General features: G+C 37.4%; 40 protein-coding genes, 1 tRNA gene and 2 pseudogenes. 18 read left to right on the top strand and 25 right to left on the bottom strand.

The window, feature by feature from the left end; translation table 11 throughout:
• From FJR38_RS20265 to FJR38_RS20255, 3 genes are all read left to right on the top strand, one after another.
• On the top strand, positions 1 to 666 hold a 666-nt coding region (locus FJR38_RS20265), incomplete at its 5' end, for a Uma2 family endonuclease (RefSeq protein WP_168539051.1).
• A gap of 188 nt (positions 667 to 854) precedes the next feature.
• On the top strand, positions 855 to 4,760 hold the full coding sequence (locus FJR38_RS20260) for an Eco57I restriction-modification methylase domain-containing protein (RefSeq protein ID WP_168539049.1): 3,906 nt from the start codon (positions 855 to 857) through the stop codon (positions 4,758 to 4,760).
• Between the two features lie 207 nt (positions 4,761 to 4,967).
• Positions 4,968 to 5,711: a Uma2 family endonuclease gene (locus tag FJR38_RS20255; RefSeq protein WP_168539296.1), complete on the top strand. Its 744-nt coding sequence runs from the start codon at positions 4,968 to 4,970 to the stop codon at positions 5,709 to 5,711.
• Positions 5,712 to 5,732: 21 nt separating this feature from the next.
• Here FJR38_RS20255 and FJR38_RS20250 read toward each other — a convergent pair whose 3' ends face one another.
• Together FJR38_RS20250 and bchI are read right to left on the bottom strand one after the other, a co-directional pair.
• On the bottom strand, positions 5,733 to 6,050 hold the full coding sequence (locus tag FJR38_RS20250; protein WP_168492073.1) for a hypothetical protein: 318 nt from the start codon (positions 6,048 to 6,050) through the stop codon (positions 5,733 to 5,735).
• 83 nt (positions 6,051 to 6,133) lie between these two features.
• Positions 6,134 to 7,252 carry a magnesium chelatase ATPase subunit I gene (gene bchI, locus FJR38_RS20245; protein WP_168492074.1) on the bottom strand — a complete coding sequence of 373 codons (1,119 nt, stop codon included), beginning with the start codon at positions 7,250 to 7,252 and terminating at the stop codon, positions 6,134 to 6,136.
• A 254-nt stretch (positions 7,253 to 7,506) separates the two neighbouring features.
• Here bchI and FJR38_RS20240 point away from each other — a divergent pair, with 254 nt between their 5' ends.
• From FJR38_RS20240 to FJR38_RS20225, 4 genes are all read left to right on the top strand, one after another.
• Positions 7,507 to 8,256 carry an RNA methyltransferase gene (locus tag FJR38_RS20240; protein ID WP_168492075.1) on the top strand — a complete coding sequence of 250 codons (750 nt, stop codon included), beginning with the start codon at positions 7,507 to 7,509 and terminating at the stop codon, positions 8,254 to 8,256.
• Positions 8,257 to 8,388: 132 nt separating this feature from the next.
• Positions 8,389 to 9,885 (top strand): serine hydrolase, encoded by a 1,497-nt coding sequence (locus FJR38_RS20235; protein ID WP_168492076.1) that lies wholly within the window; start codon positions 8,389 to 8,391, stop codon positions 9,883 to 9,885.
• Positions 9,886 to 9,974: 89 nt separating this feature from the next.
• Positions 9,975 to 10,235 carry a type II toxin-antitoxin system ParD family antitoxin gene (locus FJR38_RS20230; RefSeq protein ID WP_168492077.1) on the top strand — a complete coding sequence of 87 codons (261 nt, stop codon included), beginning with the start codon at positions 9,975 to 9,977 and terminating at the stop codon, positions 10,233 to 10,235.
• Positions 10,228 to 10,524: a type II toxin-antitoxin system RelE/ParE family toxin gene (locus FJR38_RS20225; RefSeq protein WP_168492078.1), complete on the top strand. Its 297-nt coding sequence runs from the start codon at positions 10,228 to 10,230 to the stop codon at positions 10,522 to 10,524. Before FJR38_RS20230 ends, FJR38_RS20225 begins: the two co-directional genes overlap by 8 nt.
• Positions 10,525 to 10,547: 23 nt before the next feature.
• On the opposite strand, the gene dprA is transcribed toward FJR38_RS20225, so the two are convergent.
• The 10 genes from dprA to FJR38_RS20175 form a co-directional block, all read right to left on the bottom strand.
• Entirely contained in the window at positions 10,548 to 11,666 is a 1,119-nt protein-coding gene (dprA, locus tag FJR38_RS20220; RefSeq protein ID WP_168492080.1) for a DNA-processing protein DprA, read from the bottom strand.
• 109 nt (positions 11,667 to 11,775) lie between these two features.
• A complete protein-coding gene (locus tag FJR38_RS20215) occupies positions 11,776 to 12,432 on the bottom strand; it encodes a DUF2301 domain-containing membrane protein (protein ID WP_168492082.1) in 657 nt (218 codons plus the stop codon).
• A gap of 162 nt (positions 12,433 to 12,594) precedes the next feature.
• The gene (locus FJR38_RS20210; protein WP_168492084.1) at positions 12,595 to 13,326 is read right to left on the bottom strand and encodes a carbonic anhydrase; all 732 of its coding nucleotides are present in this window, start codon (positions 13,324 to 13,326) and stop codon (positions 12,595 to 12,597) included.
• Positions 13,327 to 13,417: 91 nt separating this feature from the next.
• Positions 13,418 to 14,146 (bottom strand): ABC transporter ATP-binding protein, encoded by a 729-nt coding sequence (locus FJR38_RS20205; RefSeq protein ID WP_168492085.1) that lies wholly within the window; start codon positions 14,144 to 14,146, stop codon positions 13,418 to 13,420.
• Positions 14,147 to 14,238: 92 nt separating this feature from the next.
• A complete protein-coding gene (locus FJR38_RS20200) occupies positions 14,239 to 14,466 on the bottom strand; it encodes a ferredoxin family protein (RefSeq protein ID WP_168492087.1) in 228 nt (75 codons plus the stop codon).
• 214 nt (positions 14,467 to 14,680) lie between these two features.
• Entirely contained in the window at positions 14,681 to 15,886 is a 1,206-nt protein-coding gene (locus tag FJR38_RS20195) for an ATP phosphoribosyltransferase regulatory subunit (protein WP_168492089.1), read from the bottom strand.
• Complete coding sequence (locus FJR38_RS20190; RefSeq protein ID WP_168539047.1) at positions 15,886 to 16,818, bottom strand: DnaJ domain-containing protein; 933 nt, start codon at positions 16,816 to 16,818, stop codon at positions 15,886 to 15,888. The genes FJR38_RS20195 and FJR38_RS20190 overlap by 1 nt, the downstream gene beginning before the upstream one ends.
• A 268-nt stretch (positions 16,819 to 17,086) precedes the next feature.
• Complete coding sequence (locus FJR38_RS20185; RefSeq protein WP_168492156.1) at positions 17,087 to 17,899, bottom strand: inositol monophosphatase family protein; 813 nt, start codon at positions 17,897 to 17,899, stop codon at positions 17,087 to 17,089.
• 12 nt (positions 17,900 to 17,911) lie between these two features.
• On the bottom strand, positions 17,912 to 18,463 hold the full coding sequence (locus FJR38_RS20180; RefSeq protein WP_254449523.1) for a thermonuclease family protein: 552 nt from the start codon (positions 18,461 to 18,463) through the stop codon (positions 17,912 to 17,914).
• Positions 18,464 to 18,503: 40 nt separating this feature from the next.
• A complete protein-coding gene (locus tag FJR38_RS20175; RefSeq protein WP_168492096.1) occupies positions 18,504 to 18,872 on the bottom strand; it encodes a 2Fe-2S iron-sulfur cluster-binding protein in 369 nt (122 codons plus the stop codon).
• A 151-nt stretch (positions 18,873 to 19,023) separates the two neighbouring features.
• Between FJR38_RS20175 and FJR38_RS20170 the strand changes: the two genes are divergently transcribed.
• Positions 19,024 to 19,110 (top strand) — tRNA-Ser (locus tag FJR38_RS20170).
• Between the two features lie 214 nt (positions 19,111 to 19,324).
• On the opposite strand, the gene FJR38_RS20165 is transcribed toward FJR38_RS20170, so the two are convergent.
• From FJR38_RS20165 to FJR38_RS20150, 4 genes are all read right to left on the bottom strand, one after another.
• Positions 19,325 to 20,545, bottom strand: a complete 1,221-nt coding sequence (locus FJR38_RS20165) for a site-specific integrase (RefSeq protein WP_168539043.1) — start codon at positions 20,543 to 20,545, stop codon at positions 19,325 to 19,327.
• Positions 20,546 to 20,784: 239 nt separating this feature from the next.
• A complete protein-coding gene (tatA, locus tag FJR38_RS20160) occupies positions 20,785 to 20,946 on the bottom strand; it encodes a twin-arginine translocase TatA/TatE family subunit (RefSeq protein ID WP_168539041.1) in 162 nt (53 codons plus the stop codon).
• Between the two features lie 118 nt (positions 20,947 to 21,064).
• Positions 21,065 to 22,453 (bottom strand): serine/threonine-protein kinase, encoded by a 1,389-nt coding sequence (locus tag FJR38_RS20155; protein ID WP_168539039.1) that lies wholly within the window; start codon positions 22,451 to 22,453, stop codon positions 21,065 to 21,067.
• Between the two features lie 102 nt (positions 22,454 to 22,555).
• Positions 22,556 to 23,947: a serine/threonine-protein kinase gene (locus FJR38_RS20150; RefSeq protein WP_174764069.1), complete on the bottom strand. Its 1,392-nt coding sequence runs from the start codon at positions 23,945 to 23,947 to the stop codon at positions 22,556 to 22,558.
• Positions 23,948 to 24,124: 177 nt separating this feature from the next.
• On the opposite strand from FJR38_RS20150, the gene cbiT reads away from it, so the two are divergent.
• Both cbiT and FJR38_RS20140 read left to right on the top strand, forming a co-directional pair.
• Entirely contained in the window at positions 24,125 to 24,727 is a 603-nt protein-coding gene (gene cbiT, locus FJR38_RS20145) for a precorrin-6Y C5,15-methyltransferase subunit CbiT (protein ID WP_168539037.1), read from the top strand.
• Between the two features lie 238 nt (positions 24,728 to 24,965).
• Positions 24,966 to 25,856, top strand: coding sequence for a phosphatidate cytidylyltransferase (locus FJR38_RS20140; RefSeq protein ID WP_168539035.1), 891 nt, complete (start codon positions 24,966 to 24,968; stop codon positions 25,854 to 25,856).
• A 103-nt stretch (positions 25,857 to 25,959) separates the two neighbouring features.
• On the opposite strand, the gene FJR38_RS20135 is transcribed toward FJR38_RS20140, so the two are convergent.
• Positions 25,960 to 26,673 (bottom strand): DUF2993 domain-containing protein, encoded by a 714-nt coding sequence (locus tag FJR38_RS20135; RefSeq protein ID WP_168492104.1) that lies wholly within the window; start codon positions 26,671 to 26,673, stop codon positions 25,960 to 25,962.
• Positions 26,674 to 26,813: 140 nt separating this feature from the next.
• Between FJR38_RS20135 and FJR38_RS20130 the strand changes: the two genes are divergently transcribed.
• The gene (locus FJR38_RS20130) at positions 26,814 to 27,587 is read left to right on the top strand and encodes a pseudouridine synthase (RefSeq protein WP_168492105.1); all 774 of its coding nucleotides are present in this window, start codon (positions 26,814 to 26,816) and stop codon (positions 27,585 to 27,587) included.
• Between the two features lie 16 nt (positions 27,588 to 27,603).
• The gene (locus FJR38_RS20125; RefSeq protein WP_168492106.1) at positions 27,604 to 28,365 is read left to right on the top strand and encodes a RodZ domain-containing protein; all 762 of its coding nucleotides are present in this window, start codon (positions 27,604 to 27,606) and stop codon (positions 28,363 to 28,365) included.
• 261 nt (positions 28,366 to 28,626) lie between these two features.
• Here FJR38_RS20125 and malQ read toward each other — a convergent pair whose 3' ends face one another.
• The gene (gene malQ / locus FJR38_RS20120) at positions 28,627 to 30,132 is read right to left on the bottom strand and encodes a 4-alpha-glucanotransferase (protein ID WP_168539033.1); all 1,506 of its coding nucleotides are present in this window, start codon (positions 30,130 to 30,132) and stop codon (positions 28,627 to 28,629) included.
• A gap of 351 nt (positions 30,133 to 30,483) precedes the next feature.
• Here malQ and FJR38_RS27825 point away from each other — a divergent pair, with 351 nt between their 5' ends.
• Both FJR38_RS27825 and FJR38_RS20110 read left to right on the top strand, forming a co-directional pair.
• On the top strand, positions 30,484 to 31,359 hold the full coding sequence (locus FJR38_RS27825) for a bacteriohemerythrin (RefSeq protein WP_217360039.1): 876 nt from the start codon (positions 30,484 to 30,486) through the stop codon (positions 31,357 to 31,359).
• A 6-nt stretch (positions 31,360 to 31,365) separates the two neighbouring features.
• The gene (locus FJR38_RS20110; protein WP_168539031.1) at positions 31,366 to 31,797 is read left to right on the top strand and encodes an NUDIX hydrolase; all 432 of its coding nucleotides are present in this window, start codon (positions 31,366 to 31,368) and stop codon (positions 31,795 to 31,797) included.
• Between the two features lie 100 nt (positions 31,798 to 31,897).
• Here FJR38_RS20110 and tkt read toward each other — a convergent pair whose 3' ends face one another.
• From tkt to FJR38_RS20095, 3 genes are all read right to left on the bottom strand, one after another.
• Positions 31,898 to 33,910 carry a transketolase gene (gene tkt / locus FJR38_RS20105; protein ID WP_168492110.1) on the bottom strand — a complete coding sequence of 671 codons (2,013 nt, stop codon included), beginning with the start codon at positions 33,908 to 33,910 and terminating at the stop codon, positions 31,898 to 31,900.
• Between the two features lie 345 nt (positions 33,911 to 34,255).
• Positions 34,256 to 35,509, bottom strand: coding sequence for a beta-ketoacyl-ACP synthase II (gene fabF, locus FJR38_RS20100; protein ID WP_168539029.1), 1,254 nt, complete (start codon positions 35,507 to 35,509; stop codon positions 34,256 to 34,258).
• 340 nt (positions 35,510 to 35,849) lie between these two features.
• Positions 35,850 to 36,101 carry an acyl carrier protein gene (locus FJR38_RS20095; protein ID WP_168539027.1) on the bottom strand — a complete coding sequence of 84 codons (252 nt, stop codon included), beginning with the start codon at positions 36,099 to 36,101 and terminating at the stop codon, positions 35,850 to 35,852.
• A gap of 284 nt (positions 36,102 to 36,385) precedes the next feature.
• Between FJR38_RS20095 and FJR38_RS20090 the strand changes: the two genes are divergently transcribed.
• Entirely contained in the window at positions 36,386 to 37,294 is a 909-nt protein-coding gene (locus FJR38_RS20090) for a CoB--CoM heterodisulfide reductase iron-sulfur subunit B family protein (protein ID WP_168539025.1), read from the top strand.
• Between the two features lie 104 nt (positions 37,295 to 37,398).
• Here the strand turns inward: FJR38_RS20090 and def are convergent, their stop codons facing one another.
• Both def and FJR38_RS20080 read right to left on the bottom strand, forming a co-directional pair.
• Positions 37,399 to 37,932, bottom strand: coding sequence for a peptide deformylase (gene def / locus FJR38_RS20085; RefSeq protein ID WP_168539023.1), 534 nt, complete (start codon positions 37,930 to 37,932; stop codon positions 37,399 to 37,401).
• Between the two features lie 34 nt (positions 37,933 to 37,966).
• On the bottom strand, positions 37,967 to 39,226 hold the full coding sequence (locus FJR38_RS20080; protein ID WP_168539021.1) for an HhoA/HhoB/HtrA family serine endopeptidase: 1,260 nt from the start codon (positions 39,224 to 39,226) through the stop codon (positions 37,967 to 37,969).
• A gap of 130 nt (positions 39,227 to 39,356) precedes the next feature.
• Between FJR38_RS20080 and dnaA the strand changes: the two are divergent.
• Both dnaA and FJR38_RS20070 read left to right on the top strand, forming a co-directional pair.
• Positions 39,357 to 40,741 (top strand): annotated as a pseudogene (dnaA, locus tag FJR38_RS20075) (chromosomal replication initiator protein DnaA).
• Positions 40,742 to 41,015: 274 nt separating this feature from the next.
• Positions 41,016 to 41,447 (top strand): nucleoside deaminase, encoded by a 432-nt coding sequence (locus FJR38_RS20070; protein WP_168499175.1) that lies wholly within the window; start codon positions 41,016 to 41,018, stop codon positions 41,445 to 41,447.
• Between the two features lie 180 nt (positions 41,448 to 41,627).
• On the opposite strand, the pseudogene FJR38_RS20065 reads toward FJR38_RS20070, so the two are convergent.
• Positions 41,628 to 42,203 (bottom strand): annotated as a pseudogene (locus FJR38_RS20065) (sugar O-acetyltransferase).
• Between the two features lie 10 nt (positions 42,204 to 42,213).
• Positions 42,214 to 42,579 carry a dihydroneopterin aldolase gene (folB, locus tag FJR38_RS20060; protein WP_168539019.1) on the bottom strand — a complete coding sequence of 122 codons (366 nt, stop codon included), beginning with the start codon at positions 42,577 to 42,579 and terminating at the stop codon, positions 42,214 to 42,216.
• A 60-nt stretch (positions 42,580 to 42,639) separates the two neighbouring features.
• On the opposite strand from folB, the gene menD reads away from it, so the two are divergent.
• Positions 42,640 to 44,361: a 2-succinyl-5-enolpyruvyl-6-hydroxy-3-cyclohexene-1-carboxylic-acid synthase gene (gene menD / locus FJR38_RS20055; protein ID WP_168539017.1), complete on the top strand. Its 1,722-nt coding sequence runs from the start codon at positions 42,640 to 42,642 to the stop codon at positions 44,359 to 44,361.
• The last annotated feature ends 75 nt before the right edge of the window (positions 44,362 to 44,436 follow it).

Genomic DNA, 44,436 nt, shown 5'->3' with positions numbered 1-44,436 from the left:
CAATTATCAGCAGAAACCACACCAGAAATCATCTACCCTGACAGCGACGGTCAACCAATGGCAGATAATACCAAACAATATCAATGGATTGTTAAAATTAAAGAAAATTTAGAAATATTATTTGCATCAAATTCAGATGTATTTATTGCTGGTGATTTACTATGGTATCCTGTCGAGGGAAATCCGAAAATTCGTCAAGCACCTGATGTATTAGTAGTTTTTGGTAGACCAAAGGGAGATAGAGGTTCATATCAACAGTGGAAAGAGAATAATATTCCTCCTCAAGTAGTTTTTGAAATTTTATCTCTAGGAAATAGAACTTCAGCGATGATTAATAAGTCGCTTTTTTATCAACGTTATGGAGTGGAAGAATATTATATTTATGATCCTGATACTTTAGAATTATCCGGTTTTGTGCATTCTGAAGATGGTTTTGTAGCTATTGAAGATATTTATAATTGGGTAAGTCCAAGATTGGGGATACGTTTTCAAATTACATCTGATAATTTAGAAATTTATTATCCTGATGGTAATAAGTTTCTCACATCTGTGGAATTTGATCAACTTGCTAAACAAGAACGTCAAGAAAAGGAAATAGCTATTCAACAGTATCAAGAATTATTAACAAAGTTGCAAGAAAAGGGAATTGATGTAGGTACAATATGAACCCAGGTTTGTAGTGAGGACTTTAGTCCTCATTTAAGGGCTGAAGCCCTTACTACCAAATCATCTCAATCTTTTTTACATTACTTAATCTAAGTTGAGTTATTTTTGTTTAGTTACTTACTTGATATGATCAGAAAATCCTATTTAAGATTTAGTAGATCTATATACATTATTTTGGAGTTGAAATTATGATAGATTCAAAAAATATCAATAAACCATTATTCTCTCAACATTATTTAGACTATCGGATTCAAGAATCTCCAGAATGGCAATTAGATATTACTTCAGATTTTGAGCAATTAAAAAAGCTTTTTTTATCAAAAATAGCAATTTTATCTACTCTCAATGAAGCTCAAACTGAAGATGTATTTATTAAACCCGTATTAGATATTTTAGGGTTTTCTAATATTCCTCAAGTGGTTACTCGTGGGAAAGGTAGAGCCGAACGCCCTGATTATGCGTTGTTTGCAAATGAAAGTGAAAGGGATATAGCTTACTCTTTTCAAAATAATGAAACTGCTTTTTATGGTAAAGTATTAGTAATAGCAGAAGCTAAATATTGGGAAAGACCATTAAGTAAAGTTTCTGCTAATGATAAACGGGATATTTTTAAGAACGAAAACCCATCTTTTCAGATTTCTAGTTATCTCACAGGTACAGGAGTTGATTGGGGAATTTTAACCAATGGTAGAGAATGGCGTTTATATTATCGTCAAGCATCTTCAACCGCAACGGAATTTTATCCCATTGATTTGGTAGAATTATTAGAAACTGAAGATTTAGAGAAATTCAAATACTTTTGGTTATTTTTTAGAAGTGCGGCTTTTGAAAAAGACAGCTACAATAAAAACTTTTTAGAAAGAGTCAGAGAAGGAAGTACAACTTATGCGACTCAAGTAGGAAACGAATTAAAAACGTTAGTATTTGATCAGATATTTCCTGACTTAGCAGGGGGTTTTGTTGCAGACGCAATGCGACGGGGAAAAACTGTAGAACCAAAACAGGTTTATGCAGCTACTTTATCATTTTTATATAAGTTGTTATTTCTATTATATGCCGAAGCCAGAAATTTATTACCAATTACCACCGCTTACCGTGATTATAGTTTGATTAAAATTACTCAAGAAATAGCGGAAAGCGTTGATAAAAAAAGAACATTAAGTAAAACTTCGACAAAGATTTATAAGAGTTTATTAGGTTTATTTGAAATAGTAGATAGAGGTGATGCAGCTTTAGAAGTACCTCGTTATAATGGTGGTTTATTTCATTTTGATTTTCATGAAACTGAAGATATCAAAGATTATCCAGATAATTATTTTCTGTATGAACATCAATTATCTGATGCTGTCTTATTTCCAGCTTTGGATAAATTAGCACGGTTTGAAAAACTTCCCATTGACTACAGCTTTTTAGGTGTGCGACAATTGGGTTCGATTTATGAAGGTTTATTAGAATATCGCTTAGTTATTGAAGATGGAAATACCGGAAAAGTCCATTTAGCAAATGATAAAGGTGAACGAAAAGCAACGGGTTCTTATTACACACCAGATTATATTGTTAAATACATTGTTAGTCATACTCTCAAACCGATTTTAGAGGAGAGAAAACAAAAATTTGCGGATTTAATGACGCAAATTAGCCAATTACATGAAAAAATGGCAGATGGTAGATTAGGAGTACAAAGTCGTAACGGGTTACAAAAAGATTTACAACGTTTAGAAAGAAAAAGTACAAATACTCTACTGGATATTAAAATATGTGATCCTGCTATGGGAAGCGGACATTTTTTAGTGGAAGCCGTTGATTATTTTACAGATGAATTAATCATTATTTTAAATGAATATCCTGAACATAATCCGGTTTTAGATATGTTATCAAAAACCCGCGAAAGCATTTTAGCAAATTTACAACAACAGGGAATTACTATTGATGTCAATAAGTTAGAAGATACTCAACTTTTGCAACGGGTGGTAATGAAACGCTGTATTTATGGTGTGGATTTGAACCCAATGGCGGTAGAATTAGCAAAGGTGAGTTTATGGTTACATTCTTTCACAATTGGCGCACCTTTAAGTTTTTTAGATCATCATTTGCGTTGCGGTAATTCGCTGATTGGTACGACTGCGCGAGAAGCAGAAGCAAATATGGTAAAGGAAGAAAGTGGACAATTAAATTTATTAACTGGTCCATTTGTGGGGTTATTACGTGCTGCGGAAATTATGCGCGGTGTGAGTACGTTAAGTGATGCAACTTTTGCGGAGGTAGAAACTAGCGAAAGATTATTTAAGGAGTTTGATAAAGCTGCGAAACCTTATAAACGATTATTAGATATTTATGTTTCTAAATATTTTGGGTTGAAACGTGCTGATCATTTTTTACGGGTTTATGGTACTAATGCGATTAATGCTAACCCTGGAAATATGAATGCTGCTGATATTGCGGTATATGAAGATGCGAGAAAGTTGTTTGAAGAAAAGCGGTTTTTTCATTGGGATTTAGAATTTCCAGAGGTTTTTATTGATTTAGAAAATGCAAGTTGGAAAGAAAATCCCGGTTTTGATGCTGTGATTGGAAATCCACCTTATGGATCAACGTATAAAGACTATACAAGTGCTAAATTACAATATATTAGTAATACTGTCACTTCCAAAGATATTTATCTATTTTTTATTGAATTATCATTAAATATAATTTCCAAAATTGGTACTATAGGCTTAATTACTCCTAATACATGGATGACTCTAGAAAGTGGTTGTGAGTTTAGAAAATTAATTTTACAAACCACGCAATTAATTAAAATAGCTGAATTTAGATCAGCTTTTCAAGATGCAATTGTAGAAACTGCTGCTTTAATAGTTTCTAAAAATATTAATAGTTCTGAAAATACAGAAGTTTTAAATTTTGCGAATCAAGAAATAATTTCTAAATATTCTCGTTTGACATCTGAATGGTTTTTAAATGAAGGATATGTGATTGATTATTATTTAAATATGGAAGAAATTAATATTTTGAACAAGTCTACTAATCAAGGTATTAAGTTAGAAGAATTAGTAAATATATATGCAGGTACAAAATTATACGAAAAAGGAAAAGGTAATCCCCCTCAAACACCGTTAATTTTGAAGGAAAAACCATATACATCAAATAACTTACTACCAGATTTTGAACCCATAATTACAGGTGGAGATATACAAAAATATGCAATTAAAAATGATCTTATTTATGTTAAATATGGTACATGGTTAGCTGCACCAAGAAATGAAAGTATATTTAGAAATCAAAAAATCATAGTTCGACGCACTGACGATTTAATTATTGCAAGTATTGATTGTGATTTCAGAATTTGTCAAAACTCTGTACATTGTCTCATCAAAAAAGAAGAGAGTAATGTTTCTGATTATTTTTTGTTATCAATATTAAATTCTTTTTATATTAAATGGTGGTATCAAAAGAAAAATTTCCAGATGGTTGGTAAGCCTTTTGCTGAAGTTAAAGTTATTTATTTATCAAGAATACCAGTTCCTAAAATTTCCTTTACAACTTCCCCAGAAAAACGCCAAGAATATTTAGAAAATACAATCAACCTTTACCAACAATATCAAATCAATCATCAACCAGATATTTTACTTACCCAAATTGATCATCACCTAAATCAACAACTATCAGAAGCAGATGTAATTCATAATTTCCTCGCATATTTAGCAGAACAAATGATAGAATTAAATAAACAAAAACAAACTGAAATCAAAGGCTTTTTAACATGGTTAGAAAGATTTATCGGTGCTGATATTGATAATCTTACTAATAAATCGAAAATTCAAAATTATTTAGGTGATTATTATAAACAAAACCAAGTAAATAACCATTTAACCTTTGATGAATTAATTAGTATCCTCAAGAAAAATCAGAAAAAACTAAAAATAGATCCCACCGCGAGAAAAGAACAAGAAACATTAGAAAAAGAATATCAATCAAGTTTAAATACACTCTTACCAATCAAAAAGCAACTAAAACAATGTGATTGGTTAATTGATGAAATTGTTTATAAATTATATGGTTTAACTGAAGAAGAAAAAGCGATAATTACAGGATAAAAATATCCCCGACTTCTTTATAGCGGTTATCGCTAGGATGCAATACAATCGAGGGCGCAGACCCTTCGCCCCTACAGAGTTTGCGATTAGCTGACTGTATCTCACTCAAGTGCATACCGCTATATTCATTTTGTAAATAAATGATATATTTTTGTTAGAAGATCGGGGATCTGGATTATAATATAACTAGATTTGGTAGCATCAATCATGCTAAAATACAACCCCTTACATTGTTTACCTTCATCTGAAGAATTACCCGACTCTGACGACACACCAGTGGATAACGAACTACAAGATTTAATTCCCGGTTTATTAAAAGCCATGTTAGCCTTAATCTGGTCGCAAAGATGGGATTGGTTTTTTGGCGTAGATATGGGAGTATATTATGATCCAAATAAACCGTCGATAGTCCCAGATGGATTTTTAAGTCTTGGGATTCCTAGATTTATTGATGAGGGTTTACGTCCTAGTTATGTATTATGGGAAGAGCAGAAATTACCAACTTTAGTATTAGAAGTGGTATCTCAAACCTATAGGGGAGAATATACTACTAAAAAAGAAATGTATGCTCAAGAATTGGGAATTTTATATTATGTTGTTTATAATCCCCAACGGAAGAGAAAAGAATCTTTGGAAGTTTATAAATTAATGAATGGTGAATATGTTTTAATCCCAGGAAATCCCGTTTGGCTACCAGAAATAGGGTTAGGAATTGGAAAAGAAAAAGGAACTTATCAAGGAATAACTAGGGAATGGTTATATTGGTTTGATGAACAGGGAAAAAGATTTTTAACACCGGAAGAACGGATTTTACAAAGTGAAGAACAACGTTTAGAATCTGAAAGAAAACAGTTAGAATCTGAAAGAAAACGTTTAGAATCTGAAGAAAAAGCTCAGAAATTAGCAGAGATGTTAAAAAAATTAGGAATTGATCCTGAAAGTTTAATGTAAAGGATGATGCACCGAGAAAACTTAGAGTGTGTGAATTAAATCTGCAAAACCGTAAATGCTAATTCCTAATAGGAGTAATGCTGTAAATTGGGTGATGCGTTGTTGAGTGAAAACTATGTGACTGTGTTCATTGGGAGAGATTGATTCTCGGACTAAAATAGAAGTTGATGCGCCAACTACAAGACTTAAACCTAATATTATGTAAGGCGGATCTGGTATAATTGTAGAAATTGTTAACATTGCGATCGCTAATGTCAACATTAATAATTCTACAAATCGTGGCGGATGATATTGACTAGATAAAATCAAGCTATTTAACCAAAAATTCCAGGTTCTCATAATTTGTTAATAGTCAGTGGTCAGTTGTCAGTTGTCAGTGGTCAATAAAATAAATACTAACCACTGACTCACATTTATATTAACTAACGAACGCCGGCTTTCATCCCTGCACCGTTTTTCTGTGTAGCATCTTCTGGTGGTTCAACACCAAAAACGCGACAAAAGACCTTTTCCACTTTATAGCCAGTATCAATGGATTCTAGGGGGTCTTTCCGCAGACGGTGACGCAGACATAAAGTAATTACCCGACGGATATCGTCTACTGTAACTTCTGTCCGTCCTTCAAACGCAGTTAAGGCTTTAGCAGCGCGGTTAGTAACGATATCACCCCGCAAACCATCCACATCTAATTCTGAACAAACTTCGGAAATTTTTACCCGAAAATCATAGTCTAAATTAACTTGTGGTAATAATTCCTGAGCATTGACAATTTGCTGTTGTAATGCTTCTTGGGGGGTTGTGTGTTTTTGTAAATATTCAGGAGGATTTTGGTCAAATTCGCCCCGTTCTTCCACAATTTGTACCCGCAAAGCTGGTTCTTTGACAGTGTGAATTTCCGCGTGCATTCCAAAACGGTCGAGGAGTTGGGGACGGAGTTCCCCTTCTTCTGGGTTTCCCGAACCGACGAGAACAAACCTGGCTGGGTGACGGATAGAAATCCCTTCCCGTTCCACGGTGTTCCAACCACTAGCAGCAGAATCGAGGAGTACGTCTACTAAGTGGTCATCTAACAAGTTGACCTCATCAACGTAGAGAATGCCTCTGTTGGCTTTGGCTAGTAGTCCGGGTTCAAAAGCTTTCACACCTTCAGATAAAGCCTTTTCAATGTCAATTGTCCCACAAACCCGGTCTTCGGTAGCGCCCAATGGTAAATCTACCATTTGCACCTTTTTGTGAGCGATGGGAATTTCCATACCCTGGGCGACTTGTTGACGAACTTCATCACTCATTAAGTCCGGGTCATTGGGGTCACTGTTGAAGGGGTCATTGGCGACAACAGAGATTTCTGGTAAGAGGTCCGCCAAGGCGCGGATAGTTGTAGATTTGCCGGTGCCGCGATCGCCCATAATCATTACACCACCAATTTTGGGGTCAATGACATTTAACAGCAGCGCCAGTTTCATTTCTTCTTGGCCGACGATGGCTGTAAATGGAAAGACCGCACGACGCGCACTCGCACTAGCTTGAGCAGTTGAAGTCACTAAATTTCCTTAACAATATTTTTTATTACAATTCTTTATTTTGACACATCTGGGCAGATGAGGAGGTGAGGACTTAGAGACTTTCAAATAAAAAAACACTCAGCCACCTAACGCAAAATATCTCTCAAACTCTCTTTCCTTCGTGTTCTATCTCTCCGAGACGCTCCGCGAACGCTTCTTCGTGGTTCATTACTCCGTGACTTGTGAGAAATCCGAGTAAAATAGTCCGAAAGGATACTCTATAGAGGTAAAATATGGGATTGGCTGGAATCAGAATAGTATTAGTAGAACCAGCGGGTCCGTTGAATGTAGGTTCAGTAGCCAGGGTGATGAAAAATTTTGGCTTATCTCAATTAATATTAGTAAATCCTCAATGCGATCGCTCATCTTTAGAATCTGTAAAAATGGCGGTTCATGGTAAAGATATTTTAGAATCGGCGCTGATAGTCAAGACATTACCAGAAGCATTGCAAGGATGTGTGCGAGCGATCGCTACCATGGGGCGTGAATACAGTGGAGAAATACCTTTAGAAACCCCCCGCATGGCTTTACCCTGGCTATTAGCGGCCGCAGAAAAACCTGTAGCTTTAATTTTTGGTAGAGAAGATCGGGGATTAACTAATGAAGAAATAAATTATGCCCACAAATTAGTTTTTATTCCCACTAATCCAGAATATCCATCTTTAAATTTAGCTACTGCGGTTTCTATTTGTTGTTATGAATTGTCGCAATCTATAGACTTATACACAGATCAAAATATCACACCCACAGAAATTGCTCCTTTAGATGCAATAGAAGCTTATTATCAACAATTGGAATCTTTATTGCTTTCCATTGGTTATCTTTATCCTCATACCGCAGCTAGTCGCATGGAAAAATTTCGCCACCTATATAACCGGGCATATTTACAAACTGCCGAGGTAGGAATGTTACGGGGGATTTTACGGCAGGTAGAATGGGCAATTAATCAGCACAACAAGATAACTAACAAAATGGATAATTAAATACCCAGTTATTACCCAAAAATACAAATATAGCGTAAACTGGATACGAAAATACTACTTAGTCCCCCAAGGTAGACTGAGTAGAGTGGTGCATCAATTAAAAATCTGGGTCGAAGGTGACAAGGAGTAGCTATGTCAGAATCAAGTGACAAACTCATACCTCTATCACGAAGGCAACCTGTACAGCGTCGCCGGCGTAAGCGTCCAGTCTCCAAGACAGGACAGAAAAAAGTTATTAGTCAACAGCCAGTTTCTAGCCAAAGAGAAGCTGCAACATTAATACGTATAAATAATCATAACAGTCCTGTTCCTATAGCGACTGGGGGGCGAAGACCACCATCACGGGTGATGATGCCACCAGGAGTTAAACCCATACCCAAAGTTAGGAAGAATACTCAACTTTCCCCACCAGGAACGGTGAGGTTAAAAACTGTACGTATAGAAAAGCCGAAAATAGAAAGAAGGGGATCACGCAAGACCAGGTTAAAACCCATGGCTAGAACCATGTTATATGCCTTGCGGTTGTTGATTGTAGGGATAGGTGTGGGTGCGATCGTTGGCACGTTCTTGTCAGTCCTAGACCCCGCTAATCGCATCAGTTCAGTTGCGTCTGTATCTGGAACTAAACCATCTCAAGCAGCAACTCAATCTCAGAATACCAGCTTATATCTTTCCCAGGAAATTGCACCTTTAAAAAATACTCTGCAAACTCTCTCTACAACTAACGCTGATCTCATTCCAGGTGTGTTTTTATTAGACTTAGATAATGGTGGTTATGTAGATATTAATAGTAATGCTAGTTTTGCTGCTGCCAGTACCATTAAAATCCCCATTTTGATTGCTTTTTTCCAAGATGTAGATGCTGGTAAAATCCGCTTGGATGAAATGTTAACTCTGGAAAAAGAGATGATTGCTGGGGGTTCGGGAAATATGCAATATCAACCCCCAGACAGTAAGTACACTGCTCTTGATGTAGCTACGAAAATGATGACAATTAGCGACAATACCGCCACAAATATGCTAATTGCTAAATTAGGTGGACAAGAGGTACTCAATGGGCGTTTTCGCAGTTGGGGATTGACTACGACGATGATTCGTAATCCTCTCCCAGATTTACCAGGAACTAATACTACCAGTCCCAGAGAATTGGGAAATTTAATCTCAATGGTGAATCAAGGTAGTGTTGTGAGTATGCGATCGCGTGATTTAATACTTAATATCATGAGTCGCACTCAACGGGATAATCTCTTACCTGCTGGTTTAGGAAAAGGAGCAAGTGCTTACCACAAAACAGGTGATATTGGCACAATGTTAGGAGATGCGGGTTTAGTGGATGTCCCCACTGGTAAGCGTTATATCGCCGCTATCATGGTACAACGTCCCCATAATGATCCTCGTGCGGGAAAATTAATTAGTTCTATTTCTAGTGCTGCTTACCAACACTTTAGCCAAGCCACAGTTACACCAAATAATTCTACAAATTATCAACCACCTGTTCAACCCTTAATTCAGCAACCTATTCAACCACCGCTCATGAATCCAATTGCACCTAATGGGATGGTTAATAATCCACCTGTAGGCGCTTATCCACCTCCTATAACAACTCCACAATATTACCCACCCCAATAAAACAATTCAAAATTCCAATCTGTTGCAGAAAAAATGTGAATTTGTTGTTAGAACAGCTTTAAGGCTATCTATCAAATGGAGAACATATCATGAATATTCAACTCAACCCGGAAACAGAGGAATTAATACAAGCTTATATTGCCACAGGTAGATTTGAAAATATAGAAGATGCAGTAAATGAGGCTTTTAATTTACTGCTGGGTAGAGAAAGAAGATTAGAGGAACTAAGGGAAAAAATAGCAGTAGGAACTGAACAAATTCATAATGGACAAGTAACAGACGGTGAGGTGGTTTTTGCTAGACTACAAGCAAAAATTAAACAGATAGAAGAGGAATTAGACAATGGGTAAATACTCATTTTCTGATGAAGCTATTCAAGATTTAGAAGAAATTTGTGAGTATCTTGGTAATAGTAATCCCAAAGCTGCTAGTCAACTTTTTGATAAAATTAGAAGTAAGTGTAAATTAGTTGCTAGTTTTCCAAGTATGGGTAAAAGTTATGGAAGACTAGCAAAAAATCTGCGTGGTTTTGTTGTTGATGACTACATCATATTTTACTATCCTCAAGAAGAGAAAATGGAAATTAATATTACTCGTATTGCTAGTGGTTATCGAGATTTAGAATCATTATTCGACTAAATTTTCTAAGTTTCCCAGCTTTCTTAACATTTTTGATATCGCATTCCAGGAAGTTGGGTAACTAAACCCATGAGTTCCAATTGCAATAAAGAACTGGAAACTAAACCAGCATCCATACCTGTTTTTTGAATAATAAAATCAAACGATAAAGCATCAATAGACAAGGTATCTATAACCTGTTGTAATTCTGGTGGTAAATTAGGGATAGGAACAGATTTAACTATTGGTGTTTCTATATCTATTTGGGGAATTGCTCCCAACATAATTAATAATTCACTGAGTTCTTGATTAATTAAACCCGCACCTTGACTAATTAATTTTAAACAACCTTGTGATGGTTGATCATCAATTCTTCCCGGTAATGCGTAAACATCTCTACCAAATTCATTAGAGTATGTAGCAGTAATTAATGCACCTGATTTTATGGGTGCTTCCATTACTAATAATGCACGGCTTAAACCAGCAATAATGCGATTTCGACGGGGAAAATGGGTGCGGTTGGGTGCAGTTCTCGCCGGATATTCACTAATTACTATTCCAGATGTCAAAATCTGTTTATATAAATCTCTATTTTTATGGGGATAAATAACATCTACACCTGTTCCCACTACTGCTATTGTTCTTCCTCCCGCTTTCATTGCGGCTGCGTGACTTTCGGTATCTATCCCTTCGGCCATACCAGAAACAACGGTAAAACCATTTTTTGCTAAAGCGGTGCTAATTTGTCGAGTCCATTTAATTCCATATTCTGTAGGTTGACGAGTTCCCACAATTCCCACTAAGGGTTTTTCTCCTGAATTTTCCTGTAAATCAACTTCACCCCGATAATATAACAACGGTGGTGGACTGGGGATTTCTCGCAGTAGTTGGGGGTATTCTGGGTCTGCTGGTGTCCAAAAAAGTGGGTTTGCTTGTTGGTGTTGGGTAAGTAGTTGTTCTGGGTTTAAACGGGATTTTTGTTGAACAATTTTTTCTAATGTCTGAAATCCCAAACCTTCAACTTTTCGCAATTCCCCCGGACCAGCTTTCCAAGCTGTTTCTAAGTTACCAAAATGCTGTTGTAATCTTTGCAGTAATATGGGACCAATACCGGAAATTTGTGACCAAGCTAACCAATATTTACGTTCTTCTGTGTTTGACATACCAAATTAAGATGAAGCTGCATGGAATAAGATTTTTAGAATGATTGAACGCAGATGAACGCAGATAAACGCAGATAAATACGGGTTACTTTTATTTTATGCAATTAGATTAAACCTTTGCTAAATGTTGATTTTTCAAATAGTCAAATACAGATTTATCACCAATATCGGGAGGAATAGTTTGGATTACTTTCCGCACAGCAAAGATTAAAAAGAAAATCGCCCAAATTCCTAATAAAACTTGTTCTGCTTGAGTTGATAAAATTCCTGTTAAATGTCCTAATAATACTAAGGGAACAAGGGGAGTTAAGATTTTAGTTTCTAAACGATTGAAACAAAAACCTTCTTTGAAAAAAATACCTGTTAAAGCTGCAAAAGTAAAACCAATCCCTAATATACTTAGGGGTTGCTGATAAACAGTAATTGCAAAAGCTTGACTATCACCATGTCCAAAAATAAATGCCGAAATGCTGCCAATTACCCAAAAAACTTGGAGAATTCGGTGCAAAGATGCCATATAAATATGAATAGTTAATAAACTGACACCCAGTGCAAGACTAAAACAGGTGTAGAGAGGGGTAATCGCTTGAATTGCCGCAGGTTGGGGATAGAATAAGACTAAACCGCTACCAATGGCAAAACACAGTGCTGCTATCATTAAACCTGTACGGTAAATTATCACACTTTGGCGATCGCTCTGGGTAATTGTAAATTCTCCAAACTGACCTTGATATACTGCCGGTGATGATATTGTTTGTGTAGTCATATTTCCCAATAATTTTCAATATTCTAAATTCATACTGCCCTCATGAAAAGTATATCATACTCATTACTTCTCTGACTTTAACGTTTAAAACTCTTACCTTTGCGCCTTTGCGTCTTTGCGTGAGCTTAATTCATACTTCCATTATGCAACATCAAAAATTATTCATTGATTGATAAAATCAATTTTACCTGTTGCCAAATTGTAAAAAGCACCAATAATTTTTAACTTACCTGCTTTAACTAATTTATCTAAAATTACTGAACTTTTTTGCATTTTTTGGATTTGATAGTTGATATTAGCTATAACTGCATTATTAGTATTATTCTCGTTTAATTTAGTATTTCTTAAAGCTGGTTTAATCTGTTCAATGATTATGCCAATTCTACCAGGTGCAGGTTCAGTTTGCATTGCTGCTTTCACAGCACCGCAATTTTGATGACCTAAAACTACAATCAACTGTGAACCTAAAACTGCTGTAGAATATTCTAGACTACCTATAGCTACATCATTCGCAACATTTCCGGCTACACGCACAACAAATAAATCACCAATTCCTTGATCAAAAATGGTTTCTGTGGGAACACGAGAATCAGCACAACCTAATATGGCTGCAAAAGGATATTGTGCTTGAGCAGTTTTTTTCAATCTCTCTGGTGATAATTGAGAACTTCGTTGTTTCTGATTAACAAATCTTTGGTTTCCTGCTAATAAACGCCTGATAGCTTCATTTGCATTCACTGGCTGAGGATTATCTACTTTTGTATCACTAATTACTGTTTCTTCACTTCGCTCAATTACCCGATTACAAGCTGTAATAGTAGCAATACTAAAACTACTTAAACCTACTACTTTCAAAAAGTTACGCCGACCTATAAATCCGTTAATTCTACTCATTTATCTTCCTGATAAGTTGTGTATTTTAATCAGGAATATATCATTATTAATGATAATAGGAGAGTAGCTGATGAAACGGTTTAATAATTATTTAATGTCCCTTACTAGCACCTAAATATAATTCTCCCACTTTTGGATCAGTTAATAATTCCCTACCAGATCCAGAAATAGCATCTCTTCCTGATTCTAACACATAACCACGATCTGCCATTTCCAAAGCTTTTCGGGCATTTTGTTCTACTAAAACTATCGCAGTCCCCGATTGGTTAATTTGTTTAATTTGCTCAAATACTTGAGATACCAAAATGGGTGATAAAGCCGCTGAAGGTTCATCCAAAAGCAGTAAACTGGGTTCTAACATTAATGCTTTACCCATTGCTAACATTTGTCTTTCTCCACCAGAAAGAGTTCCTGCACGTTGACGACGGCGATCGCTCAATCTGGGAAACATAGTGTATATTTTATCTTTAAGAGGTTTCAATGGGATATTTCTGACAAATGCCCCCATTTCTAAGTTTTCATCTATGGTTAAAGATGGAAAGACATTGGCAATTTGGGGAACATAGGACATTCCTTTTTGAACTATTTGATTTGATTTTAAACCCACCAAATTCTGATCTTTAAATGTAATAGTTCCGGTATGGGGTGTCAAAAGTCCAAAAATAGTTTTTACTAAAGTGGATTTACCCGCACCATTAGGACCAATTACTGTGACTAATTCTCCTGCTGCAACGTGAAAGTTGACACCTTGCAAAATATCTACATCTTTAATATATCCAGCGTGGACGTTTTCTACTTCTAATAAATAGTTATTAGTCATTTGTTATATGAGGGAACAGGGAACAGGGAACAGGGAACAGGAAACAGGTAATTTGGTAATTCTCTCTTCTACTGTCACCTGTCACCTGTCACCTAATTTACTATTTTTTGCAATTCTGGTCTTTCTGCTGCTAAAATTGCTCCTTCTACGGGGCAAACTTGGAGACAGATGCCACAATCAATACAGGTAGCAAAATCAATCCAGTACCAATCTGTGCCTTTGGCGTTTTTCCCTGGTCCTTCATGAATACAAGCGACTGGACAAGCAACTACGCAATCAGCTACCCCTTCGCAAACTTCTGTGACAATGGTATGTGGCATTTTTCCGATTCCCTCTCTTTTATCTGTTACTAATTATTACAAAAATAGGGAACAGGGAACAGGGAAGAGGGAACAGATAAGAAACTAAAGTTGGTGCGTTTAAAGCTCAGTCAAAAAAAACAGTGTCATTATTTCCATCTTATGTGTTTAAACATGAGTTTTTTCTGTTACCTGTTCCCTCTCTCAAGCAGTGAATTTAATTTTCTCCGACTACTTAACATCCAGCTTCAATGGTAGGTGAACCATCAGCTTTAATCCAGGCAATTTGGGAAATAGAGCGATCGCTTGCATATTGACGAATCGCATCTGCATCTAAATTTTCTAGCCCGATTTCTACTCTAACTAAATGTGTAGAATCACGTAACTTTTGAGCATAAGCAAAAGCCGCAGCCGCAGCATCGGTGGTTTCTGGGACTACTAACCAATTGCTGGGGGGAATTTCTTGGGGTAATTGCTGATTTGATGCTAGAAGTTGGTATAAATCATCAATATTCAGTTCAAAGCCAATACCAGGAATATTTTCGCCCTGGGGATGATATAAACCTAGTAATTGGTCATAACGACCACCACTTCCTAAAACTTGGGCTTGGGAATTTGTATCACTAACTACTTCAAAAACAATGCCTGTGTAATAGTCAATGGTTTGAATTAAGCTCAAGTCAAGGATTAAAGGGAATTTACCATCTAGTAATTCTACTAGAGACTTGAGATTATTTATTGTCTCTTGTTGATCTGGCTCTAAGTGTAAACTACTGACTTTTTGTAAAACCTCTCGACTATCACCCCGCAAATCCAACATAATTTTAGCGCGTTGGTGTAGTTCTGCACTCAAAGGTAATCTATCAAGAGTGATATAATCCAGATGAGCGATCGCAGTCCGGACTTGATTTCTGATTTCAGCAGGAAAAGCATTCAGTAAGGAGCGAGTAATTCCCGCTTCACCTAAAATTAATTGCCATCCTTGTAAATCCAACGCTGTTAAACAATCTGCTACCAACAGCAATACTTCAGCATTTGCTAATAATCCACCCGCACCTAATAACTCCACCCCAGCTTGATAATACTCTTGCTGACGATTATGGCGGCCTTCCCAATTACGGCGAAAAACATTAGCATTGTAATAGAGTCGGTGGGGATAGGTCGCATCTGCCATGCGAGTTACCACTGTCCGGGCGATAGAAGCCGTCAATTCTGGACGCAAGCCCAATTCTTCATTTTGACCATTTTGGAGTTGAACTACCTTATGGCGCTGAATTGCTTCACCCGCCAAGAGGGTATCCATTCTTTCCAAAGTTGAGGTAATAATCCGATGATATCCCCAACGGATAAATACTTGTTCTAATCTATCTTCAATCCAGCGTTTTTGCGCCACATCTAAAGGTAATAGATCCCTTGCTCCCGCTGCTGGTTGATACACCATTATTTTTTCTTCCCGCCAAACAAACCACCAAACAAACCGCCATTTCCAGACTTCTCTGGAATATCCTCTTCAGTTTTGGCAGAGGATTTTACTTGAGAACCACTGTTTGTATTTCCTAAAGCTTTATCTACCTTGGGTTTCCATTCCAAAGCAATTTTTTCAGTAGGATCTAACTTCAGAGCATTATCAAAGTGAATTTTTGCCATTTTCAGTTGATTTTGCCGTAAATATACCATTGCAATCAAACTATGGCAATGACTATTTCTCGGTTCTAACTTTAAGGCATCCTGTAATTCTACTTTGGCTTGAGACAATTGGTTTTTTTCTAACAAATTTTGGGCGCGACGCAGGTACTGTTCTACTACTGTCTCTTCTTTTGGTGGTGGTGGAGGAGTTGGGGGTAATTTTTGAGGAGAATTTTGGATTTGGGTAGAAACAGGTTTACTGACTGACTGCCCAGCAACGCGCATCAGGTAAACTAAATTTAGTTCACTAACTTGAGCGATAATTTTGTCTGATTGTTGCAAATCACTAAATTGAGTTTCGGCTATTTTCGCGATCGCCGCTTTATAGGAGATACTAATATTGGGCGCAGCTACCAATTCATGGGCTAATTCTGTCTTCAGGTTAATTGATGCTGCTTCTTGTGCCAACCGCTTACCTATTTGCGACAATATTAATAAATATTCCCCACGATTGCGTTCTAGAGATAACTTCTCATAGGCGGGGTTAACTAATTTTGATAACAATTGATTAGCAATCTGTTTTTCTGGCTCACCCCCTACATTAGAACTATCTGGGTGCAGAAGACGGGCAATTTGCAAATAACGTTTACGAACTTCTTTAATTTCTGCATCAACTGGCACACATAACACTGCGTGATGGTCAATGAAATCATAAGTAAATAATCCAGAATCTAGTTTGAACGACATAGTACAAGTATCGCACCCAAGCAGAGTTTTTTCTAGTTTACTTGGCTCTCTAGGTCAATTGTCTAGGGAACAATGAAAATAGTAACAATTAGGGTCAGAGGCTATATTTTTTACATCCAATCCCTAATTATTATTAACTGACAATTGACAATAGAGAGTTGGTTAATTTGGCTTTAAAGCTCTTTTGTTTTGCAGAGAAAGAATAAAAAACCTTTCCTGATCTTCCTTTCTATCTTCCACCCTTTAATATCAGTTGTTGAAAAACCAATTATGTCCAAGTTGATAAAGGTGGAACTTGGATCAGTGTTTGACTGAGGCTGTCGTGAAGATAACCATTAGTAGCGAGAATTCTTCCCGATTCAATTTGAATAGGACTACCATCATAAGCAGTTACCTTCCCACCTGCTTCCTGCACCAAGATTATACCAGCAGCAACGTCCCAAGGCGCAATTCCCCTTTCCCAATAACCATCAAGTCTGCCACAGGCTACATAAGCTAAATCCAAAGATGCTGAACCGCCCCGTCTCACACCTTGAGTCAGATGAGTCAGATGACAAAACTCTGCATAATTATTATCAGCAGTTTCTCGACGATCATAAGCAAATCCACTTACCAATAGACTTTTGCTTAATTCCGTTGTTTCTGATACTTGGATAGGGCGACGGTTACGAGTTGCACCTAAACCAGCAGCAGCCCGAAATAATTCATTATGGAAAGGATCATAAATTACACCTACTTTTGGCATACCCTGAATGAATAGCCCAATAGAAACAGCGAAACAGGGATATTGATGAGCGTAATTGGTTGTACCATCAAGAGGATCAATTGCCCAAAGAAATTCATTATCTTGATTTCCCAGTTTTCCTGACTCCTCAGCCAGGATAGAATGTTGGGGAAAATGGCGACGCAATATTTCTAAAATTACCTGTTCCGAAGCCTTATCAGCAGCAGTAACTAAATCACCAGGACGGCCTTTTTCGGTGATTGCATCTTCTAATTTACCTAAATAATCTTGTAAAACTACACCTGCGGCTAAAGCTGCTTCTGTAGCAATATCTAGAAAAATTTGCATATTGGTCAGTTGTCAGTGGATTTAACGATAGAGACGGCGGAATTCGCCAGGAGTTAGACGCATGGGTTTATCAGTATTCCAGATACCTTTTCCCATGATTCTCGCCCATTGTTGAGCGCGTTCTAGGCGTTGGTCGTATTTGTGATTAGGCGATCGCGCTACAAATAAAGCATATCCTTGTTTGACAACTTCTTCATTTAATAACACTTGATCTTTCCATACATAAGCTAAAGTTCTGTTGAATTGATCCTTGGCTTCAAAGTCAAATTCCAAATTCACAGTTGGATTTGTACCACCCATTAAAGTTTCTAGCAATTTTTTACCATCTTCTCCCCATGGGGTTTGACGCAAATCTGGTGCATCTAAACCAATTAACCGGACTGGAGAAATTAAATTTGTTTGTACCTCCATACCCAATACTTCCAAACTTTGTCCACTCACAACCCTTGCTACTTTTACCTCAGCCAAGGTTATGGCAGAGTTGTTTTGACTTTGACAACTCACCAACAATAACAAAGTCCCTAATATAATTATTTTGGGCATAAAAACGCGAAGACGGAATACAGCAGCCATCCTCGCTAACCAATTTATCCACCCCAACACAAAAAAAATCTTAGTCGTCATCTAAGGGTAAACCCGCTTTAACTCTGCCTTTACCAAAAAACCGTCCAAACTGAAGTTCATAAACTTCATCTTCATCCTGTGTTTCCAGTTCCAAATCAGAACGGGCATAACTTACACATAATAAAGCGTAACCCTGGCGACGTAAATCTGGAGAAAGTCCAATAGCTTCCGGTTGGTAAATATCTCCTGACAAAACTCTGACAGCGCAAGTAGTACAAGCCCCATTCCGACAAGAAAAAGGGAGTTCTGCCCCATTATGTTCAGCGGTGTGCAGAATATAACGGTCTTCGGGAACATTAAGGGTATATGATATACCAGTTTTGCGATCGTGAACTCTAATTGTATGCGTGGCAACCATCTTAATTTCGGATTTTGGGATTTCACCCCTTATTATAGGAATAATGGATTAAAAACCTCGCATCTTTAAACCCAAGAATACCGAAAAATTATTTGAGAAAACAGTTGCTTTTTTTCGCAACCTATTATATGATGATGAATCAGTGACACCTGGAGAGATGGCCGAGTGGTTGAAGGCGCAGACCTGGAAAGTCTGTAATAGGGTGACTTATTCGGGGGTTCGAATCCCCCTCTCTCCATTTTCCCTTGTGTTGTAAGGGTTTTAGGCTTTAGTACATCTGTTTTAGCGATCGCTTGTGGTTTAACTTTTTGGTTTAACTGGTTTAATGCTTTGGTTGAGTTTATAGACTTCAAAGCAAGTCTACACCGGCCTTACGCCATAAGGATCTGAGGTCTACATCGGACTATATTTAGGTTTAAATAATATGGTTGTCAAGATAAGCAAAAAAGCTGCTACTCACCTCTAATTACATCTGGTAAAAATATTTTTTCTATATCCAACTTCAAGTAATACTCCTTAATTATCTTCTCTGAATTACCTACTATCTCTGCAAGTTTATGGATAGGGTAGTCATTGTTAGCGTGATAACTTATCATTGTATGCCTTAATTGGTAAGGCACTCTGTAGCGTAGGTTCATTGCTGCTAAAAGATTCTTCCACACACCATTTAAAGCCTGTTGAGAAATACATTTACCGTTTTTGTTGGTAAAAACATAACCTGTTCGGTTGTTAAAAACTGAAAATATCTCTCTCAATTCTTGATTGATTGGGAAAAATCTAAAATCTACAGTTTTAGTTCCTTGCTTTTTAACTATTGTCCCGCTTGCATTTACTTGATTTTCACAAAACTTAATTCTATTTTTTTCAAAGTCAATATTTTCCCACTTAAGAGCAACTGCTTCCGAGGGTCTGCAACCTGTTAACCACAAGAAATAAACATAGAAATAGTATTGTTTGTGTGTACCTTTCTGTCTTACATAAGTTTCATTTTTGAGTGCATCTAGAATGCTATAGACTTCACTCACAGAAAAGATATCTAACTCATTATCATTATCCTGAAAATTGCTTCTCTGTATATCTTTAAGCTTTATGCTCTCCAATAAGTCTCTGTACTCAATACCCCATTTTTTAGGGATATTACCATGCTTGCTATTCCAGTCAATAGCACTAACTATCCATTTCAATCTATCTTTGCTTGTTTTAGGACATCTGTTTTTGTCGCTGAAAAACCACTTTACGAGTTCACCTTTTTGTTCTAGTTTCTGAACAGGACAACTATTGATAATAGAGGTCACTGTAGCTACTGTCGTCAATATCGTGCTTTCACACCAGGTATTTACGTTTTTATTATAATCAACGTATTTACTCCATAGCATTTGCAAATCATTTTTCTCTACTACACGGATATTTCTATGCTTACTCTCTTTAAATCTTGATAATTCACCTTTAGTCATTGATTTGAGTGCAGCTATATCCAAATCGTTACCTGTGGATAGTTGTCTATTTATTTCTTCATCAATAGTTTTGGCAATATTTAGAGCCGTCAAATAATTTCCACCTACCCCTATTGTCTTGCGTCCATATTTACTGCTCAATCGTAATTGATAAGTTATAAACTTACCATTTCTCATTGTGTTAACGCTTAGGTGGATAAAGCCTAAATTTTCCTCCATGCTGGTTTAACTCGCTGGTTTAAGTTTGCTTAACTATGATAAGCTTAACCTTAGAAACCTTTGCCAGCAATAGGTATGCACATTTCTCGCGCAGACCTAAAAAGTCTGTTATGCCCCAAGACAATTATATAGCGTTTCCTAGCCTAATAAGGTACAAACTCATCTGCGTTTATCCGCGTTTATCATCTTCTATCTGCGGTTAATTCTTTCTTGTGTGTACCTCACCTAAATGTAAATCGCTATAAATCTGACTGATCTTCATCTGGTTTCTTCATGCCTTCTTGGAAATTTTTCAGACTTTTTCCTAAAACTCCCCCTATCTCCGGAATTTTCTTTGGTCCAAAAATCAAAATTGCGACTACAGCAATAATCACTACTTCCGGCCATCCTAATCCAAACATATCAGCTTCCCTTTGCAGAACTACAACTAACTATAGAATTTATTAGACATCTCCAGCAATTAAATATGCGCTATTTGGAATTTTTATTCCGAAATCCTGCAAATCTTTATTCAGACAACTATTCTGTCCGAATTGGCAGATTTAACCACTCACTCAGTTCCTGCGCCAGCCAATCAAGCTCCGGTTCAGAAACTAAATCATTATTATTGCCAATAATAAAATTCTTGTCTGTTCCAGCCCAAATGATAATCTGAGCTTTAATTTCTAAGCTACTGCTCTTCTTAGAGCTTTTATGAACATAAGTTCTTATTCTTTGTAACAGGCAAATATCATCTCTGTATGCTGGCGGATAAAAATAGATATCATATCCAAAGAAATCGTAATGTATAGAAATTTTATCTTGATCAATTCGCAAAATAATACTTTTAAATAAATTAAATATATATAGAGACATCAAAAACAAGATACCAGTTAAAAATATCCAGAAAAAGGTTTGACCATTAACTGTTAATAAAGTTGCATTCCATACAAACGAGATAATATAGATTAAGAATATGGTGGCAATACTTAATCTTATTCTTGGTGCTTGCAACTTACTCGGCGGAATAATGATTTCTAGCAAATATCTATTTTTAGTCAGTTTGATTTTACTATCATTTGGTTTTTTGGAAGTTAACTTAGTATTTGTCTTGATTGGTAATTGGGGTTTGTCTAAAGCTATAATTGCTTCATTTGCAGAACGCAAACGATTTCCTAAACTAGGTTCTGTCATCAACCTTAACCAATTAGTAAAATTTTGACTCAGATTAGTAACTTCCTCAAATTGAATCCGAAAATCCTTTTCTGGCAAATCGGCAGGATGAGAACCTGTGACTAAATAAATTAATGTTGCTCCTAAACTATAAAGATCGGAAGCGGGAACAGTTCTACCTCCAAATTGTTCCTGTGGCATATAACCATAAGTACCAACAATTGTCCTTGTTCCTGTACCTTCCGTGGCTAAAACTGTTTGGACTGAGCCAAAATCTATCAAATAAATTTCACCAACATTATTACCTGTTCTGTCTCCTAATAAAATATTACTAGGTTTAAGATCACGGTGAATTACAGAGGGATGCAAACTATGCAAATAAATAAGAATATTGAGTACAGATTTAGCTATTTGTTTAACTTCTATTTCTGTAAACTTGCGCCCAATTTGTAAATATTGTTCTAAAGTTTTAGCAGAGATATAAGTTTGAATGAGAGCAAATCCTTTAAATTCAGGTGAATTGATTTCAAAATAGTCTAAATAGCCAGGAATATGGGGATGGGATAAAGATTTTAAAATTTCGGCTTCTCGCTCAAATAATTTGAGATCATCCCATTGAAAATCACTAGTAAAGGAAAGTAACTTAATAATTACCAGTTCTTGAGTTTTTAAGTCCTTTGCTAGTAGAGTTTGTCGTCCGGCTTTTTTGCCTAACTGTTGTTGTACTTCATAGCGATTAACTAAAATATTTTCCATAAATTTATGAGTTGACACCCCGGTTATGCTCACAAATCAATAATGGCTTAAGTAAGGGGCGATCGCCAAGTAGGTTCTTTGCAAATTTTGGATTGGGTTAGTCTAACTGGTGATTTCTATGTTTAACCAATCACTTAATTCATTTGTTAACCATTCCAATTCTGCTTCAGATTTAATTAACCCAGCATTAACATCAAGTGAAAATTTTGTTACTCCTGCCCAAATCTCTAATTTTGCTGGTACTTGAGTTTTGTCACCATCAGAGTCTTTAGTCAGATGTTTAGGAATATAAACCAATTTAGTGATACTGTCTTTAGGGGCTGAACGAGTACGGCAAATTTTAAATCCCCATAACTTATGAATAAAAGAAATTTCCTGAGTATCTATAAACAACTGAATACTACCAAATAAACTGAAAAATAAACCATAGATCATCGAAAAGCCCACACCCCAAAAAGGTAGTGAAAACAAAGCAAAGGGCAGGTTCATGGGAAAAGGTGCAGCGATCGCGCCAATGGTCCAAAATAAAATAAACGAATTCCAGGAAATTGCAAATAAACTCAGGAATACCATAGACGGTTGAAAGCCAGCCGGAGGAATAATCACTTCTAAAATATCTTCAGTTTTAGTCAGTTGGATTTTACTACCGGCTGGTTTGTCACCCGTTAAGGTGATTTCAGTATATTCTGGCTGTTCTAAGGCTGTAAGTGCTTGAATTGCTGTTGGAAAACGCTTTTCTAAATCTGGTTCTATCATTCGCTTTAACCAGTTAGTTAAGCTAGGACTAATATTCGCAACTTGCTCAAATTGAATGCGAAAATCCTTTTGGGGTAAATCGGCTGGGTTAATACCCGTCACCAAATAAATTAGAGTTGCGCCTAAACTATAAAGGTCAGAAGCAGGAACAGTGCGCCCTCCAAACTGCTCTTGTGGCATATACCCATAAGTCCCCACAATGGTTCTTGTCCCTATTTCTGCTGCGAGAACAGTTTGAACTGAACCAAAATCAACTAAATACACTGAACCGACACTATTGCCCGATCGCTCTCCTAACAAAATATTGCTAGGCTTAAGATCACGGTGAATAGTGGGTGGATTTAAATTATGTAAATATATCAAAATCTCTAAAACTGCTTTAGCAATTTCTTTGATTTCAATTTCTGTAAATTTTCTCCCAGCTTGTAAAAATTGTTCTAAGGTTTGGGCGGGAATATAAGTCTGAACAAGGGCAAATCCTTGATAAGTTGGGGAATTAACCTGAAAATAGTCTAAATAAACAGGAATATAAGGATGTGATAAAGATTTTAAGGTTTGGGCTTCTCTCTCAAATAACTTGAGATCATCCCATTCAAAATCACTACTAAAAGCAAGTAACTTGACAATTACAGATTTCCCAGTTACTGAGTCAGTAGCTAATAAAGTTCTTCTTCCGGCTTTTTTCCCAAGTTGCTGTTGAACTTCGTAGCGATTTCCCAATATTTCTTTGTTAATCATAATTTACTTATAGGACTAGTCTATTAAACTTGCTTGAGATTATGACTTGTCTAATGAGTCCAGTAAATGTCCTAGCGCAAATTATACTACATTTCCATTCCTGGCCATTACTAATGAGATAATGACCTCAACGAGGTTTTCCATGTTTAATTTTTAATTGTTAATTTTTAATTACTTATGCCTTCCCAACTTTGGCCTTACATCACTCCAGGTATTCCCGATGAATTATTTGAAAATTTACCAGGTATTCCTCTGAGTCAACGAGAATTAAGATTATTGTTAATTTCCCAACTAAGACTACAAGTAAATTCGGTATTGTGGGATATTGGCGCGGGAACAGGTACAATTCCTATAGAGGTAGGCTTATTGTGTCCTCATGGGCGGGTAATTGCCGTAGAAAGGGATGAGGATGTAGCTAATCTAATTAAACGTAACTGCGATCGCTTTGAAGTTAAAAACGTCGAAGTCATTGAAGGTATCGCTCCCGAATGTTTAGATCAAATCAAGTTACTACCTGATCGGATCTGCATTGAAGGAGGAAAGGCCATACAGGAAATTGTCCAAGCAGCTTGGCAGTATTTACCTTTATCTGGTCGAGTGGTCGCTACTGCTGCTAATCTAGAAAGTCTGTATGCTATTTCGCAAAGCTTTTCTCAATTAAGAGCTAGAAATATCGAAGTTGTGCAGTCAGGGGTTAACCGTTTGGAAACACGGGGTTATTCTCAAACTTTTGTAGCAGGTGATCCCATTTTTATTCTGAGTGCTGAAAAATTAGATTAAAAAATTGAAAATTAAAAATGATGGTTTGAATATGGGTGAAGGTCAGAAAGAAATCTGTTATGATTTGCTGTTGAGATTTTTTTCTGTGTTTATTCTCCATTCAAGAGCAGTAATTTTCGGTGTGGGATTTGGGGGAAAGTCCTCAGTTAGTTCTGACACATCAATTTTCAATTCCAGCAGCAGTGACGAATCCTCATCTTTAAATTTTGCATTTTTAATTTTTAATTTTTAATTGCTTATGCCCTGGCCTCGAATTATTAGTGGAATTATTGCGATTATCATGGCGCTATCATCAACCCTATTAGGAGGTTGGTACTTTACAGTGGCGATCGCTATTGTCGTATTTTTAGGTCAACAAGAATATTTTAATTTGGTGCGATCGCGCGGGATCACACCATCAGTAATAATTACTATGTTTGTCAGTCAGGTATTGTTGGCAATTTCTACTCTGGATGGTAGTTTAGCTGATGCTATTATGCCCATAGCCGGCACACTCATTTGTTTTTACCTCCTGTTTCAGCCCAAATTAGCCACCATTGCTGATATTTCTGCTTCTATTATGGGGTTATTTTATGTAGGTTATTTACCAAATTATTGGGTACGGTTACGAGGAATTAATCATGCTGTTACCATTAATTTGCCTTTAGGTGGTTACTGGCCATCTAGTTGGCAAGATATCGGCCAAGGCAATTTTACTTCTTTGCCAACAGGTTTAACCGCGACAATTCTCTCTTTCTTTTGTATCTGGGCAGCGGATATTGGTGCTTATATTTTTGGTAAATTCTTTGGTAAAACTCGTTTATCGGATATTAGTCCCAAAAAAACTGTAGAAGGTGCGGTTTTTGGCATTAGTGCCAGTGTTGCTGTTGCTATCGCAGGAGCTTATTTTCTCCATTTTCCCCACTGGTTAATTGCTGGTGTCACATTGGGTTTGATTATCGGTATTGCTAGTTTATTAGGCGATTTAACGGAATCCTTGCTTAAACGTGATGCAGGAGTCAAAGATTCAGGACAATTAATCCCTGGCCATGGTGGTATTTTAGATCGAACCGATAGTTATATTTTTACTGCTCCTCTAGTTTATTATTTTGTGACATTGCTTTTACCTTTGTTAGAAAAAACCCTTTAATAGGAACTACAATGAGCTTTAATATCCCATTACCAATGTCAGTCAAAATAGCAGGGTAATTTACAGTAATTTCCGTGAATATTCAGGTTGGATATTTTCATGATTATGGGTTAACGTTGATGCGTCCATAACAACTTAGTTGACCTGGTATCAAAGAAATTTCTTGGATATCAACATCTGTTCCTAGATTTATAATATAAGGAGAATTCCTGTCTAAAAGAACATCTTGATGGGTCTTAATTTGGACTTTTGTCAATTGCAGTTCTTGGCCGTTAAGTAGTTCTAACCCTAAATAAACATTGAAGAATACCCCTTCAGGATCAGAGATAGGAATACCATTGAGGATCAATAGCTGATTGTCAAGGGTGATTTTTCGCCAAGTAATGGACTTGGAATTGAGGCTACATTCTGGTAATACTGTAACCAGGACATCATTTATAGCATTCGCTAATAATGGAGATGAAAGGGAATTATTAAGATCCTGTTCCTCTACTACCAGCTTACCCATCACAGGTACTACTGCTGATAATTGCAGCGGTTGTCCTTTGAGGATTGAGGCCACATTAAGCTGTATGTTTTCTGCCTCAAGTTCGATTTGTGTGATAGAAAGACCTTGATACACCGCGTGACTAGCAGAAATAGATAGCCCTGGAATACAGCCTGCAAGAAGTTGGCGATCGCTTGCTTTGATTTGTACCTCTAAATGAGATACTTGAGACAGTTGGGTTCTTAACCATAGTTTGATCGCTGATGTTAAAACTTTTGTAATTATCCTAACTTTTCTGTTATGTGTATTCGAGGAACTTGGTTTTATCATTTTCCGACGGTTCTATCAATATAGATATGATCAGTTTTTAAGGAACTTAAACAGTCCTTAACCTTAGCACTGAAGTTTGTTAATAACCAAGTGCAAACATTAGTTGTTTACGTATTCAACACAAAATCAACAATTTTCAGATGGAGGCACGGTTACAAAAAATTATCGCTCAATGGGGTATTGCCTCACGACGTGAAGCTGAAGAAATGATTAAGCAATCACGAGTGTATGTTAATGGAATATTGGCACATTTAGGTCAAAAAGTCGATCCCCAGCTAGATAAAATCTCCATTGATGGTAAACCTGTGTTGGTAGAACAGCGTCCATCCTTGATGTATCTATTAGTGCATAAACCCACAGGATTTGTATCTACTTGCTATGATCCTCAAGGAAGAGCAACTGTGTTAGATCTGCTACCACCAGAATTAAGACAGGGATCGGGTATTCACCCTGTCGGCCGCTTAGATGTAGACTCTACGGGAGCATTAATCTTGACAAATGATGGGGAACTAACTTATGGACTTACCCATCCGAGTCATAGTATTTGTAAAACATATCGTGTTGTCGTTCAAGGACATCCCCCAGCAAAAGTTCTCAAAATGTGGAGTCAGGGTGTAGTTCTAGAAGGAAAAATGACCAGACCTGCTCAAGTGCATTTAATTGCCAGTTATCCTGATCAAAGCTGTTTAAAAATTGTCTTACAGGAGGGAAGAAACCGCCAAATCCGCCGTGTAGCTCAACAATTAGGATATCCAGTTATTCAACTACATCGGACAGCGATTGGTTCAATTCAATTAGAAACGTCAATAACACCTTTTTTGCCAGTTGGGAAATATCGTCATCTCACTGGAGATGAGATTAGTTTTTTAAATAAGCAGATAAATCGCACACCTATTAAGACAAAGCTGAGTTAAGGAGTAAAGGGAAAGCATGAAATGGTTCAGAAAGAAGGAAGAACAGCCAATCAAACCTTCTATCAAGGAACACCAATCCGAAAAGTTGGCACAAATTGGCGCTCAATTAGCTGCACTCCGTCAAGAGAAAAATTTAACTCTTGATGAGTTAGTCGTAACGACCAGAATTCCTCGACGACTTTTGCAAGCAATCGAAGAAGGTAAGTTAACTGACTTACCAGAACCCATTTATATTCAAGGCTTTATTAGACAGTTTGCAGACGCTTTAGGTATCAAAGGAGGGGAATTTGCCAGTCATTTTCCTATTGGTTCTCAATCGGTGGGTTTTCAATCCACAAAAAAAGGCCTAAATATTCCTCAATTACGTCCTATTCATCTCTACCTGTTCTATATTGCGCTGATCTTTTGCTCTGTTAATGGTTTATCGCAATTATTGAATAATGCCTCCTTGCAGGCAAATAATAGCCAAATTCAACCCAATACACAAGCAAAATTAACAAACGCGGAAACAACAGGGAATAACAATTCACAGTCTGTACAAGTTGGTGTTACTTTAAAGGCATCTTCTTGGATTAGTGTAGTTACCGATGGCAAAACCGCCTTTGAAGGAGTTTTACCAGAGGGTTCTAGTCGCACTTGGAAAGCTACTAAACAACTAACAGTAAAAACTAATAATGCTGGAGGCGTTTTAATGAGCGTCAATCAGCAGAAACCAAAGGAAATGGGAGAAATGGGGAAAACTCAAGAAATTAAAATTGCTGCTAAACCAAACTTATAGAATAGAGTAAAATTTTGGATTGCTCTTAATTAATTGACAATTGACAATGGGTGATTTGGTTTAAAACCTCTCTTTTCAAGGAAAGAGTAAGAAAAAACTTTCCTTACTTTCGATCCTCTACACTTTTGGGAGAGGTAATTTTCCATTATCCATTGTCAATTGTTGAAAGGTTACTAACTACGCCAATCCAGGAAAAATCTCAGGTGCTGATGATTGATTAAGCCGAAATCGTTAATTTCAAATCCACAATCACCTCATTTATCACTGTCTATGAGCGCGTCCGTAACGGAGAGTAAGAGTTTTTAAGCGATCGCCTAAATCTGGCGTTAATACACCTGCTTGGTAACGCCATTCCCAATTTCCTTGTGCTGTACTCGGAAAATTCATCCGGGCTTCATTTCCCAACCCTAATACATCCTGTAACGGAATAATTGCTTGATTGGCGATCGAACTCAAAGCTAATCTAATTAAATCCCAGTTTATCCCGTCAGGACTAATACAACCCAAATACAACAACAAATTTTGCTTTTCGTAATCATTCGCAGCATTAAACCAGCCCACAGTCGTATCATTGTCGTGAGTGCCAGTATAAACTACAGCATTGCGAGTGTAGTTAAAGGGTAAAAACGGATTACCGGGATCAGAACCAAAAGCAAACTGTAATACCTTCATCCCTGGAAACTCAAACTGATCTCGCAGTGCTTCTACCTCTGGCGTAATGATCCCCAAATCTTCCGCCAAAACAGGTAACTTACCCAACCGCTTTCTAATAGTTTCAAACAAAGCTACACCAGGCGCTTCAATCCATTCGCCATTCATAGCCGTTTCTTCCCCTTGGGGTACAGCCCAATAAGCTTCAAAACCCCGGAAGTGATCAATGCGAATTATATCCACATAATCCAACATCGCCTCAAAGCGCAAGATCCACCATTTAAAGTCTTGTTTTTGCAATTCTTCCCAGTTATAAACCGGATTGCCCCATAATTGACCAGTGGCGCTAAAGTAATCTGGTGGTACACCCGCCATTAAAGCCACTTCGCCCGTTTCTTCATCTAAAGCAAAAATATCTGGATTCGCCCAAACATCAGCACTATCATGAGCTACATAAATGGGGATATCACCAATAATATCTATATCATTCTCATTAGCATAGTTTTTGAGTTCTGACCACTGCCGGAAAAACTCATATTGGACAAACTTGTAATAAAAAATCTCCTCTGCTAACTCTTTTTCAATTTTGGCTAAAGCTACTGGTTCACGCTTTGCCAATTCCGGTTGCCAATTATGCCAGCTTTTACCCTTTTGGGCATCTTTTATCGCCATAAATAGCGCATAATTATTTAACCAATAGCCTTTATCAGCACAAAACTTAGCAAAAGCTTGTTTCTGCTGGGAATTTGCTTTAGTTTTAAAATCCTCACAAGCTTTAATGAGTAGATTGACCTTAATAGGGATAACTTCGTTAAAATCTACTTTATTTACTGGAAAATCTGGTAAATCAGCTAAATCTTCTTCAATTAACAAACCCTCATCTAATAACTTATCGGGACTAATCAAAAAGTAATTTCCCGCCATTGCGGAGTAGCACATATAGGGAGAATTACCATAACCAGTTGGACCCAGAGGTAAAACTTGCCAATATTGTTGATGACTATCTTTGAGAAAATCAATAAACCGATAAGCTTCCAAACCTAAATCCCCAATACCAAAACGACTGGGGAAAGAACTAGGATGCAGTAAAATACCACTTGATCTAGGAAAAGGCATAGTTAATTGTAAATATGAGTAGATTGTTTATGAGGACTTAGACAAATGTTACATTCAATTTATTTTGTAGAGTGTGTCAAATATTAAAAATATTTTGATTCTTAACAAACTATCTAGTCTGACCCATGGTACTCAAATATCACCTGCCCAAGTCCTGTTTATAACTAACAATCGAGAACTTCATTGAAGTTATCATGGTATAGTTAATATAGATAGATTCTCAGTATAAAGAAATAGTAAAAATTGTAAAGGAATACGAAGATTTTGATTGCAAGTTTTACACAGCAAACATTTCTATAATTACTCGGATGTCTGAGAAGTTAAATTTTATTCTCTGTTGAGGAGTTCTATATGAGTATTAAAATCGCGCAATGGCGACCGGAGTATGAAACAGGCAATGATATTATTGATGAGCAGCATAAAAGTTTATTTAGTACCATTAATGCGCTAAATAGTGCGATGTTGGAGGGACAGGGCGAAGCGTTATTAGGAAAAACACTTGATAGTTTAAAAGACTATACCACAGTTCATTTCGACACTGAAGAAAAATTCATGCTCGACCATAAATATCCAGATTATGTAGAACATAAGCAGAAGCATGAAGCCCTTAAAGCCAAGGTTTTGAGCTTTGAGAAGAAAAATTATGATGACTTATCCAAGTTAACAAATGCAGTTTCTCACTTTTTAACTGATTGGTTAATTCATCACATTAAAGATGAAGACAAAAAGATGATTTCATTTTGCCGTCATGGTCATTGGAGTGAGTCTAAAACTGATCATATCTCATCGGTTTCTAGTGATAACAAACTAGAGATTGCACAATGGCGGACCGAGTACGAAACAGGCTATATCCTCATTGATAATCAACATCAAAGCCTTTTCCATGTTATTAATGCTCTCAATAGTGCCATGCTAGTAGGGAGAGGAGAAGAATTACTAGAAAGAACTTTAGAAAGTCTGAAAATTTACACAACTATTCATTTTGAAACCGAAGAAGAATTTATGCTTAAAAATAATTATCCAGGCTACCTGGAGCATAAGGCAAAACATGAACTCCTGCGGCAACAAGTAGAAGAGTTTAATCAACAAATAAAGATACAAAATACATCTCAGATTACTATTACTGTATCCCATTTTTTGACAGATTGGCTGATCCATCACATTAAAGATGAAGACAAAAAAATGATTGCTTTTCTACGCCAAAAACGAGAACAAAAACAGAAATAAATAATTATGACTTACAGAAATCCTGCTCCTACTGTTGATATCATTATTGAATTAATTGATAGACCTCATCGCCCCATTATCCTGATTGAAAGACATAATGAACCTTTAGGTTGGGCGTTACCTGGTGGTTTCGTTGATTATGGCGAAGCTGTGGAAAAGGCAGCAATTAGGGAAGCAGAGGAAGAAATATGTTTAAAAATAGAGTTAATCGAACAGTTATTAGTTTATTCTGATCCTAGTCGTGATCCTCGTCAGCATACAATTAGTATTGTATTTTTAGCAACAGCTATAGGTGAACCTTTCGCTGGTGATGATGCTAAAAGTGTGGGTATTTTCGAGCCTTGGTGTGTTCCTGGTAATTTATGTTTTGATCATAACCGGATTCTGCGGGATTATTGGCAATATCGTCATTATGGAATACGTCCCCGGTTAGGGTAAGTAGATTGGCGTTAAAAATAGTTCTAAAACGCCAGAAATTATAAGAAAAAAGGTGAGCTTTTTAGCCCACCCAAAAAAATCAGAGAATATCCTGTGATAATTAAGCTAACAAAGCTTTGGCTTTAGCTAAAACATTATCAACAGTGAAGCCAAACTTCTCCAAACAAGTGTTACCAGGAGCAGATGCACCAAAGGTATCAATGCTTACTGTGTCGCCTTCACTACCGATATATTTGTGCCAACCGAAGCTACTAGCAGCTTCTACAGATAGGCGCTTGGTAACAGCTTTAGGAAGAATGGATTCCTTATAAGCTGCGTCTTGTGTATCAAACAAGGTAGAAGAAGGCATAGAAACAACACGAACTTTCTTACCTTCAGCAGTTAATTTTTCCGCTGCACTGACACAGAGGCTCAATTCTGAACCTGTACCAATGAGGATAATATCTGGTGTACCTTGGCAATCAACAATTGTGTATCCACCTTTAGCAACACCTGCAATAGATGTACCTGCTAGGTTGGGGACATTTTGACGAGTGAACGCCAATAAAGTAGAAGCTTGTGCTTTAGACTTTTCAATTGCGACTTTGTAACCACCAGATGTTTCATTTCCATCAGCAGGACGAATTACGGTTAAGTCAGGAATCGCGCGGAGGGAAGCAAGGGTTTCAATGGGTTGGTGAGTAGGACCGTCTTCACCTTGGCCAATGGAGTCATGAGTCATTACCCAAATTGAGCCAGCTTCAGAGAGAGCAGCCAAACGAATTGCCGCCCGCATATAATCTGTGAAGATCAGGAAGGTTGCACCATAGGGAATTAAACCTGAGTTATGCAACGCCATACCGTTACAGATTGCACCCATGGCGTGTTCACGCACACCAAAGTGAATGTTGCGGTTTTGGAAGTGTCCTTTCTGGAAGTCGCCAAAACCTTTGAGTTCGGTGAGGTTGGAGTGGGTTAAGTCGGCAGAACCACCAATTAATTCTGGTAAAACTGCGGCTAGTTTGTTGAGGCAGTTTTCTGAGTGTTTGCGGGTGGGTAATGCTTTATCTTCTGCTGTGTAGGTAGGTAATACTTTGTCCCAACCGTCTGGTAATTTGCCGCTCACAAAACGGTCAAATTCAGCCGCTTCTTGGGGGTATTTAGCTTTGTAGTCAGCATAGGTCTTGTTCCAATCGGATTCATAACCTGCACCGCGTTCTACAGCCTTGCGGGCATGGTTAAGGGCATCAGCAGGGATTTCAAATGGTGCGTAGTTCCAACCCAAGTTTGTCCGAGTTAATGCTGTTTCATCTGGACCCAAGGCTGCGCCGTGAATACCTGCGGTGTTAGCTTTGTTAGGAGAACCATAACCGATGGTGGTTGTCACCTTAATCATGGTGGGTTTGTCGGTGACAGCTTTTGCTGCTTCGATCGCTTTGGCAATTCCTTCTAAATCGGTGTTACCATTTGCGACGTGCAGAACGTGCCAACCGTAGGATTCAAACCGTTTGGAAACATCTTCTGTAAATGCTACATCTGTAGAACCATCAATGGAGATGTGGTTATCGTCATAAAGAGCAATCAGTTTACCTAATCCCCAATGTCCGGCGATGGAAGCAGCTTCACCAGAAATGCCTTCCATGTTGCAACCATCACCAAGAATTACATAAGTGTAATGGTCAACAATTTTGGCATCGGGTTTGTTGAATTTAGCAGCTAGGTGTGCTTCGGCTACGGCTAAACCAACTGCATTGGCAATTCCTTGACCTAGAGGTCCTGTTGTTACTTCTACGCCGGCTGTAACAAAATTTTCGGGGTGGCCTGGGGTCTTAGCACCCCATTGACGAAATTGCTTGATGTCGTCTATGGTAACGCTATCGTAGCCTGTCAGGTACAACAAGGCATACTGCAACATTGAGCCATGACCAGCGGACAAGACAAAGCGATCGCGGTTGAACCACTGGGGATTTTTGGGGTTATAGCGCATGAAGCGATCCCAAAGCACAAAAGCCATAGGAGCAGCGCCCATGGGCAGTCCAGGGTGTCCTGATTTGGATTTTTCTATGGCATCTACAGCCAAAAAGCGGATCGAATTAATACAAAGTTCTTGGATGGATTGGGTTGCAACAGCCATAATCTCTTATTGTTAACGACGGGTTAGCACTCTTTTTAGCTTTTTTTAGCTGGGGTCATTATCAAGTGATCCCACTTTCCTCATCATCCCATTCCCAATTGTCCATGGACAACCGGGATCTTCTGAGTTTTTAGTGATGAATAAAGCTGATAATTTGGTCATGCTGTTCGCCAAGCGTGGCGTTAGCCATACTCAGGATTAAGCAATGATATCTATCATACTTGCCACAGGTTCACTTCTTGGAAAGCTAACCAGTAGCAAAATAATTTAGGGATAGATAATACAAGCCGTGGTAATTAGTAATTGGGTTATTAACTTCACCTATTACCTGACTAGCAAATACCTTTAGGGTGTGAATTTCTTAAAGGCCAAGGTGACATTATGACCACCAAAACCAAAAGAATTAGATAAGGCTATTTCTACTTTTTGGGCGCGGCTATGATGAGGAACATAATCTAAGTCACACTCTGGATCAAGATTTTCGATATTGATAGTTGGGGGAATTTGGTCATTAGCGATCGCTAAAATTGTCGCTACTGCTTCAATCCCACCAGAACCACCTAATAGGTGTCCTGTCATAGATTTAGTAGAACTAATTGCCACTTGATACGCATGATCTGCTAAGGCTTTTTTGATCGCCGCAGTTTCATTAGCATCATTGGCTGGTGTGCTAGTTCCATGAGCATTGATGTAACTTACCATTTCCGGTGCGATCGCCCCATCCTTTAAAGCCAATTCAATTGCTCTAGCTGCACCTAAACCTCCGGGGACTGGGGAAGTCATGTGGTAAGCATCACAGGTCATCCCATAACCAATAATTTCCCCATAAATTCTTGCACCACGACTGATGGCGTGTTCTAATTCTTCTAGAATTAAAATCCCTGCACCTTCACCCATGACAAAGCCATCGCGATCGCGATCAAACGGACGACACGCATGGGCTGGATCATCATTGCGAGTAGATAAAGCCCGTGCAGCAGCAAATCCCGCTACTGACAAAGGTGTAATCGCTGCTTCACAACCGCCGCAAATCATCGCTTTAGCAAATCCCCCTTGAATCTGACGAAAAGCATCACCAATAGAATTAGAACCAGCCGCACAAGCCGTCACGGAACAAGAATTAGGACCCTTTGCACCCGTATGAATTGCTGTCAATCCTGCCGCCATATTGGCGATCATCATTGGAATCATGAACGGACTACAACGATCAGGACCTCTATTTAAGTAAATGGTTTGTTGGTCTTCTAAGACCTTAATCCCACCCACTCCAGAACCAATAATAACACCCACCTGTTCAGCGTTCAGATCATTAATCACTAAACCTGAATCTTCAACAGCTTGTTTAGCCGCAGATACACCAAATTGGGAAAACCGATCCATTCGTTTGGCTTCTTTGCGTTCTAAGTAACTCTCTGGATTAAAGTTTTTAACTTCACCCGCAATGCGACAACTATGTTTAGAAGCATCAAACGCGGTGATATAGTCAATACCATTTCGTCCGCTTAATAATCCTTCCCAATATTCAATTGCTGTGTTACCAATAGGTGTAATCGCACCTACACCTGTTACAACAACACGTTTACGTTTAAAATCTGTCATGATTACATTAAATATGGCGAAAAAGCAGCAGGTTGAACAAATAAAAGTGCTAAGTTCCGAATCAAATGTCAAAAGTCAAGAATTTACTAAGCTAAAACATATCTACTTTACATAATTCAGATTGACTGAATATATTATGGGATGGACATCTTGCCCGTCTTCATGATGCAAGTTAAATAAGGAATAGCTTAGTTTTTCAGAATTATGGACGTTTGACACTTTTTTTGAAGTCAAATCTACAGTTTGAACATTCAACACATATCCATAGGCGGGTTTATCAAGTTAATCTGTGTGCAATCAAAGTATCTATTTAAACCCGCCGTACTGACTTGTGTCTTGATTATGCGGATGTAGCCTGTTTCTCTTTGATGTAATCCACTGCATTTTGAACAGTTAGAATTTTTTCCGCTGCATCATCAGGAATTTCGATCTCAAACTCTTCTTCTAATGCCATGACTAGCTCAACTGTATCTAGGGAATCAGCCCCTAGATCATCAGTAAATTTAGATCCTGGTGTAATGGTTTCAGCGTCTGCACTGAGTTGTTCAACGATAATCTTTTTGACCTTTTCAAAAATATCTGCTTGGCTCATAGATAAAAGTCCTTAACAAGTTGCTATGATTTGCTCTAAATGAACAAAGTTTTTTTTGAGCATATACATCTTATCGGAAAGGGTGAACCTGCGTATACGTTATATCGTTAAAACTGAGGATTAGATATTGGCAAAATTGAGAGGTTAATAACCCAACTACCAATTACCAATCAGGATTGAGGATGAAAAAATCATGAAGATTAATCTTAATAATCCTCAAAATCAATCCTTTTGTTCCATCATTTTCATCCCCATGACCCTAAATTGAAACCCAATATACATCTATGCTATCTCAAACACTCAAATACGCTTATTATCCAGGTTGTGTAGCTCAAGGGGCTTGTCGAGAATTGTATTTATCAACTCAATCCCTAACTCAAGCCTTGGGTATTGAACTAGTAGAACTCAAAAAAGCCGCTTGCTGTGGTTCAGGTACATTTAAAGAAGATTCCCAATTATTAGAAGACACCGTTAACGCCAGAAATATCGCTTTAGCAGAATCATTAAATTTACCTTTACTAACCCATTGCAGCACCTGTCAAGGTGTTATCGGTCATGTTGACGAACGTTTAAAAGAATGTCAATCAACAAATCCCGACTACCTCAACAAAGTTAATGGTTTATTAGAAAAAGAAGGCTGTTCACCTTATCGGGGAAGTACAGAAGTTAAACATCTTCTCTATGCTTTAGTCACAGATTACGGTTTAGAAGAAATTACTAAGCGCGTCACCCAGAAATTAACTGGATTAAAATGTGCCGCTTTTTATGGTTGTTATCTACTCCGCGCCCAAAAATCTATGCCCTATGATGATCCATTTCAACCGGAAGCAATGGAAAATGTCTTTCGGGCTGTAGGTGCGACACCTGTATATTATCGTGGCAGGACTCAATGCTGTGGTTGGCCTTTATCTAGCTACGCAACAACAGAATCTTTCCAAATGGCCGGAAACCATATCCAAGAAGCTTTAGCTAATGGGGCTGATTGTATTGTGACACCATGTCCTTTGTGTCATTTAAATTTAGATTCTCGCCAACCAGAAGTAGAAAAAGTAATTGGTGAAAAGTTAGGTTTACCTATTTTACATTTACCCCAGTTAATTGCTTTAGCTTTAGGCGTAAGTCCCAAAGAACTCGGTTTAGAACGACATATTGTATCTACAAAACCAGTTTTAGAAAAATTGGGCTGGGGATAAAAAGCAGGAATCGTAGGGGCGCAGGGCCTGCGCCCAGTCAGGAGTCAGGAGTCAGGAGTCAGGAGTCAGGAGTCAGAAGGAAGAATAAAATTACCCATCACCCATCACCCATTACCAATCACTGATTTTTGATATTCTTCTTCACTGATTAAATCCTGATTATTTTCGACACGATCTAAAAATACTAATCCTTCCAAATGATCATACTCATGTTGAAAAATTCTGGCGACAAAATCAGTTAATTCTTGTTTTTGTAAATTACCATTCCGGTCAGTATATTCAATTTCAATTGTTTGATATCTAGGGACTAAACCCCTAATTCCCGGAACACTTAAACAACCTTCCCAGTCTTTAACTATTTCTGAAGAATGGGCAATAATTTGGGGATTTATCATTGCTGTAGGTTGCATTTCTGGTGCATGGGGATATCTGATATTAGGACGAGAAGCGACGATAAATAATCGGTAAGATGCTGCTACTTGTGGTGCAGCAATTCCCACTCCATTGGCTTGAGCGACAGAGATAATTAATTCATCAATGAGGTTTTGAATTTTTTCCTCTTGAATATTCTCAACCCAAACAGCTTTTTGTCGTAATACCGGATTACCTAATTTAATAATTGGCGCTAATTCATTCATAACTGACAACTGAGAACTGACAACTGACTAAATATCAATTTCCTTGGTTAATGGGTAAAGGTGCAGGTTTAACGGAGACTTGGGTAATTTTGCCATCACGTAATACCTGAATTGGTAAAGGAACGCCGACTTTGCTATTTTCTACTAATTTTTGTACTTCATCAACTTTCAGGACTGATTGATTATTAATACTTTTTATAACATCCCCTGAGCGAAGTCCACCAATAGCTGCCGGTGAGTTAGGAACAATCCTCACTAATAAGACCCCTTGATCTGTAGATAAATTGATGCGATCGCCAAATCTAGTAGTTATTCTTTCCTTAACTTCTGGTGTTAATGTTACCATTTGTATTCCCAAATAGGGATGATCAACTCTACCTTTCGCAATTAATTCATTGGCAATTTTTTGGACAGTATTAATAGGAATTGCAAATCCCAAACCTTGAGCGCCTTGAATAATTGCTGTATTCATCCCAATGACTTCACCACGAGCATTTAGTAATGGTCCACCGGAATTTCCAGGGTTAATTGCTGCATCTGTTTGCAAATAATCAACACGCTTATCACTTGCCCCAATATCACTACTAGAACGATCTGTAGCACTGATAATTCCAGAGGTAACAGTATTATTTAACCCCAAAGGATTACCAATGGCGATCACAGCTTCTCCTGGTTGTAAAGTATCTGATTTACCTAAAGCTAGGGCGGGTAAATTGTTCGCATCAATTTGAATTACTGCTACATCTGTTACCGCGTCTTCACCTAATACTTTACCCTTAAAAGTTCGTCCATCTTTGAGGGTGACTGTAACTAAATCAGCACCGTCAACAACATGGGAATTAGTCAAAATTTGCCCAGATGAATTAATAATAAATCCAGAACCGCTACCTCTTTCCACTCTTTCTCTGGGTTGCGACGGAATTCTATTCCCAAAAAATCCGCGAAAAAAGGGATCGGAAAATTCGTCTGGAACTCTAGTAGTGACGGTTCTAGTAGAATCAATACGAACAACAGCACTTCCCACCTTTTGTACTACTTTAACAACAAAGTTGGGATCTCCAGAGGAGAAAATGGCGGGAGGAGCGATTTCGGTTGTGGGTACTGTGTTTTTTTGTGCTTGAGTATCATTAGATTGAGCTTCTGACGTAATTTTGTTCAGACTACTGCAACCTCCCAGCATTAAAACCCCTACACTACATACTGTTACCCATTTTTTTCCTTGATTTCTCAAGTTTTGTAGCCAAAATCTGGTATTCATATTTTTAGGCGCTAGGTTATGATTATTAATCTTCATAGGTAATTATTGCTCCGTATTAGTTAGTAGGTGTTAGGATCTTGGATACTTGGTTTTTACCAGAATGATCATACGAGACAAGAAGTAATTACGAATTAGGAATTACGAATTACGGATAAAGGTGGTGTTGATGGAAATTCCCATAGATGGTTTGTGGAATCATGTATTAGAGCGTTTACAGTTAGAATTAGCTCCTCCTACCTTTGAAACTTGGATTAAGACAGCTTATGCACAGCAGCTAGAAAATAACTGCTTGGTAATATATGCTCCTAATCCTTTTGCTCGCAATTGGCTTCAAAAATACTACATCCATACTATTGCTAATGTAGTTCAAGATATTGTGGGTTATCCAGTAGAAATTTATATTACTGTAGCTGAAGATGAGGACGTTTCTCATTTGGGTAATCAGGGAGCGCGAGGAGAATTCCCAGCGGTAAATCATCTTTACACAAATGCGCCTATAAATACCCACAAAACTTCAGATTTAAACTCTAAATATGTTTTTTCTCGGTTTGTTGTTGGTGCTAACAATCGCATGGCTCATGCTGCTTCCTTAGCTGTAGCAGAATATCCTGGTAGGGAATTTAATCCTTTATTTTTATGTGGTGGTGTGGGTTTAGGAAAAACACACTTAATGCAAGCTATTGGTAATTATCGCTGGGAAATTTGTCCTAATTCTAAGATATTTTATGTTTCCACAGAACAGTTTACAAATGATTTAATTACAGCAATTCGTCAAGATAGTATGCAAAGTTTCCGAGAACATTATCGGGCGGCTGATGTGCTGTTGGTTGATGATATTCAATTTATTGAGGGCAAAGAATATACTCAAGAAGAATTTTTTCATACTTTTAATACTTTACATGAAGCGGGTAAGCAAGTTGTTATTGCTTCAGATCGTCCTCCTAACCAGATTCCCAGTTTACAAGAACGTCTTTGTTCACGGTTTTCTATGGGACTAATTGCAGATATTCAAACCCCTGATTTAGAGACAAGAATGGCGATTTTGCAAAAAAAGCTGAGTATGAAAATATTCGTTTACCTAAAAATGTGATTGAATATCTTGCTTGTAATTATACTTCTAATATTCGTGAGTTAGAGGGGGCGTTAATTCGGGCTTTGGCTTATATTTCTATTTGGGGTTTACCTATGACTGTGGAAAATCTTGCTCCTATTTTAGGAACTCCTAGCCAGAAAATAGAAACGACTCCAGAGATTATTTTAATTATAGTCGCAGATGCTTTGAATGTGTCTATTGAGGATCTCAAGAGTAATTCCCGTCGTCGAGAAATTAGTTGGGCTAGACAAATAGGAATGTATTTAATGCGACAATATACAAAACTAAGTTTACCCAGAATAGGCGAGGAATTTGGTGGTAAAGATCATACAACAGTGATGTATAGTTGTGAAAAAATTACCCAATTACAGGAAAGTGATCAGACTTTAATTCAAACTTTACACCAATTGAGCGATCGCATCCACATGGCTACTTCCAAAAATAAAATTAACCCTTAATCATGTTTTCCACAACCAGAAAACCTAATTTCTCAAATATCAATCTTCGCTATTAAGCGCAAATATTAAGTAAAGTCTAAAGATTAATTAATTTTGACTTAAAATTGTCGTAAAAGTATAACTTTTTGGGGAAAAGCTGTGGAAAACTTTACTTTATTATTCATCAGGTTCATATATTATCATGACGCTATAAAAATCTAGGCTAGTTTTTCCACAGTTTTTCCACAGGAAAACATTGATAACAATGATTTTTTTATATCAGGAGCATTGACAAATGGACGAATTTATGAATGCGGCGATTTTTGAAGCTAAACAAGGTAGACAAGAAGGGGGAATTCCCATTGGGTCTGTATTGGTTAAGGATGGTAAAATTGTCGGTAGAGGACACAATAAGCGTGTACAAGAAAGTGATCCTGTCACTCATGCAGAAATTGATTGCCTCCGTAATGCTGGTAGAATTGGTAATTACAGAGGGACAACACTTTATTCAACACTAATGCCGTGCTATTTGTGCGCTGGTGCGGTAGTGCAGTTTGGTATTAAAAAAGTCATTGCTGGGGAATCACGAACCTTTTCGGGAGCAAAGGAATTTATGGTATCTCATGGAGTGGAAGTAGTAGATTTAAATCTAGATGAATGTGAACAAATGATGAGTGATTTTATTCAAACAAACCCCGAACTTTGGAATGAAGATATTGGTAAATGAAGTTTCGATGTAATTTGATGTTAGTTTGTTTAACTGACACTCTGCGCTCAAAAAAGAAGTTAGTTGATTTTAATTTTTTCTAACCTAAATTTTTTAACCTAGACTATGAAATTTTCTAGATAACGGTAAAATATGTACCTAATTGATCTGCAATCTCCTATAAGAATTAAAAAATTGAAATTAAACAACTATATTTTCAGATAAATGACGAATAATTCGGCAAGGATTACCCGCAGCTACAACATTTTTGGGGATATCTGTAACTACTACACTACCTGCACCAATACTAGTATTATCACCAATAGTCACACCTGGACAAATTATTGCGCCACCACCTATCCACACATTATGACCAATTCTAATTGGTGCTGCTAGTTCTCTACCCGTTAACCGGGTTTCTGGATCTGTGGGATGATAAGCTGTATAAATCTGTACATAAGGAGCAATCAATACATTTTCGCCAATATGAACAGTATGGCAATCTAAAATTACACAACCGTAATTTACATATAAGTTATTACCAGTGTAAATATTACTGCCATAGTCACAGTGGAAAGGTGGGACAATTTTGATTTTTGCTCCTATCTCAGCAAATAAGCCTTGTAAAATTTGATGTCGCTGCTGTTGCTGTTCTGCTGTGGTTGAGTTGTACATTCGCAGTAAACGACTAGCACGTTGACTTTCAGCAGCTAATTCCGCATCTTCTGATCAATATAACTCTCCTGTCAGCATTTTTTGTTTTTCTGTTTTTTCCATAACAGGGTAGTTAATTAAACTTGCTTCGCGTTAACTCAATGCTAATTTTGCCGTTAAAATCAGGAATAGGTGCAGCAGGTTTACTGAGAACCACTTGTACTTGACTAATACTGTCGCTGTCCTCTAGAATACCATCAGCGATCGCACCTGCTAATCTTTCTACCAATATAAACTTTGTAGTTTTGACCAAATTTTGAATTAAGCTAATGGTCCGCCGATAATCTACTGTATCTTCAATATTATCTGTTTTAGCGGGTTGAGAAAGATCCAACCATAATTTAACATCCACCTCAAACCATTGTCCTAATACCTGTTCTTCTGGTAAAAACCCGGTATAGCCGTAGCAGCGAATTCCTGTTAAATGGATACAGTCCATAAAAAATAATAAATTATAGTGACAGATGGTAATTTTACCTAATTACCATTATCTAATTAAATGCAACTTACTTTTCATAATCTTAATCAACTTTGGTCTTATGTGTTGACAGAAACCCTGAAACGCTTGGGTTTAAATTGTGCGGTTATTTGTCCTGGTTCTCGTTCTACACCATTAACTTTTGCATTTGTCAAACAAACACCGGATATTGAAGCTATTTCCATTTTAGATGAACGTTCAGCCGCTTTTTTTGCCTTGGGACAAGCTAAAGCGACCGGAAAACCTGTAGTATTAGTGTGTACTTCAGGAACAGCGGGAGCGAATTTTTACCCTGCGGTAATTGAAGCTAAGGAAAGTTGCGTACCTTTATTAATCTTAACTACAGATAGACCAGCAGAATTACGAGAATGTCATTCTGGACAAACTATTGATCAAGTAAAATTATACGGTAATTATCCCAATTGGCAAACCGAGTTAGCTACACCTGTTGCTGAGATGGAAATGTTAAATTATCTCAGACAAACAGTAATTTATGCTTGGGAACGTTGTCAATTTCCCAATGGGGGAACAGTACATCTAAATATACCATTTCGTGATCCGCTTGCGCCAATTCCTGATGGTATAGATTTTACCTTAGATGTTGAAGATTTCTTCTCTGGAATAGTCTCGACTCCATTACCAACTACCAATTACCAATTACCAATTACCCATCACCAAAAAGGGATTATTATTGCTGGTGTAGCTCAAACGAAACAACCTCAAGAATATTGTAGAGCGATCGCCCAACTTTCTCAATCTCTCCAATGGCCTGTTTTAGCAGAAGGACTTTCACCACTCAGAAATTACGCAGATTTAAATCCCTATTTAATTTCTACCTATGACATCATTTTACGTAATCAGCAACTTGCTGAAGAATTAGCACCAGAAATGGTAATTCAAGTCGGAGAAATGCCCACAAGTAAAGAATTGCGTAATTGGTTAATTGCTACTAAACCTCAACGTTGGATAATTGATAGTTGCGATCAAAATTTAGATCCTTTACATGGAAAAACTACACATTTAAGGACATCTATAGAGTATTTAAAGACTGAAAATTGGAAACCAGGAAATAGGGATTTAGAATATTTACAAAAATGGTGTAATTTAGAAGTAAACATCAGAAAAAATATTGATGATAACTTTCAAAACATGGAAGAGTTAATTGAAAGTAAAGCTGCTTGGTTAATTTCGCAAAATCTCCCACCAAAAACACCATTATTTATTGCTAATAGTATGCCAGTAAGGGATGTAGAATTTTTTTGGAAACCGAATAAGTTAAAAATTAAGCCTTATTTTAATCGCGGTGCAAATGGAATTGATGGCACACTTTCAACCGCTTTAGGAGTAGCACATCATCAAAAAAGTAGTGTCATGTTGACAGGAGATTTATCCCTATTACATGATACAAACGGTTTTTTAATTAGAAATAAATTTATTGGACATCTGACAATTATCTTAATTAATAACAATGGTGGAGGCATATTTGGAATGCTACCTATTGCCAAATTTGATCCACCTTTTGAGGAATTTTTTGCCACTCCCCAAGATATTGATTTTGCTCAGTTATGCGTCACTTATGGTGTGCAGCATGAGTTTATTAGTTCTTGGAATGATTTGCAGGAAAGATTAAATCCGTTACCAAATACAGGAATTCGGATTTTGGAAATTAAGACAAATCGAAAAAGGGATGCTATATGGAGAAAGGAAAATTTAGGGAAGTTTGCGGTGGATATTAAAATTTAAAAGCTGCTCTGTGAAAAATTTGCTCTTTTTAGTAGCTCACAAAAAGATTTATCTGCCTGATATTGTAGATTACTT

The sequence above is a fragment of the Anabaena sp. UHCC 0253 genome (assembly GCF_009712085.1).
Taxonomy (GTDB): domain Bacteria; phylum Cyanobacteriota; class Cyanobacteriia; order Cyanobacteriales; family Nostocaceae; genus Dolichospermum.
Note: the sequence above shows the minus strand (reverse complement) of the source record. Positions and strands in the feature narration are given on the sequence as shown.

Excerpts from the sequence above, each read along its gene's own strand:
- FJR38_RS20200 (WP_168492087.1), bottom strand. The coding sequence starts at position 14,466 with ATGCCACATACCATTGTCACAGAAGTTTGCGAAGGGGTAGCTGATTGC.
- FJR38_RS20240 (WP_168492075.1), top strand. The coding sequence starts at position 7,507 with ATGGGATTGGCTGGAATCAGAATAGTATTAGTAGAACCAGCGGGTCCG.
- FJR38_RS20130 (WP_168492105.1), top strand. The coding sequence starts at position 26,814 with ATGGAGGCACGGTTACAAAAAATTATCGCTCAATGGGGTATTGCCTCA.
- malQ (WP_168539033.1), bottom strand. The coding sequence starts at position 30,132 with ATGCCTTTTCCTAGATCAAGTGGTATTTTACTGCATCCTAGTTCTTTC.
- FJR38_RS20095 (WP_168539027.1), bottom strand. The coding sequence starts at position 36,101 with ATGAGCCAAGCAGATATTTTTGAAAAGGTCAAAAAGATTATCGTTGAA.
- FJR38_RS20125 (WP_168492106.1), top strand. The coding sequence starts at position 27,604 with ATGAAATGGTTCAGAAAGAAGGAAGAACAGCCAATCAAACCTTCTATC.
- menD (WP_168539017.1), top strand. The coding sequence starts at position 42,640 with ATGCAACTTACTTTTCATAATCTTAATCAACTTTGGTCTTATGTGTTG.
- FJR38_RS20250 (WP_168492073.1), bottom strand. The coding sequence starts at position 6,050 with ATGAGAACCTGGAATTTTTGGTTAAATAGCTTGATTTTATCTAGTCAA.
- FJR38_RS20260 (WP_168539049.1), top strand. The coding sequence starts at position 855 with ATGATAGATTCAAAAAATATCAATAAACCATTATTCTCTCAACATTAT.
- folB (WP_168539019.1), bottom strand. The coding sequence starts at position 42,579 with ATGGACTGTATCCATTTAACAGGAATTCGCTGCTACGGCTATACCGGG.
- FJR38_RS20180 (WP_254449523.1), bottom strand. The coding sequence starts at position 18,463 with ATGGCTGCTGTATTCCGTCTTCGCGTTTTTATGCCCAAAATAATTATA.
- FJR38_RS20090 (WP_168539025.1), top strand. The coding sequence starts at position 36,386 with ATGCTATCTCAAACACTCAAATACGCTTATTATCCAGGTTGTGTAGCT.
- FJR38_RS20215 (WP_168492082.1), bottom strand. The coding sequence starts at position 12,432 with ATGACTACACAAACAATATCATCACCGGCAGTATATCAAGGTCAGTTT.
- FJR38_RS20255 (WP_168539296.1), top strand. The coding sequence starts at position 4,968 with ATGCTAAAATACAACCCCTTACATTGTTTACCTTCATCTGAAGAATTA.
- FJR38_RS20230 (WP_168492077.1), top strand. The coding sequence starts at position 9,975 with ATGAATATTCAACTCAACCCGGAAACAGAGGAATTAATACAAGCTTAT.
- FJR38_RS20225 (WP_168492078.1), top strand. The coding sequence starts at position 10,228 with ATGGGTAAATACTCATTTTCTGATGAAGCTATTCAAGATTTAGAAGAA.
- FJR38_RS20070 (WP_168499175.1), top strand. The coding sequence starts at position 41,016 with ATGGACGAATTTATGAATGCGGCGATTTTTGAAGCTAAACAAGGTAGA.
- cbiT (WP_168539037.1), top strand. The coding sequence starts at position 24,125 with ATGCCTTCCCAACTTTGGCCTTACATCACTCCAGGTATTCCCGATGAA.
- FJR38_RS20135 (WP_168492104.1), bottom strand. The coding sequence starts at position 26,673 with ATGATAAAACCAAGTTCCTCGAATACACATAACAGAAAAGTTAGGATA.
- FJR38_RS20080 (WP_168539021.1), bottom strand. The coding sequence starts at position 39,226 with ATGAAGATTAATAATCATAACCTAGCGCCTAAAAATATGAATACCAGA.
- tatA (WP_168539041.1), bottom strand. The coding sequence starts at position 20,946 with ATGTTTGGATTAGGATGGCCGGAAGTAGTGATTATTGCTGTAGTCGCA.
- FJR38_RS20110 (WP_168539031.1), top strand. The coding sequence starts at position 31,366 with ATGACTTACAGAAATCCTGCTCCTACTGTTGATATCATTATTGAATTA.
- FJR38_RS20190 (WP_168539047.1), bottom strand. The coding sequence starts at position 16,818 with ATGTCGTTCAAACTAGATTCTGGATTATTTACTTATGATTTCATTGAC.
- FJR38_RS20165 (WP_168539043.1), bottom strand. The coding sequence starts at position 20,545 with ATGGAGGAAAATTTAGGCTTTATCCACCTAAGCGTTAACACAATGAGA.
- FJR38_RS20195 (WP_168492089.1), bottom strand. The coding sequence starts at position 15,886 with ATGGTGTATCAACCAGCAGCGGGAGCAAGGGATCTATTACCTTTAGAT.
- FJR38_RS20175 (WP_168492096.1), bottom strand. The coding sequence starts at position 18,872 with ATGGTTGCCACGCATACAATTAGAGTTCACGATCGCAAAACTGGTATA.
- dprA (WP_168492080.1), bottom strand. The coding sequence starts at position 11,666 with ATGTCAAACACAGAAGAACGTAAATATTGGTTAGCTTGGTCACAAATT.
- FJR38_RS27825 (WP_217360039.1), top strand. The coding sequence starts at position 30,484 with ATGAGTATTAAAATCGCGCAATGGCGACCGGAGTATGAAACAGGCAAT.
- FJR38_RS20205 (WP_168492085.1), bottom strand. The coding sequence starts at position 14,146 with ATGACTAATAACTATTTATTAGAAGTAGAAAACGTCCACGCTGGATAT.
- FJR38_RS20155 (WP_168539039.1), bottom strand. The coding sequence starts at position 22,453 with ATGGAAAATATTTTAGTTAATCGCTATGAAGTACAACAACAGTTAGGC.
- fabF (WP_168539029.1), bottom strand. The coding sequence starts at position 35,509 with ATGACAGATTTTAAACGTAAACGTGTTGTTGTAACAGGTGTAGGTGCG.
- def (WP_168539023.1), bottom strand. The coding sequence starts at position 37,932 with ATGAATGAATTAGCGCCAATTATTAAATTAGGTAATCCGGTATTACGA.
- FJR38_RS20210 (WP_168492084.1), bottom strand. The coding sequence starts at position 13,326 with ATGAGTAGAATTAACGGATTTATAGGTCGGCGTAACTTTTTGAAAGTA.
- FJR38_RS20140 (WP_168539035.1), top strand. The coding sequence starts at position 24,966 with ATGCCCTGGCCTCGAATTATTAGTGGAATTATTGCGATTATCATGGCG.
- FJR38_RS20150 (WP_174764069.1), bottom strand. The coding sequence starts at position 23,947 with ATGATTAACAAAGAAATATTGGGAAATCGCTACGAAGTTCAACAGCAA.
- FJR38_RS20235 (WP_168492076.1), top strand. The coding sequence starts at position 8,389 with ATGTCAGAATCAAGTGACAAACTCATACCTCTATCACGAAGGCAACCT.
- tkt (WP_168492110.1), bottom strand. The coding sequence starts at position 33,910 with ATGGCTGTTGCAACCCAATCCATCCAAGAACTTTGTATTAATTCGATC.